Below are 56,981 nucleotides of genomic sequence, written 5' to 3' on the forward strand. Positions count from 1 at the left end.
ATCCTGCGCCGCTGGGGCGGGCCACGCTGGGTGGCCGGGCCGGACTTCGAGGCGTACGCCGAGCGGAGCCGGGAGGCGATGCGCATCCCGCAGGCCGCGTTCTGTGCGCTGGAGGGGTACCGCTGGGCGTTCCGTTCGGTGCTGCGGCTGCACGGCTACCGGTTCGTCCGGCTGATGCAGAAGCCGCTGGTCACCCCGACCCTCCAGCTGCACGGCGCGCTGGACGTCGCCTCCCTGCCGCGTACCGCACTGGGCTCCGGGCGGTACGTCGTCGCCCCGTACGAGTGGCGGCTGCTCGACGGGGTGGGGCACTTCCCGCACCTGGAGGCACCGGAGCTGGTGCTCGGCGAGATCCTGCGGTGGGCCAAGTCCTGAACGGTCAGACCCGCTGCTCCCGCAGTTCGGTGACCTCGGCGGCCGGCGCCCAGCCCTGGTAGACGCCGAAGTCGAACACCTCCAGCCGCATGGCCTGGGCCACCGGCCAGCGGCCACCGGTGTACTCCACCCGCAGCCAGGCGTCGTGCTCGCCGAGCACGATGAACGGCTGCCCCTGCCAGGTGCAGGTGGTCCGCACGTACGCCAGGTCCTCGACCTCGCTCGCCGGCAGCACCCGCACGTACCGGCCGGCGCGGACCTCCTCGAAGCCCTCAGCGGGCTCTGGTTGGTACAGCCGGATGTCATCGCCGTCCGGGCTGGCCTGGTACTCCCGGCCCTGCCAACGGGCCACGTAGCCGTCCCGCATCACGCCTCACCGACCTGTCGCCACACGACCGCGTCCGTGTCGAGCACCGCGACCACCCGCTCGGTGCCGTCCACGCCGATCCGCCAGAGCTGCGCACCATGTGGCAGCCGCGCGCTGTCCACCTTGAACTCCGCCACCACGTCGCTGCTCTCGCCCGGGGCGAAGCCGTTGCCCCGGAACGGCGGGCGTTCGATGACCCAGCCCTCCATGGCCCGCATCGCCGGCTCGTTCTGACCGCCGTACGGGATCCGGTAGAGGCTCGGCCGGTGCGCAGGCCAGCGCAGCACGTAGATCTCCTCGGCGTCCCGCGCGAACGGCGAATCCGGGTAGCTGAGGCCGAGCGCGTCGTGCAACTGAGCAGGCGTGGTCAGGTGGGCCAACTCGCCGGCCCGGTGCACGAAACCGGAGACCCGGTCGTACCCCCGCTCCAGGTAGTACGCGAGCTGGCTGGGCGCGATCGCCTTCTGCATCACGGTTGGTCGGGCCGGGTCGACCGCCGCCGGGGCGTACCGGGGGCGGGCGGCGGGTTCCGCCACGACCGGCGTCTCGGCCGGGTCCACCTCCAGGTCGTCGCCGAGCCCCACCTCCGCGGCCCAGTTGGCCAACGCGACGATCTGCTCGCCGGGCAGCTTGGCGCCGACCGGAGTGCCCGGGTTGACGGCGAACGACCAGTCCTCGTCCGGCCAGCGCCGGATCAGTTGGGCGAACTTCACCCGGACCGTGTCGACGTCGCCCTCGGCGTGGTCGGCGAGTCGCTCCGGGGAGGTGTAGACCACCACGTACGTCTCGCCGTCCAACTGCTCGGTGCGCCAGACGAAACCCGGGTCGCCGGGGCGGCTGCCCCGCACCGAATCAAGGGCGGCCGGCAGCAGGACCCGGGCCAGCAGCAGCGTGGACAGGAACGTGTCCGTGCTGCCGGCACCGGCCGCGCCGAGCAGGTCCTCCTCGACCGTGTTGGCGGGCAGGAACTCGACCGGCGCCCGCCCGTGCTGCTCGTCGCCGTCCGGGACCGCGCGCTCTGCACTGTCGTCGGCGTCGGGCCGCGCCGGTTCCGCGCCGCTGACCGTCCGAGGCCGCGGCGCCTGCCCGCCGACGTCGTCGGCGACCCGATCCGCGCCGTCTACGCCGACCGGTGGTCCGGCGAGGTCGGCGCGATCTCCGCCGTCCTGCCCGCCGACGCGGTCGTCAACGCGCACGCCACCCCAGCCACCGTCCGCCGGGCCGCCACCCATACCGGCCTCCGCCGGGCCGAACGGGCCCAGCCCAGAGGATCCCGGACCGGACGACGCCGGACCGAACTGGTCCGGGCCGGAAGAGGGCGGGGCTGTGGGCTCCGGGACGGACGCCGCCGAGCCGAACTGGCCCGGACCGGTGGACGGCGAGGCTGTGGGCTCCGGGACCGACGCCGCCGAGCCGAACTGCCCCAGACCGGTGGACGGCGAGGCTGTGGGCTCCGGGACCGACTCCGCCGAGCCGAACTGCCCCAGACCGGTGGACGACGGGGCTGTGGGCTCCGGGACGGACGCCGCCGGACCGAACTGACCCGGACTGGACGAGGGCGCGGCGGTGGACTGCGGGCCGGACCGCCAGGCGGCGTCGGCCGGGCCCTCGGCCTCGGCCGGGTCGGGGAGGTCGCGGGACTCGATGATGGTGCCCTCGATGACGATGGGCGTGAAGCCGCGGCGCGGCGCGGGCGGGCCGGAGACCGGTTCCGCGATGGACGCCGGCAGCTCCTCCACCGGCTCGAACCGGCCCGAATCGCCCGTTCGGCGGCGCGGAATCGCCTGGGTCTCGTCCGCCGAGGGATCGGTCCGCCCGAGTCGGGTCAGCGGCACCTCGCCGGTGGGTCGACCGGGCACCCGGAAGGCACGGGTGGGCTCCTCGGCCAGCGGACCGGACCGGCGGGGTGGCAGTGGCTGGGTGGGGTCGTCGTCGGGCGCCGGCGCTCGTGACCCCCGGGACGCGCCAGGGTCACCGGCCGGCGGCGGCAGCGGCCGGGTGGCGTCCGGATCCGGCATGGGGAAGGCACGGGTCGCGTTCTCGCCGCCCGGCCCGTCCGCGGGGCGGCGGCGCGGGAAGGGCTGGCTGCCCGGCCCGAACCGGGACGGCGGCACCGCGCGGTCGCCGGACCGGCCCTCGCCCGAGGCCGGGCCGGTGGTCCGGCCCCGGCCGGACGCCGGTTCGAAGAAGGAGCGTCGGCCGCTCTCGGCGCTGCCGTTGCCAGCGGCTGGGCCGTTGCTGGGGGCTGGACCGTTGCCGGCGGCCGGGCCGTTGACGTCGGCACCCGGCCGCTTCGGCGGCGGCCAGCCCGCGCCGGCACCGGTTTGGTCGGTGGGGGCGACATTGGGGCGGTCGGCAGGCGCCAGCGGCGTGAACCGGGACGCGGCCGGTCGGGACACGCCGGGTATTGCGTCGCCCGGCCTGCCGGGTCGGGGCGGGCCGGTCGGGTACCGCTGACCAGCGGCGGGCATGTCTTCCCCGCCAGATCGGCGCGTCAGCTCACCCGGGCCGGGCGTCCGGGACGACGTGCCCGGTGCGACCGGGCCGCCCACCCGGGGCACCGCGCCCCGCCCTGGCGAGGGCAGCCCGGACGGGGTCGCCGCCGGGTCGGACCCGGACGACGTCGACCCGGTAGCGGGCGGCGCACCCGTGGCGTTCGCGCCGTCCCGACCGGACCCACCGGTCCGGGACCGGGACAGGGTCTCGGCCCGCTCCAGGCGGGCGCGGGCGCCCATGGCGCGGCCAGGCAGCCGGACGTCGCCCCGGGAGAGCTGGGCGACGAACCAGGGCGGCAGGTACCCCTCGACGGGCAACCCCGGGTTGACCGCGAGCCACCACTCCTGGTTGGGCCAGCCGACCGCGAGATCCGTGAACGGGACGCGTCGGTTGCTGCCGGGGTGATCGCCGAGGCAGGCCCGCAGCGCGGCGGCGGAGGTGAAGGCCAGCACGTGGGTGCGGCCGCCGGTGGTCCAGGTGCCCCAGCCGGATGGTGCCTGACCGGGCAGCGCAGGGGCGGCGACCGGCAACAACAGATCGGTGCGGGACAGGAGCCGGAAGTAGAGCTCCTGGTCGTTGGCGCGCAGCGCGTCCCGCATCGCCACCTCGGCCTCCGTGGCCGGCTCCCATTCGGTCACGGCCACCTCTCCTTCCGAGAACAGGCCACAGGTATCGCGTACAACCTACAAGGTGGTACCAAGATCACAATTGCTGGCCGGCGGCGGTCCGCCTGCGCGTCGACGAGGCGATAACATCCCGTTCCGGAGCCGACACGATACGGAGGCCGTCGATGTCCCGGTCGATTGCGCGCCCGGTCCTTGCAGGTCTGACGGCCACACTGCTGACTGGCACGGCCGCCCCGGCCGTCGCCGCCGACGTCGCGCTCCGGGCGGCACCGGCCTGCGCGACCCCACTCGCCCCCGCCCGGCCGGTCACGGCGCTGCCCTGGCCGCAGCAGCGGTACGACCCCGCTCGGCTCGCGCCGCTCGCCACCGGCGCCGGGGTGACGGTGGCGGTGGTCGACTCCGGGGTCGACCGGGTGCACCCCCAACTGGCCGGACAGGTGCTGACCGGTACCGACCTGCTCGACCCCGGCGGGGACGGCGGCCGGGACTGCGCCGGGCACGGCACCGGTGTGGCGAGCATCATCGCGGCGGCACCCCAACCGGGCGTCGCCTTCCACGGCCTGGCACCGGGTGCCCGGATCCTGCCGGTGCGGGTGAGTGAGCAGCAGGTGGTGCAGGGGCGGGAGTCGGGGCGCACGGTCAGCGCCAGCGAGTTTGCCCGAGCCATTCGCTGGGCCGTCGACCACGACGCCGACGTGCTGAACCTCTCCGTGGTGCTGTACGCCGACGACCCGGCGGTCCACTCCGCCGTGCGGTACGCGGTCGACCGGAACGTGGTGCTGGTGGCCGCCGCCGGCAACCTGCACGACAACGGGAACCCGCGCCCGTTCCCCGCCGCGTACGACGGGGTGCTCGGGGTGGGTGCGATCGGGGCGGGCGGTGGGCGGGCGACCTTCTCGCAGGCCGGTCCGTACGTCGACCTGGTCGCACCGGGCAGCGAGGTGCTGGCCGCCGCGCCCGGTCAGGGCCACCACCAGGTCGAGGGGACCAGCTACGCGGCGCCGTTCGTGGCGGCCACCGCGGCGCTGCTGCGCCAGTACCGGCCCGAGTTGACCGCCGCCCAGGTGGCGGAGCGGATCGTCGCCACCGCCGATCCGGCACCCGGCGCGGGTCATGGCGGCGGGTACGGCGCCGGCGTGCTGAACCCCTACCGGGCGGTCACCGAGACCGGCGGTGCCCGGCCGGCCGGCCCTCGGGCAGTCGCGGCGCTCGCCGACGACCGGGTCGACCCGGCGCTGGTCGCCCGCCAGGCTCGCCGGGCGACTGCCCGGGACCGGGCACTGCTGGTCGGCGCCGTGATCGGCACGACGGCGCTTGCCGTGGTGCTGCTCGCCCTGGTGCTGCCCCGAGGTGCGCGCCGGCGGTGGCGCCCGGCCGACCCGGCCTGAACCCGCCAGCCCGCCCCGCTCCGCGGCCCGACCTGACCCCGCCAGCCCGCCGCCCCGCTCCGCGGCCCGGCCTGACCCTGCGAGCCCGCCGCCCCGCTCACCGACCAGGCGCGGCCGGGGCGCCGACCCGGACATGGTCAGCGCTCCCGGCCCACCGGAATCACTGGAACAGCCCGGTGTTCTTCTTCTCGGTGTCCAGATAGTCGGTGGCGGAGTCGCCCACCGCCAGCCTGATGTCGCGCAGCATCGCCTGGAGGTCCTGCGAGGCGGAGCGCCACCGCGCCTGGCGCTGCTCATACGCCTGCCGGGCCTCGCCCGTCCAGCTCGCCACCAGCGGGGCGGCGTCCCGTTCGAGTTGGCCGAGCTGCGAGTCGAGCGTGTTCAGCGCCTTCTGGATGTCCGCGCCGGCCTGCTGAAGCGCGGCGAAGTTGACGACCAGCACACCGTGGTCCATCGGATCTCCCTCCCGAGCGGGATCAGAGCGGCAGCTGGATGCCGCCGCGGTTGGTGCCGGCCACCCGGCTGGCCGCCTCGTCGTCCGAGACGTCGTACTGCCGGCCGGCGGTGCGGATCGCACCTGCGGTCTCCCGCAGCGCCCGGTGCAGCGCCGCCTGGTCCTGCGACCACTGCTGCTTGACCTGCTCGAACGACCGCCCGCCGGCACCGCGCCAGGCCTGCTGCAACACCTCCAGCTCGGCCAGCAGGCCGGTCAGCATGGACTGCAACGACTGGTCCACCTGCTCGAACTTCGCGGCGGTCTGCTGCATGACCGCGGCTTCTGCCTGGGTTTGGGACACCCGGACGTCACCTCATCTCCTCGATCGTGACTGGCCGTCGACGCGCCCACCCTGGGGGCGCGCCGCTCGCGTGGCCCGGTCGTCGAGCATGGTGGACGCGGGTCAGCGATGAACTTCGTGGCTGACGGTAGCGGCCCGGTAGCAGTTCTGCTACCCCCCCGCATCTCCCCTGTGGACAACCACGAGACCCATCGGTCGCTTACGATGTGCCGCAGCCACGTCGCGGCGCGTGACGGACCGTCGGAGCGGCCGGCCGCCCGGCGCGGTCCACTGTCGAGGAGGTGCGGTGCCGGCGATCACCACCGGAGGACCGCAGCCGGCGATCCCCGCCGGGCCCGGGCCAGGCATTGTCCCGCCGGCACCCGGGCCGAGCGGGCTCACCGACACCGGCCCGGGTCTTCCCGTCCAGGGCGCACCCCACCGGCCGCCGCCCCGCACCCGCTGGGCCTCGCTCGGCCGCCGCGCCGGTGCCGGGGTGCGCGCGGGCCAACTGGTCACCGGGCAGGTCGCGGTGGCGCTCGTCCTCGCCGCCCTGGGCCGGGGCGTCCTGGCCACCGTCGCGGCCCTGCTGGCAGCGGCGCTACTGGTGGCGACCGCCTGGGGCCGGGTCCGGGGCCGTTGGCTCTTCGAGTGGCTGGGCACCGCCGTCGGGCACCTGACCCGTCGCCGGGCGCTGGCCGGGCCGGCCGGCCCGACCGAGTTGCTCGACCTGGTCGCCCCGGGTGCCGTGGTCCGCTCGACGGAGCTGCCCGGCGGACCGGCCGCGGTGCTGGAGGACACCACCGGCCTGGTGGCGCTCCTCGAGCTCGGCGACCCCGGCGACCTGCTCGGCGACGCGTCCCGGGCGATCCCCGCGCCGTCCGCGCTGCTGCCCCCACCCGGGCCGGAGGTACCGCCGCTGCGGATCCAACTGCTGCTCGCCGGGACACCGGCACCCGTGCCGGCGGCGGGCGGCACGGTCGGCACGTCGTACCGGCAGCTCACCGATGGGCGGCTCGCCGGGCGGGAGCGGGCCGTACTGGCGGTCCGGGTGCTACGGGTCGACGGCTGGTCGGAGGAGGATCTGCGCCGGGTGCTCGCCGGCACGCTGCGCCGGCTCGTCCGCCGACTCGGGCCGCTCACCGCGCGGCCGCTCGGCGTACCCGCGGCGCTCCGCGTCCTGGGCGAGCTGGCCCACCACGACGGCCATCCGGTGCGGGAGTCCTGGCCGGTGCTCCGGTCCGGCGCACTGCTCCAGGCCACCTTCCGGCTGATCCAGTGGCCGGACGCCCACAGTGCGGGTGCGCGGCGGCTGGTGGCACGGCTGCTCGCGCTGCCGGCGACCGCGACGACCGTGTCGCTCTGCGCAGGCCCGCCTTCGGCCACCGGGGTGCCGACCGAGCTGACCGTACGCCTGGCCGCCGGGACGGCGACGGAGCTGACCGTGGCCGCCGAGGCGCTGAACCGGCTGGTGACCGGCCTGGGCGGGCAGGTCCGCCGGCTCGACGGCGTACACCTCGACGGGCTGGCCGGCACGCTGCCGCTCGCGCTCGCCGCAACCGGGGCGCAGCCACGACCGGCGGTGGATGGCTGGGAGCTGACCCTGGGTGAGGCCGGGATGATGGTCGGCACCAACCGGCACGGCGGTGCGGTCACCGTGCGATTGTTCCGACCGGAGAGCACTCGCGTGCTGCTGGTGGGCGGGGTACGCGCCGCTCAACTGGTGGCGCTGCGCGCGATGGCGCTGGGTGCCCTGGTGGTGGTGCAGACCGCGCGCCCGCGCGCCTGGGAGCCGTTCGTCCGGGGCGTGGGCGCGCCCGGCGGGACGATCCCGCTGATCCCGCCGGGTCGCCCGGTCGCCGACGGCGTGGGCACCGCGCTGCGGCCGTTGCTGTTGGTGGTCGACGCGGGACCGGTGCCGGCCGAGGCCGAGCCGGGCCCGCCGTGGCGGGCCACCGTGGTGGTGCGGGACGAGTTGACCCCGGCGGACGTCGACACGCTGAGCCGGGCCGACCTGGCGGTGCTGCAACCGCTGGACGCCGCCGAGGCCGCCCTGGCCGGTGCCGCGCTGGGGTTGGGCGGCTCGGCCGAGTGGCTGACCCGGATGCGGGACGACATGGTGGCAGTGGTGAACCGGCGAGCACTGCGGTGGGCGCTGCTCTCCCCCACCCCGATCGAGTCGCAGCTGATTGGGCGGCCGGCGCGCGGCTGAGCCGAACGGATCGTCAACTGGCGGGTTACGCCGGTGGCCGGTCCGTGGCACGATCCCCGCCATGGGTTTTCTGAAAGGGCTGCTGATTCGGCTGGCCACCACGGCGCTGGCCTTCTGGCTGGCCACACTGCTCATTCCAGGCATCATTCTGGAGTCGACCTCCGCGGTCGAGACGGTCACCACGCTGGTCCTGGTGGCGGCGATCTTCGGCGTGGTCAACGCGGTGCTCCAGCCGATCATCAAGACCGTCGGCTGTGGCTTCTACCTGCTGACCCTGGGTCTCATCGCGCTGGTGGTCAACGGCCTGCTGTTCCTGCTCACGAGCTGGATCGCCGACCAGGCCGGGCTGGGGTTCTCGGTGGACGGCTTCTGGCCGGCCGCCGTGCTGGGTGCCCTCTTCGTGAGCATCGTGACCTGGATCCTCGGCGCGGTCCTCGACCGCGACTGACCGGCGACCGCCCCGCACCGACCCGGGCCGGGCCGCCCGGGGCCCCGGCCACGACCGGAGCCCCGGGCGGTCTGGTGACCACGGATCGGGAATTGGCGTGCGCGGGGACTGCTCGGGTCGGCTAGCCTCGCCGGCGTGTTCTCGCTGACCCGCGCCGACGGCCACCTGCTCAGCACCGACCCCGCCCGACTCGAGCTGGAGCGGGTGCACCGCTGGCTGTCCACCGACGCGTACTGGGCGCTGGGGCGGGATCGGGAGACGGTCGCCCGGGCGTTCGCCGGTTCGCTGCCGTTCGGCGTCTACCGACCTGGGGACGGCCGCCAGGTGGCGGTGGCCCGGGCGGTCACCGACGGCGCCACCTTCGCCTGGCTCTGCGACGTGTACGTGGACCGCTCCGCCCGGGGCAACGGGTTGGGCGGCTGGCTGGCCGGCACGGTCCGCGACCACCTGGCCGAGCTGGGCGTACGCCGGATTCTGCTGGCCACCAACGACGCGCACGAGGTGTACGCGCGGGTGGGCTTCACGCCGTTGGACACCCCGGAGCGGTGGATGCAGCTCGATCGGCGGCCAGCGGTGACGCCGGTCACCGGAAAGGAACAAGAGGGCAGTTGACCCCTTACGGTGGAGCCGTGACGCCACTCCGCCTGGGATACCTCTACGGCCTCGGCGCGTACCTGCTCTGGGGTTTCTTCCCGCTCTACCTGAAGCTGCTGCGACCGGCCGGCCCGCTGGAGATCCTGGCGCACCGCATCGTCTGGTCGGTCGTCTTCGTGGCCCTGCTGCTGGCCGCGCTGCGCAACATCGGCTTCCTGCGGGCGCTGCTGCGCCGGCCCTGGGCACTGGCCGGGATCGCCGCCGCCGCCGCGCTGATCGCGGTCAACTGGGGCACCTACATCTACGGGGTCAACTCCGACCGGGTGGTGGAGACGGCGCTCGGCTACTTCATCAACCCGCTGGTGGTGGTGCTGCTCGGGGTGACGGTGCTGGGCGAGCGGCTACGCCCGGCGCAGTGGGTGGCACTGGGCATCGGCGCGTCGGCGGTCGCGGTGCTCACCGTGGACTACGGCCGGCTGCCCTGGCTGGCACTGACCCTGGCCTTCAGCTTCGCCGGGTACGGCCTGGTCAAGAAGCGGCTCGGGCTGCCCGCCGCAGAGGGGCTCTTCGTCGAGTCGGCGGTGCTGGCGCTGCCCGCGCTGGGCTACCTGGCCTGGCTGACCCGGCGCGCCGAGTCGACCTTCGGGCACGTCTCGGCCGGGCACACCGCGCTGCTGGTGGTGGCCGGTGCGGCCACCGCGATCCCGCTGCTGCTCTTCGCCGGGGCCGCCAACCGCCTGCCGCTGACCAACCTCGGCATGATCCAGTATCTGGCGCCGATCCTTCAGCTCGGCTGCGGCGTGCTGATCTTCCACGAGCCGATGCCGCCGGCCCGCCTCGCCGGCTTCGCGCTGGTCTGGCTCGCCCTGATCGTCTTCACCGCCGACGCCGTCCGCCAGTCCCACCGCACCCGTCTCGCCACCCGCACCCCCTCCCCAAGCCCTGAGCCGGTTACGGGACGGCGAAGGTGAGCAGCGGGGTGCCGTCGGCGCGTTGCAGTTCCACGCTGACGAGTTCCGCGTCGGTGAAGCGGGTCGCCCCGGTGAACCGGAGGTCGTCCCCGGGCGCGGCGAGCCAGGAGCCGATCTGCTCGGTGGCACCGTTCGGGCCGTGCGCCACCAGCCGGAACGGGTACGCCTTGCCGTAGCTGGTCCGCGCGTCGTACCCGCAGTGCATGGTCACCTCGGTGCCCCAGTCGGTGCCGGTCAGCCCGATCTCGGCGTGCACCGGCCCGGCGGCGGCCACCGGTCGCATGGCGACCATCGACACCTTCGGCGCGGGCGTGGTGCCCTGGGCACCGGGGGTGTCGGGCGGGCCGGACGGGCGGGGTAGCACCGCGCCCGTGCCGACACCGACCACCAGAGCCAGCGCGGCGGCGGCCAGGGTGGTCAGCGCGTAGCGCCGACGGGTCGCGGAGCGTTCACGGCGACGGCGGTTGCGGGCCTCCTCCAGCAACGCGGGTGCCCGGGCGGCGGTCGGTGGCGGCAGGAACTGCTCCAACCCCGCCGGGTCGAGGCGGCCGAGCAGCCCGGGCAGTACGGCGATCTCGGCGACGGCGTCCCGGCAGGAGGCGCAGCCGGCGAGGTGCCGCTCGTAGGCCGCCCGCTCGGCGGGGGCGAGGGCACCCAGCACGTACGCGCCATCGTCGTGCGCGAACTCGCACCGGGTCATCCCGTCACTCCCATCTCAGCCAGGACCAACCGTAGTGAGCGCAGCGCGTAGTGGGTGCGCGACTTCACGGTGCCCGGTGGCACGCCCAGCCGGGACGCCGCCTCGGCCACCGACCGTCCCTGGTAGAAGCACTCGACCAGCACCTCCCGATGGGTCGGGCTGAGCCGGTTCAGCGCCTCGGCGACCGTCCACGCCTCCACCGCGCGTTCGGCCTCGTCGACCACCTCCGGCGGTTCGGGCAGCTCGTTGGTGAACACCTCGCCGACCCGGGTCGATCGTCGCCGCCAGGCGTCGATGGCGAGGTTGCGGGCGGTGGTGAAGAGCCAGGCCCGCACCGAGCCGCGTCGCGGGTCGAGCGACTCCGGGTGTCGCCAGGCCCGCAGCAGCGTCTCCTGCACCAGGTCCTCGGCCCGCTGCCGGTCCCCGTTGACCAGCCGCAGGGCGTGTGCGTACAGCGCCTCCGCGTGCTCGTCATGCAGCGCGCGCAGCAGTTGAGCGTCATGGTCGCTGATGGCGGTCTCCTCGCTTCCGGCGCGCGTCCGGCGGTGCGTCCGCTCGTGAATACGTGCGGTCATGCCGATCGGTTCAGCCCGAGGTCAGACCGGCTGTGCGTCGACCGGCACCGGCGACTTGTTCACGTCTGGTTCACATTGCGGCCGACGAGCGCTCACCGCGTCCTCCTAGCGTCCGGCAGGTACGCCTGCCGATGCCTGATCCAGCAGTGCCACTGACCTTCCCAGGAGGCTTCTCCCATGAGCGACCGTCCCCGGCTGCTCCCGCTGTTGGGTGCCAACCGCCACGGCACCCGCGACGCCATGACCTGTCTCTACCGCTGTGGAAACGCCTGCGACCACCCGGTCCCGAACACCTCCGACAACGCGTACTTCGGAGACGTGGTGAACGCGGAGGTCTCGCGGCGCGGCGTGGTCCGGGCCGGCGCGGTCGGTGCGCTGGTGCTCGGTTTCGGTGGTGCTGCGGCCGGTGCGCTGGCCGGCGCCGCCCCGGCCATGGCAGCCCCCGCCACCCCGGATCTCCCGGATGTCCCGGAGTCCTTCGGCTTCGGACGTCCCACCACCGGCGTCGGCAGCGGGGCGCTGAGCTTCAAGCCGATCCCGCCGAACAAGTTGGACACCCTGGTCGTACCGAACGGGTACGACCACGCCGTGGTGATCAAGTGGGGTGACCCGGTGGTGCCGGGCGCGCCCGAGTTCAACGTGCACAAGCAGACCGCCGCAGCGCAGTCCAAGCAGTTCGGCTACAACAACGACTTCGTGGGCGTGCTGCCGCTGGACAAGCGGGGCAACCGGGCGCTGCTCGTGGTCAACCACGAGTACACCAACGAGGACCTGATGTTCCCGGGCTTCCCCGGCCTGGACGGGCTCTCGGTGGAGCAGCTGCGCACCGCGATGGCCGCGCACGGCATGTCCGTGGTGGAGCTGGAGCGGGTCGCCGGCACCGGGCAGTGGAAGCCGGTCGAGAACGGCCGGCGGCCGTACAACCGGCGGGTCACCGCGCTCGCCACGAAGTTCGACCTGACCGGCCCGGCCGCCGGCTCGGCCTGGCTGAAGACCGCCGCCGACCCGAAGGGCCGTACGGTCGTCGGCACGCTGAACAACTGCGCCGGCGGCGTGACCCCGTGGGGCACGGTGCTCTCCGGCGAGGAGAACTTCAACCAGTACTTCGTCGGTGCCGACGGCGTCCCGGCGGAGCTGAAGCCGAAGATGGACCGGTACGGCATCAGCACCGCAACCCGTTACCCCAGCGGCAGCCGCAAGTGGGAGCGCGCCGACGAGCGTTTCGACCTGGCGAAGCACCCGAACGAGGCGCACCGGTTCGGCTGGATCGTCGAGATCGACCCGTTCGACCCGGAGAGCCGCCCGCGTAAGCACACCGCGATGGGCCGGTTCAAGCACGAGGGCGCGAACGTGATCGTCACGAAGGACGGGCACGTGGTCGCGTACATGGGCGACGACGAGCGGTTCGACTACCTCTACAAGTTCGTCTCGGACAAGAAGTTCCTGAAGGGCAACTCCTGGGCCGCCCGCAAGCACAACCTGACCCTGCTGGAGTCCGGCACGCTCTACGTCGCGCAGCTGGACCAGACCAGCGCCGGCGAGATCGACGGCTCGGGCAAGCTTCCCAGTGACGGCGCGTTCAACGGTCGGGGCCGCTGGATCAAGCTGGTGAGCGGCAACCGTTCGTACGTCGACGGGATGACCGCCGCGGACGTGCTCACCTTCACCCGGCTCGCTGGCGACAAGGTCGGCGCGACCAAGATGGACCGCCCGGAGGACGTCGAGCCGAGCCTGCTGACCGGCAAGGTGTACGTGGCGCTGACGAACAACACCAACCGGGGCGTCGGCAGCAGCCCGAAGGCGGACGAGGCCAACCCGCGGACCGCCAACAAGCACGGGCAGATCCTGGAGCTGGTCGAGGACCGCGGCGACAACGCTGCCGAGACCTTCGCCTGGTCGCTGCCGATCGTCTGCGGCGACCCGACCGACCCGTCGACCTTCTTCGCCGGATACGACAAGACCAAGGTCTCCCCGATCTCCTGCCCGGACAACGTCGCCTTCGACGCCACCGGCAACCTGTGGATCTCCACGGACGGCAACGCGCTGGGCAGCAACGACGGCCTCTTCGCCACCGCCGTGGAGGGCCCGGAGCGGGGTCACCTCAAGCAGTTCCTGACCGTGCCGCTCGGCGCCGAGACCTGCGGCCCGTTCATCACCGGTGACAACCGCTCGGTCTTCGTCGCCGTGCAGCACCCGGGTGAGATCACCGGCGCATCGGTGGAGAACCCGGCCTCGAACTGGCCGGACGGCGACTACGCCAAGCCGGGCGTGGTGGTCACCTGGCGCCTCGACGGCGGCCCGGTGGGCAGCTGACGTTACTCCGGCGGTCCGGCGCTGGACCGCCACCAGAGGCCCTCTCCCAGCCCGGGAGAGGGCCTCTCGGCGTCGTGGGGTCAGTGGTCGGCGGCGATGCCGTCGGCGACGGCCCGGGCGACCGTGAGCAGCTTGGCCCGGACCACCCGGGCGGAGGTCATCATCTCGCCGGCCGGCAGCGCGCAGGCCAGCACGACCCGCCGTTCCATGTCCTTGTCCGGCGAGACCAGCACCGCCGCGCAGGCCACCCCCTGGCGGAACTGCCCCAGCTCCAACTGCATGCCGCGCCGGTCGCCGGCGGCCAGGTCGGCCTCGAACGTCTCGGTGCTGGTCAGGGTGGCGGTGGTGAACGGGCGCATGCCGTACTCCCGCAGGTAGCGGAAGCGTTGTTCGGTGGTGAGGGTGGCGAGCAGGGACTTGCCGAGGGCGGTGGCGTGCGCCCCCTCGTCGAAGCCGGGGACCAGATCCTCCAGGTAGGGCGAGCGGTGCCCCTCTGCGACCGCCGTGAGGGCCACCTGGCCGCCGACGAAGCGGCCCAGGTAGTGGCTGTAGCCGGTGTCGGCGGCGGCGCGCCGCAGCGTCTCACCGACGGCTGGCGGGCCACGGAACGCGGTGACCAGTTCGCGGTAGCGGTCCGCCACTTCCAGCCCCACGATGTACGTGCCGTCCTCCCGACGGATCACGTAGCCCTCGTAGGCGAGGGTGCGGACCAGGTGGTACGTGGTGGCCACGGTCAACTCGCACCGCCGGGCGATCTGCTTGACGGTCAGGCCCTTCGGGGCGCGACCGACCGACTCCAGCACCCGCAGCGCTCGGGACACGCTGCGGATCAGGTCCGAAGGTTCTGCCAAGGGGTCGCGCACAACCACCTCCGCCGCCAGGGACTTACACCATATGAAAAACAGGCCCGGTGCGAAATGCCTGTTCGGGTCGAGGATGCCAGATCGTCATCAACACGTCGTACCCCGCCGGTCACCAGGAGTGATCCGAGAGCGGTTCACGTAGGTTTGCCGACGATGACCGACACCGCCCTCACCTCCGCCCCGGGCACCGCCCCGGCCCGCCCGATCCGGGTCAGCGCCGGCGCCGTCGCCACCACCATCGCCTGCGTGCTACCCGTCTTCCTGCTCGGCGGCCTCGCCGTGCAGATGGGCGCGGACCTCGGCTTCTCCCCGGCTGGCCTCGGCCTGGCCGTGGCCGTCTACTTCGGGATCAGCGCGCTGGCCTCGGTGCCCTCCGGCCGCCTGGTCGAGCGCTACGGGCCGGCCGTGGTGGCCCGCTGCGGCATCCTCCTTGCCGCCGGGTCCATGCTTGCCGTGGCGGCGCTCGCCCGGTCGTACCCGGTGCTGGTCGGGCTGCTGGCGCTCAGCGCCGCCGCGAACGCCCTCGGCCAGTTGGCCAGCAACGCCGCACTGGCGCAGCATGTGCCGGCTCGCCGGCAGGGGCTGTCGTTCGGCGTCAAGCAGGCCGCCATCCCGGTCTCCACCCTGCTAGCCGGGGCAGCGGTGCCCACCGTCGCGCTCACCGCCGGCTGGCGTTGGGCGTTCGTGGCCGCCGCCTGCGCGGCGCTGACGACGCTGCCCGCCGTACCCCGGCAGGAGCGCGGCCGTGCCCGGCGGGCCGGCGCCGGGCGCGCGGGCCGGGCCACGATGGCGCTGGTGGTGATCGGTGCGGCGGCGGCGCTGGCTGCCGCCGCGGCGAACGCGCTCGGCACCTTCCTGGTGGACTCCGCGGCCGCCCGGGGCCTGTCACCGGCTCTCGCCGGCCTCACCCTGACCCTGGGCAGCGCCGTCTGTGTGCTGGCCCGGGTCGGCGCCGGCTGGCTGGCCGACCGGCGCGCCAGCGGCCACGTGGCGCTGATCGCCGCGATGCTGGTGGTCGGCGCGGCCGGGCTGGGCCTGCTCGCCCTGACCGGGGCGGTGCCGCTGGTGGCTGGCGTGGTGCTCGGCTTCGGCCTCGGATGGGCCTGGCCCGGCCTGATGAACTTCGCGGTGGTCCGGCTCCACCCGCAGGCCCCGGCCGCCGCCACGTCGATCACCCAGACCGGGGTGTACGCGGGCGGCTGCCTCGGTCCACTGACCCTCGGCCCACTCGCCGCCCACCTCGGCTACCCGACGATGTGGACCACGGCTGCGGTGGCCATGCTGCTCGCCGCCGCCCTCATGCTCGTCGGCAGCCGCCTGTTGACGCGCACCGCCGCCGGGGCGGGTCGGAGCGGGGATTAACTGGTGCGGTCGGCGATGTAGTCGCAGAGCGACTCGAGGGCCTGGCGGGACGGGCCCTTCGGAAGCGGGGCCAGGCGCCCCCGGGCGTCCTCGGCGTAGCTGCGCACGGTCTCCCGGGCCCGCTTGAGCGCCGGGCTCTCCCGGAGCAGCCCCAGCGCCTCGGCGTGCAGCGCGTCGTCGGTCAGCGGGCCGGTGGCCAGGATCTCCCGCAGCCGCACCGAGGACGCGTCGGAGTCGTCCGCAGCGCGCGCGTAGAGCACCGGCAGCGTCGGAACGCCCTCACGCAGGTCCGTGCCGGGTGTCTTGCCCGACTGCATCGAGTCGGAGGCGATGTCCAGCAGGTCGTCGGAGAGCTGGAACGCGACGCCGATGGTCTCGCCGTACCCGGCCAGCGCCTCGATGTGCTCGGTGGAGGCTCCACTGAACATGCCGCCGAACCGGGCCGACGTGGCGATCAGGGAGCCGGTCTTCTCGGCGATCACGTGCAGGTAGTGCGTGACCGGGTCATCGTCGGCGCGCGGCCCCACGGTCTCCGCGATCTGGCCGTGCACCAGCCGGGCGAAGGTGCGCGCCTGCAACCGGACCGCCTCGGGGCCCAGCTCGGCCGAGATGTCCGCAGCGCGGGCGAAGAGGTAGTCGCCGACCAGGATGGCGACCGAGTTGGTCCAACGGGAGTTCGCGCTCGGCGCGCCCCGGCGCACGGCGGCCTCGTCCATCACGTCGTCGTGGTAGAGGGTGGCCAGGTGGGTGAGCTCCATCACCACGGCCGCAGGGACCACCTGCGGGCTGGTCGGGTCACCGAACTGGGCGCCCAGCGCCACCAGCAGCGGCCGGAACCGCTTCCCGCCGGCCTCGACGAGGTGCCGGGCGGCCTCGGTGACGAACGGGTCGGCGCTGGCCACACTGGCCCGCAGATCGACTTCGACCGCGTCCAGCAGACCCAGCACACATGCCTCGACGCGGGGATCGGCGAGATGGAGGCCGAGCGCGCCGAACTGACTCGTGCTCGCCCGACCCCGGCGACCGCCGGAGCCGGTGGCACCTGAACGCTCGCCAGCCGGAATCACCACGCTATCAACCATGCCACACCCGTTCTACCTGCTCCGGGTCGGGGATATGCACCGGGGACCGGCACACGAACGTGTGCCGGTCCCCGGTTTGCCGAGGCTCTGGTCATCGCACGAAGTCGGCGGCTCCGGCAGCCAGGTCGAGCAGCGGCGCCGGGGCGACACCCAGCACCAGGGTGGCCAGGACGCCGATCATCAACGCGGCGGAGGTGAGTCCACCGGGCACGGTGACGGTCGGGGTGGACTCGCCCGGCTCGGAGAGCCACATCATGACCACGACCCGCAGGTACGGGAAGGCCAGCACCATGCTGGTCAGCACACCGGCGATCACCAGCCAGGCGTGGCCACCGTCCAGCGCCGGCCCGAAGACCGCGAACTTGCTGGTGAAGCCGCTGGTGAGCGGGATGCCGGCGAAGGCCAGCAGGATGAACGTGAACAGGCTGGCGTAGAACGGCGAGCGCCGGCCCAGCCCGGCCCAGCGGGACAGGTGGGTGGCCTCCCCGTCGGCGTCCCGGACCAGGGTCACGACCGCGAACGCGGCCAGCACCGAGAAGCCGTACGCGACCAGGTAGAACATCGTGCCGGAGAGCCCGTCGCTGCTCGGCGACAGCACACCGACCAGCAGGTAGCCGGCGTTGGCGATGGAGGAGTACGCGAGCAGCCGCTTGATGTCGGTCTGGGTGACCGCGAGCACCGCGCCGACCAGCATGGTCAGCACCGCCACCGCGCCGAGCACCGGGGTGAAGTCCCAGGCTGCACCGGCGAACGCGACGTGGAAGACGCGCAACAGCGCGCCGAACGCGGCAACCTTGGTGCAGGCGGCCATGAAGCCGGTGATCGGGGTCGGGGCGCCCTGGTAGACGTCCGGCGTCCACACGTGGAACGGGGCCGCCGCGGCCTTGAAGAGCAGGCCGATGGCGAGCAGCGCCATGCCAGCGAAGAGCAGCACCGGGCTCGCCGGCGACTCGGTCACCGCCGCGTTGATCGTGGCGAAGTCGACCCCGGCACCGCGACCGGGGATCCCGGAGGTGAAGCCGTAGATCAGTGCCACCCCGAACAGGAAGAACGCCGAGGCGTACGCGCCGAGCAGGAAGTACTTCATCGCCGCCTCCTGGCTCAGCAGTCGCCGGCGACGGGCCAGCGCGCAGAGCAGGTACAGCGGCAGCGAGAAGACTTCCAGTGCGATGAACATGGTCAGCAGGTCGTTCGCCGCCACGAAGATCAGCATGCCGCCGATCGCGAACGTGGTGAGCGGGTAGACCTCGGTGAGGCCGTTGCGCCCCTCGGCCTGCTGCCGGTCGTCGGCCGACTCGGCGGTCACCGCGGCCTGGGCGACGAACGCCCCGCCCCGCTCCACCGTCCGGTCACCGATCAGCAGCAGCGCCATCGCGGCCAGCACCAGGATCGCGCCCTGGAGGAAGAGCGTCGGTCCGTCCACCGCGATGGCCTGGCCGGCGGTGATGAGCCGGTCGTCGGCGTTGAGGACCACCATGGTCAGCGCGGCGAGTACGGCCAGCAGGGCCAGCGTCAGCTGCACCACGTGCCGCAAACGCCGGGGCACGAAGGCCTCGACCAGCACGCCGAACAACGCGACACCCAACATGATCATGATTGGGGCGAGCGCCGCATAGTCGAGCGACGGCAGTTTCAACTCGGTCACTTTGCCGCCTCCTGGACGGTGCCGCCCACCGACGGGGCGGGGTCGGTCCTGCCGATGTCGTCCATGGTCGCCTGGACGGCGGGGTTGATCACGTCAGTGACCGGCTTCGGGTAGAAGCCGAGCAGCACGATCAGCGCGATCAGGGGGGCGACCACGACCTTCTCGCGCAGGTTGAGGTCCCGGCGCATCCCCTCGACCTCGGTCAGCGCCGGGTTGAGCGTGCCCTGGGTGGTGCGCTGCACCATCCACAGCACATACGCGGCGGCCAGGATGATGCCGACCGTCGCGATGACCGCGACCGGCTTGTTCACCGTGAACGTGCCGATCAGCACCAGGAACTCGGAGATGAACGGCGCGGTCCCGGGCAGCGCGAGCGAGGCGAGACCGGCGAAGAAGAGCACCCCGGCGAGCACCGGGACCAGCTTGCCCGCGCCACCGAAGTCACTGATCAGCGCCGAGCCGCGCCGCGAGATCAGCATGCCCACCACCAGGAAGAGCAGGCCGGTGGCCAACCCGTGGTTGAGCATGTAGAGCACCGCGCCGGTGCCGGCCTGGGTGGTGAAGGCGAAGATGCCCACCCCGATGAAGCCGAAGTGCGCGATCGAGGTGTACGACACCAGCCGCTTGAGGTCGTTCTGGCCGACCGCCAGCAGCGCGGCGTAGACGATGCCGATCACGCCGAGCGCCAGCGCCCACGGCGCGAACCACTTCGACGCCTCGGGGAACAGCGGCAGGCAGTAGCGCAGGATGCCGAACGTACCGACCTTGTCCAGCACGCCGACCAGCAGCGCCGCGGCGCCCGCAGGGGCGGCGCCACCGGCGTCCGGCAGCCAGGTGTGGAACGGGAAGAACGGCGCCTTGATGGCGAACGCGAGGAAGAAGCCGAGGAACAGCCAGCGCTCGGTGCCGGTGCTGATGTCGATCTGCGACAGCGCCTGCCAGTCGAAGGTCTTCCCGCCGACGACCCACAGCCCGATCACCGCGGCCAGCATGAACAGGCCGCCGACAAGCGAGTAGAGGAAGAACTTCACCGCCGCGTACTGCCGCTGGTGGCCGCCGTAGCTGCCGATCAGGAAGTACATCGGCACCAGCATGACCTCGAAGAACACGTAGAACAGGAAGACGTCGGCGGCGGCGAAGACGCCGATCATCGTGCACTCGAGGACCAGCAGCAGCGCGAAGTAGACGGGCACCGACCGCTTCGACGACTCCGCGTCGTGCCACGACGCCAGGATCACCAGCGGCACCAGCACCGCGATCAGCATCAGCATCACCAGCGCGATGCCGTCGGCGGCGAAGGTGAAGTTGACACCCCAGTTCGGGATCCACGAGTAGGACTCGCGGAACTGGAACCGGTCACCGCCTGCCTTGAAGCTGACCCACATCACCACGGAGAGCACCAGCACCAGCAGCGACCAGACGAACGCCACCTGCTTGGCCAGCTCCGGTCGGTGGCGCGGCAGGAAGGCCACCACCAGGGCGCCCACCAGTGGCGCCACGGTGAGCACCGAGAGGAACGGGAAGTTGGACATTATGCGGCCTTACCTCCGTCGTCACTGCGTGGTCCGCCGGCGGGGGCGGCCGGAAAGAGGTCGATCACGCCAACCACCCCGCCTGCACGGCCAGGAACGCCGCCATCACCAGCAGCGCACCGGCCAGGATCGAGGTGGCGTACGAGCGGACGAAGCCGGTCTGCAGCCGCCGGAGCCGACCCGAGCCACCGCCGACCCCGGCGGCGAGCCCGTTGACCAGCCCGTCGATGCCCCGGTTGTCGAGGAAGACCAGCGCCCGGGTGAGGAAGATGCCCGGCTTCTCGAAGACCGCCTCGTTCACCGCGTCGGTGTAGAGGTTGCGCCGCGCGGCGGTGACCAGCACCCCGGCCGGCTGCGGCGCGGTGGCCGTACCGGCCCGGAACAGGAACCAGGCCAGCCCGGCGCCGAGCACGGTGACCAGCAGCGAGAGCGCGGTGATCACGGTGTGCGAGAGGACCGCCTCGTGCCCCTCCTCGTGGCCGCCCAGCCCAGCGGTCGCCGTCAGCCAGTCCGGTACCGAGGTGGCGAGCAGGAAACCGGCACCCACCGAGCCGACCGCCAGCAGGATCAGCGGGATCGTCATCAACGCCGGCGACTCGTGCGGGTGCTCGATGTCCTCGGTCCACCGCTTCGGGCCGTGGAAGGTGAGCACGAAGAGCCGGGTCATGTAGAACGCGGTCAGCCCGGCGCCGAGCAGCGCTGCCCCACCGAAGAGCCACGCCGTCCAGTCCGTCCGCTCGAAGGCGGCCACGATGATCGGCTCCTTGGAGAAGAAGCCGGAGAACGGGAACATGCCGATGATGGCCAGCCAGCCCATCATGAAGGTCAGCCAGGTGACCTTCATGTACTTCGACAGCCCACCGAAGCGGCGGATGTCCACCTGGTCCTTCATCCCGTGCATGACCGAGCCGGCGCCCAGGAACATGTTGGCCTTGAAGAAGCCGTGCGCCAGCAGGTGCACGATGGCCAGCGCGTACGCCCCGCCGCCCAGGCCGACGCCGAGGAACATGTAGCCGATCTGGCTCACCGTCGACCAGGCGAGCACCCGCTTGATGTCGTCCTTGGCCGCACCGATGATGCAGCCCATCAGCAGGGTGAGCGCGCCGACGCTGACGACCACGAGCTGAAGCGTCGAGTTGGCGGAGAAGATCGGGTTGGACCGGGCGATCAGGTAGACGCCCGCGGTGACCATGGTGGCGGCGTGGATGAGCGCCGACACCGGGGTGGGGCCCTCCATCGCGTCCGGCAGCCACGCCTGGAGCGGGAACTGGCCGGACTTACCGGCCGCACCGAGCAGCAGCAGCAGGCCGAGCACCAGCACGGTGGCGCCGGTCAGCGCGCCGACACCGTTGAACACCTCGTCGTACTGGGTGGTGCCCAGGGTGGCGAACATGATGAAGATCGCGATGGCCAGGCCGGCGTCGCCGACCCGGTTCATCAGGAACGCCTTCTTGCCGGCCGTGGCGGCGCTCGGCCGCTCGTACCAGAAGGAGATCAGCAGGTACGACGCCAGACCGACGCCCTCCCAGCCGACGTAGAGCATCACGTAGTTGTTGCCGAGCACCAGCAGCAGCATGGCCGCGACGAACAGGTTGAAGTACGCGAAGAACCGACGGCGGCCCGCGTCGTGCGCCATGTACTCCACCGCGTACAGGTGGATCAGGAAACCCACCCCGGTGATCAGGAGCACGAAGACCGCGGCCAGCGGGTCGAACAGCAGGCCGAAGTCGACCCGCAGGTCACCGACGGCGATGAAGTCCCAGAGGCTCAGCTCGACCGACTTGTTCTCCAGGCCGCGAAGCTGGAAGAAGAAGGACAGGCCGAGAACGAACGTGGCACCGATGGCGGCGACGCCCAACCAGTGCCCCCAGCGGTCGGCCCGCCGGCCTAGCAGCAGCAGGATGGCCGCGCTGACCAGCGGGATCGCCACCAGCAGCCAGACGCTGCTGAGCAAGCCCGTGGCACCGGCGTACTGCACAGTCTCTTCCACTTGCTTGCCCCTTAGTACTTGAGCAGGTTGGCGTCGTCGACGCTCGCGGAGCGTCGAGTCCGGAAGATCGACATGATGATCGCGAGCCCGACCACGACTTCGGCCGCCGCCACCACCATCACGAAGAACGCCATGATCTGACCGTTGAGGTCGCCGTTGATCCGGCTGAAGGTGACCAGGGTCAGGTTGGCCGCGTTGAGCATCAGCTCCACGCACATGAACAGCACGATCGCGTTGCGCCGGATGAGCACCCCGGCGGCACCGATGGTGAACAGCACCGCAGCCAGCACGAGATAGTGGTTGGGCGTCACTGGTCGGTCCCCTTCAGCGAGGTTTCCTGGGCGGTCAGCTCCCGCACCGGCAGGATGTCCGGCGTGCTCCGCTCGGTGAGCCGCCCGTCCGGCAGGCGCGCCGGGGTGGCCACCGAGGAGGACGTCGCGAAGACACCGGGGCCCGGCTTGGGGCCGGGGTAGTTGCCCGGCGCGAAGCGGGCCCGCATGGTCGACGGCTGGTCGACCTTGTCCTGCTTACGCCGCTCGACGTGCGCGAGCACCATGGCTCCGACCGCCGCGGTGATGAGCAGAGCCGAGGTCAGCTCGAACGCGAAGACGTACTTGGTGAAGAGCAGCCGGGCGATGCCCTGCACGTTGCCCTCCGCGTTGGCCTGCTCCAGGCCGACCGCGGTGGTCCCGTCCATCGCCCGGTAGAGCGCGCTGCCCACCAGGCCAGCGAAGCCCAGCCCGAGCACGATGGCGGCGACCCGCTGACCGCGCAGCGTCTCGATCAGCGAGTCGGAGGCGTCCCGGCCGACCAGCATCAGCACGAACAGGAAGAGCATCATGATCGCGCCGGTGTAGACGATGATCTGCACCATGCCGATGAACGGCCCGGCCTGGAGCACGTAGAACACGCCCAGGCAGAGCATGGTGAGCACCAGCCAGAGCGCCGAGTGCACGGCGTTGCGGGCGGCCACCATCCCGATCGCGCCGATCAGCGCGAGCGGCGCGAGGATCCAGAAGGTGACCTCCTCGCCGCCGGACACCCCGCCCGCCGCGGCCAGCACCGTAGACGTGGTCATGCTCCCTCTCCCTTACCGACCGCCGCGCGTTGGGCGGCCTGCTCGGCGCCCGGGAACGTCACGCCGGGGTGCTCCTCGACCTGGTAGCGGCCGGGGCTCATCGGGGACGTCTCGGCACCGGCGGAGGTGCCCGGGTTGTCCAGCGCGCCGATGTAGTAGTCCTTCTCGCTGTCGCCCAGTCGCATCGGGTGCGGCGGCTGCTCCATGCCCTCAAGCAGCGGCGCGAGCAGCTGCTCCTTGGTGAAGATCAGGTCCTGCCGGTTGTCCCGGGCCAGCTCGTACTCGTTGCTCATGGTGAGCGATCGGGTCGGGCAGGCCTCGATGCACAGTCCGCAGAAGATGCACCGGGCGTAGTTGATCTGGTAGACGCTGGCGTACCGCTCACCCGGCGAGAAGCGCTGCTCGTCGGTGTTGTCGCCGCCCTCGACGAAGATCGCGTCCGCCGGGCAGGCCCAGGCGCACAGCTCACAGCCGATGCACTTCTCCAGCCCGTCCGGGTGCCGGTTGAGGATGTGCCGCCCGTGGTAGCGCGGCGCCGACACCGGCGGCTTGAACGGGTAGTCGGTGGTGACGACCTTCCTGAACATGTGCGAGAAGGTGACCCCGAATCCCTTGAACGTTCCGGTGATCGCGCCCACGTCACACCTCCCTGGAGTCCGAGCCGGCGACGATGTTTGCCGGCTCCCGCTCGGCCACCACGCGCGTGATACGCGGGCTCGGTGGTACCTGTAGATCCATCGGTGGCAGCGGGAAGCTGCCGTACGGGCGGCTGTCCACCTGTTCCTGCATGGTCGGCTTCGGCTGCGGCCGGCGGTTGGGCCAGAACAGCGTGGCGATCAGCAGGAGACCGGCCGGGATGCCGACCGCGATCAGCTTGCCCTGCGAGTCCCAGTCCTCGATGGAGCGCAGGCCCGACAGGACCAGGATCCAGACCAGGTTGATCGGCAGCAGCACCTTCCAGCCGAAGCGCATGAACTGGTCGTAGCGCAGCCGGGGCAGCGTGCCGCGCAGCCACACGAAGACGAAGACCAGCGCGATCACCTTGCCGAAGAACCAGAGCAGCGGCCACCAACCGGAGTTGGCGCCCTCCCAGAGCGTGATCGGCCACGGCGCCCGCCAACCACCCAGGAACAGCGTCGTGGTGACGGCGGACATGGTCACCATCGCGACGTACTCGCTGAGCATGAAGAGCGCGAACTTCAGCGAGCTGTACTCGGTCATGTAGCCGGCGACCAGCTCGGACTCGGCCTCGGGCAGGTCGAACGGCGCCCGGTTGGTCTCGCCCACCGTGGAGATGAAGAAGATGATGAAGCTGGGCAGCAGCAGGATCGCGTACCAGCCCGGCGCCGGGATCGAGTTGCCGAAGATGGTCAGCTCGGTGCCGTGCCCCTGGGCGGCGACGATCCCGCTGGTGCTCATCGTGCCGGCGGTCATGAACACCGCCACGATGGAGAGCCCCATGGCGACCTCGTAGGAGATCATCTGGGCGCTCGACCGCAGGCCGCCGAGGAGCGGGTACGTCGAGCCGGAGGCCCACCCGCCCAGCACGATGCCGTAGACGCCCATCGAGGAGCAGGCCAGCAGCAGCAGTACCGCCACCGGCACATCGGTGACCTGCAGCGGCGTCTGGTGGCCGAAGATGCTCACCATCGGGCCGAACGGCACCACCGACAGCGCGGTGACCGCGCAGATCACCGAGATGGTCGGGGCGAAGAAGAAGACGACCTTGTCGGCCGCCTTCGGCAGGATGTCCTCCTTGAAGGCCATCTTCAGGCCGTCGGCGAGCGTCTGGAGCAGACCGAACGGGCCGGCCTGGTTGGGGCCGGGCCGAACGGCCATGCGGCCGACGACCCGTCGCTCGAACCAGACGCCGAGCAGCGTGGCCAGCACGGCGACGACGAAGGCCATGACGACCTTGATCAGGACCAGCCACCACGGATCCTGGCCGAAGTCGGCCAGCGTCGGATCCTGGGCCAGGTAAGACGGGCTCACTGGTTACCCCCAGCGTTGAGGAGCGGACCGGGGAGACCGGCTTCGTCCGCCGCCACGCGCCCGGCCGGGACGGCCACGCTCGATGCGGGAACGGAGATCCGGACGACCGCGCCGGACGTCGCCCCGAGGCTGCGTCGCACGGTCGAGCCCGGTGAGTTGGTCGGCAGCCAGACCACGCCGTCCGGCATCTCGGTGAGCTCCGCCGGCAGGGTCAGCGCCCCCCGGTCGGTGCCCACCGTGACCGGGTCGCCGTCGGTGACGCCGAGCGCCTCGGCGGTGCCCTTGCCCAGCCGGACCACCGGCGGGCGTGCGGTGCCGGCGAGGTCCTCGTCGCCGTCGATCAGGGTGCCCAGGTCGACCAGTTGGTGCCAGGTGGCCAACACGGCCTCCCCGGTGCCCGGGTGCGGCACGGTGCCCGGCGCCACCGACGGCGCGGCCGGCCGCTGGGTGCGCGTCGCCGGCAGCGAGCCCAGCTCACGTCGCACGCTCGGCACGTCGGCGGTGCCCAGTCGCACGTCGAGCAGCGCGGCCAGCGCGTCGAGCACCCGGCCGTCGGTCATCGCGGCGGTCTGCAGCACCGCCTCGAACGGACGCAGCCGGCCCTCCCAGTCCAGGAAGCTGCCGGCCTTCTCGACCACCGGGGCGACCGGCAGCACCACGTCCGCCCGCCGGGTCACCGCGCTGCCGCGCAGCTCCAGGCTGACCAGGAACGGCACCGCGTCCAGGGCGGCCTCGGCCAGCCGTGGGTCGGCCAGGTCGGCCGGGTCCACACCGCCCACCACCAGCGCGCCGAGCTGCCCGTTGGCGGCGGCCGACAGAATCTGATCGGTGTCCCGACCGGCCTGGCTCGGAATCACCCCGGCTGGGATGTCCCACGCCTCGCCCAACTCGGCCCGGGCCGCCGGCTCGGTGACCAGCCGGCCACCGGGGAGCAGGTTGGGCAGGCAGCCCGCGTCGACCGCACCGCGGTCACCCGCGCGCCGCGGCACCCAGGCCAGCTTCGCGCCGGTACGCCGGGCCACGTTGGCCGCTGCGGAGAGCCCGCCCGGCACACTGGCCAGCCGCTCGCCGACGATCAGGATCGCGCCCGGCGCGCTCAGCGCCTCGGCGACCGTGGCGTGCTCGGCGAGCACGCTGGCCTCCTCGCCCGGCACCACCCGAGCCAGCTTGGCACCGAGCTTCTCCAGGCCACGGGTGGCGAACGGCGCGAGCGCGTACACCGTCAGCGTCTTCTTCAAATACGCCTTGCGCAGCCGCAGGAAGAGGATCGGGCACTCCTCCTCCGGCTCCAGGCCGACCAGCACCACCGCCGGCGCGTTCTCCACGTCGGTGTAGGTGACGTCGGTGACCCCGGCGACCGAGCTGGCCAGGAAGTCGGCCTCCTCGCGGGAGACCGGCCGGGCCCGGAAGTCGATGTCGTTGGTGTTCAGCGCGACGCGGGCGAACTTCGCGTACGCGTAGGCGTCCTCGACGGTCAGTCGACCGCCGGTGAGCACCGCAGTGCCCTGTCCGCCTTCCCGGGCCGCGTGCAGCCCCTCGGCGGCCACGGTGAGCGCCTCACTCCAGGACGCCTCCCGCAGCTCACCGGTGCGCTTGTCGCGGACCAGCGGGGTGGTCAGCCGGTCGGTGGCGCGGGCGTACTGGAAGCCCCACCGGCCCTTGTCGCAGTTCCACTCCTCGTTCACCGCCGGCTCGTCGCCGGCCAGCCGGCGCAGCACCTTGCCGCGCCGCCAGTCGGTGCGCTGCTCGCAGCCGGCCGAGCAGTGCTCGCAGACGCTCGGGCTGGAGACCAGGTCGAACGGGCGGGCCCGGAACCGGTACTGGGAACCGGTGAGCGCGCCCACCGGGCAGATCTGCACGGTGTTACCGGAGAAGTAGGAGTTGAACGGCACGTCACCCGCGTCGCCCTGCTCGCCGTACGCGTCGTCCCGGTAGATGTTGATTTCCTCGGCGGACGACCGGCCCATCAGGTCGATGAACTTGTCGCCGGCGATCTCCTCGGAGAACCGGGTGCAGCGCTGACAGAGCACGCACCGCTCGCGGTCCAGCAGCACCTGGCTGCTGATCGCCATCGGCTTCTCGTACTCCCGCTTGTGCTCGTGGAAGCGGGAGTCGGTGCGGCCGGTGGACATCGCCTGGTTCTGCAGGGGGCACTCGCCGCCCTTGTCACACATCGGGCAGTCCAGCGGGTGGTTGAGCAGCAGCAGCTCCATCACCCCCTCCTGCGCCTTCTTGGCCACCGGGGAGGTGATCTGGGTACGGACCACCATGCCGTCGGCGACGGCCTGGGTGCAGGAGGCGACCGGCTTGCGCTGCCCCTCCACCTCGACCAGGCACTGCCGGCACGCGCCGGCCGGTGCCAGCAGCGGGTGGTCGCAGAACCGGGGGATCTCGGTGCCCATCTGCTCGGCGACCCGGATCAGCAGCGTCCCCTTGGGGGCGGTGACCTCGACGCCGTCGATGGTGAGGGTGACCGTGTCGGTCTGCTTGGCTACGTCCGTCATCAGTGAGCTCCAACCAGCTGCTTGTCGGAGAGCTTCGGCGCGGTCCGTCCCTCGATGTAGTCGAGGTAGTCCTGCTTGAAGTACTTCAGCGACGAGGTCACCGAGCTGGTCGCGCCGTCGCCGAGACCGCAGAACGAGCGGCCGAGGATGTTGTCGCAGGTGTCCAGGAGGGTGTCCAGGTCCTCGTGGGTGCCCTGACCGGCGAGGATCCGCCGGTAGACCCGGACCATCCAGTAGTTGCCCTCACGGCACGGGGTGCACTTGCCGCACGACTCGTGGTGGTAGAACTCCAGCCACCGGTACGTCGCGTAGACCGGGCAGTCCTGGTCGGAGAAGATCTGGGTGGCCGTGGTGCCGAGGATCGAGCCGGCCGCCGCCACCCCCTCGAAGTCCAGTGGCACGTCCAGGTGCTCGGCGGCGAGCAGCGGGGTGGACGAACCGCCCGGGGTCCAGAACCTCAGGTTGTGGCCGGGCTGCATCCCACCGGCCAGCTCCAGCAGCTCGCGCAGCGTGACGCCCATCGAGCACTCGTACTGGCCGGGGTTGGCGACCCGCCCGGAGAGCGAGTAGATCATCGGCCCGGAGGACTTCTCGGTGCCCATGGTCTTCCACCAGTCGGCTCCACCGAGCACGATCGGCGGCACGCTGGCGATGGTGCCGACGTTGTTCACCACCGTCGGGCTGGCGTACAGGCCGTGGGTGGCCGGGAACGGCGGCCGCAGCCGCGGCTGGCCCCGGAACCCCTCCAGCGAGTCCAGCAGCGCCGTCTCCTCGCCGCAGATGTACGCCCCGGCGCCGGAGTGCACCACCAGCTCCAGGTCGTAGCCGCTGCCCAGGATGTTCCGACCGAGGTAGCCCTTGTCGTACGCCTCCTGGACCGCGTTGCGCAGCCGGCGCGCGGCGTGCACCGCCTCGCCCCGGATGTAGATGTAGGCGCGGCTGGCCCGGATCGCGTACGACGCGATGATGACGCCCTCGACCAGCGCGTGCGGGTCGTGCGTCATCAGCGGCAGGTCCTTGCAGGTGCCCGGCTCGCCCTCGTCGGCGTTGACCACGAGGTAGTGCGGCTTGCCGTCGCCCTGCGGGATGAAGCCCCACTTGAGACCGGTGGGGAAGCCGGCGCCGCCCCGGCCGCGCAGCCCGGAGTCCTTGATCAGCTGGATCAGGTCGTCCGGGTGGGCCTTGAGCGCCTTGCGCAGGGCGGCGTAGCCGTCCAACTGCTCGTAGGTGCCGATCCGCCAGGCGTCCGGGGACAGCCAGCGCTTGGTCAGCACCGGCGTCAGCTTGGCCAGCGTCTCCGGGCGGGGAGTGGTCACTTCTGTGCCCCCGTTTCGCTCGCGGCGGAGTTCGCGCCACCGGCGCTCGCCGACGCTTCGTTGAGATTGCGCTCCTGCGCGCCGGTGGAGTCACCGGCGGGCTTGCCATCGCCGGCCGGCTCGTTGGCCGCCACGCCGGCGGCCTGCGCCTCCTGCGCGTCACGCGGGCCCGGCGGCGAGGTCTCCGCCGGAACCTTGGTGCCGGGCGCGTCCGGCACGGCGGTCGCCGCATCCGGCTGCCGGGTCTCAGCGGTACGCACCTGCGGCGACTTGTCGTCCGGCGCCTTCACGTCCGGCGCGGTGCTGCCGGTCACCGCAGCGGCGGGAACCGGCTGGCCGGTGCCGGGCGTACCCGTCGGAGCGGACGCGCCGTCGCCACCCTTCACCGGGGTGACCGGCTTGGCGGGCGCCTCGGCCGGCTTCGCGCTGGCCTCGGCGGCCTTCGCCTTCGCCGCCGCCTTGTCCGCCTCCGCCTTGCTGCGGATCGGGGTGTTCGGGTCGAAGCCCGGCACCGAGACGCCGTGCTGCTGCGCCAGCCGCAGCCCGCGCAGGGTGGGCTCGCCCGGCCCGCCGTCGGCGACCGCGCCGTCCCGCTCGTCGGCGAAACCGGCGAGCTGCACCGCCATCTCCTTGAGCGTGCAGAGCCGAGCGCCCCGGGTCGGCATCGGCCGCCCGCCGGCGCGCAGCTCGTCGACCACGCCGACCGCGGTGGACGAGTCCACGCCGTCGAAGAAGTCGTAGTTGACGGTCATCACCGGGCCGTAGTCGCAGGCCGCCAGGCACTCGGCGTGCTCCAGGGTGATCTTCCCGTCGGCGGTGGTCTCGTCGTGCCCGACGCCGAGGTGCTCGGCGAGGGTGTCGTAGACCTCCTGACCGCCGAGCACGTTGCACATGGTGTTGGTGCAGACGCTGACCAAGAAGTCGCCGGTCGGCTTGCGCTTGTACATGGTGTAGAAGGTGGCCACCGCGCCGACCTGCGCCTTGTTCAGGCCGAGCACCTCGGCGCAGAACGCGACGCCGGACGGGGAGACGTACCCCTCCTCCGCCTGAACCAGGTGCAGCAGCGGCAGCAGCGCCGAACGGGACCGGTCCGCCGGGTAGCGCGCGATGATCTCGCGCGCCCGCTCCCGGGTCGTCTCAGTGAAAGTCATCGGTCACACCCACCCATCACGGGGTCCAACGAGGCTCCGCCGGCGATCACGTCGGCGATCAGGCCGCCCTCGGCCATCGCCGGGAGGGCCTGGAGGTTGACGAAGCTCGGCTCCCGGTAGTGCACCCGGTACGGCCGGGTGCCACCGTCGGAGACCGCGTGTACGCCCAACTCGCCGCGGGGCGATTCGATGCCGACGTACACCTGGCCGGGCGGGACCCGGAAGCCCTCGGTGACCAGCTTGAAGTGGTGGATCAGCGACTCCATCGACTGACCCATGATCTTCGCGACGTGCTCCAGCGAGTTGCCCATGCCGTCGACGCCGATGGCCAGCTGCGCCGGCCAGGCGATCTTGCGGTCGGCCACCATCACCGGGCCCGGCTTGAGCCGGTCGAGGGCCTGCTCGACCAGCTTCATCGACTCCCGAATCTCGGCGAGCCGGACCAGGTAGCGGCCCCACACGTCACCGTCGGAGTGGGTCGGCACGTCGAACTCGTACGTCTCGTAGCCGCAGTACGGCATGGTCTTGCGCAGGTCCCAGGCGAGGCCGGCGGAGCGCAGCACCGGGCCGGTGACGCCGAGCGCGAGGCAGCCGGTCACGTCCAGCACTGCCACGTTCTTCGTGCGCTGGGTCCAGATCGGCTGGCCGGAGAGCAGGTCCTCGTACTCCTTGAGCCGCTTCGGCAACAGCTTGAGGAACTGCTGGATCTTGTGGATCGCCTCGTCCGGCACGTCCTGCGCCACGCCGCCCGGCCGGACGTACGCGTGGTTCATCCGCAGGCCGGTGATGGTCTCGAAGATGTCGAGGATGTACTCCCGCTCGCGGAAGCCGTACAACATCATGTTGATCGCGCCGAGTTCCATGGCCGTGGTGGCCACCCAGACCAGGTGCGACGAGATCCGGTTCAGCTCCATCATCAGGACCCGGATCGTGGTGGCCCGCTCGGTGATGTCGTCGGTGATGCCGAGCAGCTTCTCCACCGCGAGGCTGTAGGCCGTCTCGTTGAACAGCGGGGCCAGGTAGTCCATCCGGGTCACGAACGTCGTGCCCTGCACCCAGTTGCGGTACTCGAGGTTCTTCTCGATGCCGGTGTGCAGGTACCCGATGACCGACCGCGCCTCGCGGACCGTCTCGCCCTCCAGCTCCAGGACCAGCCGCAGCACACCGTGCGTGGACGGGTGCTGCGGACCCATGTTGACCACGATGCGCTCGTCGTTGATCGGGTCGGTGCCCGAGACGATCGTGTCCCAGTCCCCACCGGTGACGGTGAAGACCCGGCCCTCGGTGGTCTCGCGTTCGGTCGCGTAGTTCGACGTGGTCACTGGTAGGACCTCCTCCGGTCCGGTGGCGGGATCTCGGCGCCCTTGTACTCGACCGCCACGCCACCGAGCGGGTAGTCCTTGCGCTGCGGGTGGCCCTCCCAGTCGTCCGGCATGAGGATCCGGGTCAGGTTGGGGTGGCCGTCGAAGACGATGCCGAACATGTCGTACGCCTCCCGCTCCTGCCAGTCAGCAGTCGGGTAGACGGCGGTCACGCTGGGCAGGTGCGGGCTCTCGACGGAGACCGCGGCCTCCAGCCGGACCCGACGCCGGTAGGTCATCGAGGTGAGCAGGTAGACCACGTGCAGCCGGCGCTCGTCCGCACCGAGATAGTCCACGCCGGACACCGACGAGCACAGCTCGAAGCGCAGCGCCAGGTCGTCCCGCATCACCTGGCAGACCTCGGCGATGCGCTCCGGGCGAACGTGCAGGGTCAGCTCGCCCCGGTCGACCACGACCTTCTCGATCGCGTCGCCGAAGGCCGGGTACGCCTCCTCCAGCGCGTCGCGGACCTCGTCGAAGTAGCCGCCGTACGGGCGGGTGGCCTCCTCGATCGGCTGGCGCTGGCGGACCAGGCCGCCGTAGCCGGACACGTCGCCGGTTCCCTGGTTGCCGAACATCCCCCGGCCGGCCGGGCTGGCCGGCGGGTACTCGGCCGGGGCGGTGCTGCTGGCGCCGGCCGGCGTGACCGGCACCGGCACCCCGCCGTCGTTGTTCTTCTCGTTCGGTGCGGTCACTTCGGGCCCCTGTGCGCGTGGAGATGGTTCTGGGCGTTCATCCAGTTCTCGATCCGCAGCTGCTCCTCGCGCCCCTCGCGGACCGCCTGGGTCCACTCGGCACGCCGGGCCTTGTCGCTGCGGTACGAGGACGGCATCGAGCCGTAGGGCACGACGGGGACGTCACCGCGCTCCTGACGGGCCTCGAGCATCTTGCGGCCGTTCGGGCCCAGCGGCTCATACATGATCTTCTCGCGGAGCTTGAGGATCGCGTCGATGAGCATCTCCGGCCGGGGCGGGCAGCCGGGCAGGTACATGTCGACCGGCACCACGTGGTCGACGCCCTGCACGATCGCGTAGTTGTTGAACATGCCGCCGCTGCTGGCGCAGACGCCCATCGAGAGCACCCAGCGGGGCTCGGCCATCTGGTCGTAGATCTGGCGCAACACCGGGGCCATCTTCTGACTCACGCGGCCAGCCACGATCATCAGGTCGGCCTGCCGGGGCGAGGCCCGGAAGACCTCCATGCCCCAACGGCCCATGTCGTAGTGCGGACCACCGGCGGCCATCATCTCGATGGCGCAGCAGGCCAGGCCGAAGGTGGCGCCCCAGAAGGACGTCTTCCGCGACCAGTTGACCAGCTTCTCCACCGAGGTGAGCAGGACGCCTGCGGGGAGCTTCTCCTCGATGCCCATCTGACGTTCCTTCCTCAGTCCCAGTCCAGGCCGCCGCGCCGCCACACGTAGGCGTACGCGACGAAGACCGCGACGATGAACAGGACCATCTCCACGAAGCCGAAGATCGGCAGAGCGTCGAACGAGACCGCCCAGGGGTAGAGGAAGATGATCTCGATGTCGAAGACGATGAAGAGCATCGCCGTCAGGTAGAACTTGATCGGGAACCGCCCACCGCCGACCGGCTGGGGGCTGGGCTCGATGCCGCACTCGTAAGCCTCGAGTTTGGCTCTGTTGTATCGATGGGGACCTGCGAAGCGGGCGGCGCCAACGGAGAACAGCGAGAACGCCGCGGCGAGGGCGAACAGCCCGATGATCGGTGCGTAAGGCGAGAGCGACATCGTATTCTCCTGCTCGTCCTTCCCTGCCCTCGGTGCTTGACGAAAATCACACTATTCACGTCCCACGCGGTGGCTGCCGGCGGGGGTCGATCTTTGTCCGGGTCGGGGCTGTGACCAGCCCCGACACCGGTTGTCTAGACGGCTGGCGCTGCCTTCGTCATCGCGTTGATGACCCGGTCCATCGCGTCCCCGCCACGGGGGTCGGTCAAATTGGCCAACAGCTTGAGCACGAAGCGCATCAACGTCGGGTGCGGCATTCCGTGCTTGGTGGCGATCCGCATGATCTCCGGACGGCCGATCAGCTTCACGAAGATGCCGCCCAGCCGGTAGTAGCCGCCGAGCCGGGCCTTCAGCTCGTTCGGGTACGCCATCAGCGCCCGCTCCCGCTCCGCGCCGGCCGGCCGCGCGAGGGCCTGCACCGCCACCTCCGCGGCCAGCTCGCCGGACTCCATGGCGTAGGCGATGCCCTCCCCGTTGAACGGGTTGACCATGCCGCCGGAGTCGCCGACCAGCATCACGCCACGGGTGTAGTGCGGCACCCGGTTGAAGCCCATCGGCAGAGCCGCGCCGAGGATCGGGCCGTCGGCGTTGGTCTCGTCGGTCATCCCCCAGTCGGCGGGCGTGTTCGCCAGCCAGTCGGTGAGCAGCCGCCGGTAGTTGGTCTTGCCGAACGCGGAGGACGAGTTGAGCACGCCGAGGCCGACGTTGACCCGCCCGTCACCGAGCCCGAAGATCCAGCCGTACCCGGGCAGCAGGTTGTCGCCGCTGTCCTTGCTGCGCAACTCCAGCCAGGACTCCAGGTAGTTGTCGTCGTGCTTGGCCGGCGAGCGGTAGTAGCGGCGGACGGCCACGCCGATCGGCCGGTCCTCCCGCTTGGCTAGGCCGAGAGCGAGCGGGAACCGGCCGGAGACCCCGTCAGCCGCCACGACCAGCGGGGCGTGGAAGCTGGCTGGCTCCTTGTCCGGGCCCACCTCCGCCTCGACGCCGGTCACCCGGCCGTCGCCGTCGAGCACCGGGCCCAGCACGTTGACGCTGGTCTGCAGCTTGGCGCCGGCGGCCACCGCCCGTTGGGCGAGCAGGTCGTCGAAGTCCAGCCTGGTGCGCACCAGACCGAAGTTGGGGAAGCTGGCCAGGTCCGGCCAGTCCAGCTCGAGGCGTACCCCGCCGCCGATCACCCGCAGGCCCCGGTTGTGCAGCCAGCCGGCCTCGGGCGAGGTGTCCACGCCCATCCGGATGAGCTGGCGCACGGCGCGCGGGGTCAGCCCGTCGCCGCAGACCTTCTCCCGGGGGAACTCGGTCTTCTCCAGCAGCAGCACCCGTACGCCGTGCCGGGCCAGGTGGTACGCCGTTGCCGATCCACCGGGACCGGCGCCTACGACGATGACGTCGGCATCGTGCTCCACCGCGGTCATTCGCGCCTCCTCCCGCACGCTCGTGAAATGCTTCACAAGCCAGACGGGACGAGTGTATGACCGGTGTCATACCTGCGCAGGATCAGGGGTACCTAACTCGCCGGTGTGACAGCGGATGACCGTCCACAGACACTCGGTGTCAGGCCGGACTGGGCGCATCCAGGCCGGCGTCCACGCGGATGGTCTCCGGCAGGTGCTCGCGCAGAGCGCCACCCGCCGCCCGATCCAGCGCTGCCAGAACCTCGGCGACCACCTGCCGGACCTCCGCCGGATCGGCGCCGGCCAACGCGCGCAACTGCGCGATGAGTTCGGCCGCGTCGTCGTCGGTGGCGGCCACCGGGTCCGCCGGGTCTGCTCCGGTCATGCGGACGAGCGTACGGGGCAAAGTGGACTAAAGCCTGATATTCACGGAACCTGAATATTGTCCATGCCCGTCCCCTGGTCCGCCGTTACTCGCGGATCCCCCGGTGCAGGGCGACCACGCCGCCGGTCAGGTTGCGCCACGCCACCCGACCCCAACCGGCTGCGGCGAGACGCCCGGCCAGCGCGGCCTGGTCCGGCCACGCCCGGATCGACTCGGCCAGGTAGACGTACGCCTCGGGGTTGCTGGACACCGCACGGGCCACCGCCGGCAGCGACCGCATCAGGTACGACAGGTAGACCGTCCGGAAGGCCGGGTTGACCGGGGTGCTGAACTCGCAGACCACCAGCCGTCCACCGGGCCGGGTCACCCGGGCCAGCTCGCGCAGGGCCGCGTCCGTGTCGTTGACGTTGCGCAGCGCGAAGGAGATGGTCACCGCGTCGAAGCTGGCGTCGGCGAACGGCAGTCGCAGCGCGTCTCCGGCCAGCAGCGGCACCTCGGGCCGGACCCGTTTGCCGGCGTACAGCATGCCCAGCGACAGGTCGGCGCCGACCGCGTACGCCCCGGACTGGGCCAGCTCCTGCGTCGAGACACCGGTGCCCGCACCGACGTCCAGCACCCGCTCGCCCGGCCGCAGGCCGAGCGCCGCGCGGGTGGACCGACGCCAGGAGCGGTCCTGGCCGAAGGAGAGCACGGTGTTGGTCAGGTCGTAGCGCTCCGCCACGCCGTCGAACATCGCGGCGACCTCGTGCGGCTGCTTGTCCAGGCTGGCGCGCTGGCCCTGCGGGGTACGGCTCACCCCTCCACTCTGCCAGCCGCCCTCCCGTCGACGGTCGCTGGGTGGCGCGGCGCGGACCCCGGTACGCGAAAGGGCGGGGTGGTCGCCCACCCCGCCCTCGCGTCGTGCCTGCGTCAGTCGGTCGACTTCTCGTCACCCGGGGCGACCAGGACGACCTTGCGCCGACGGGAGAGCACCAGCAGCGCCCCGCCCACGAGCAGGATGATGCCGCCGATGCCGCCGATCAGGCCAGCCTGTACACCGGTCACCGGCAGACCGCCACCACCTCCACCGGCAGCCGGCGACGTGGTCGCGCCCGGCGTCGGCGTACCGCCCGGGGTGGGGGTCGCCGTCGGGGTCGGGGTGGGCGTCGGCGTGGGCTGCACGGTCAGGTCGACGAAGACGTCGAACTGCGCGGTGTTGTCCCCTTCATCGGTCTCCGTGAAGGCCTTCCGCTGGGCGCCGGTGGCCACCTTCGGCTGCTCCTCAGGGCTCCCCTCGGCGGCGTCCAGGCCACTGGCGAAGAGGAAACCAGGCCGAAGCACCGGCTCGGTGACATCCGCCCCGATCTTCACCCGCACGTCGCCGGTGTAGAACTGACCCGGCTTCAGCACCACGCCGGAGTCCTCGCAGTACGCGTTCGCCAGACCATTCAGCGGCTGCTCCACACAGCCCTCCGGTAGCTCGGCGAAGGTGACGCCCGCCGGCAGCGTGATCCCGTACGCCACGCCGGTGGCCTTGCGGCTGCCATCGTTGTAGATCGCCCAGTCCAGTGGCGCGGTCTCGCCAAGCTTGACCGGCTTGAGGCCGGACTCGCCGGTCCCGTCACCGTCCACCACCACGTCGGCGTAGACATCCTGCACCCACGCCGTCAGGTCGTAGCCGGGCTTGGTGACGGTGATCTCGTGCTCGACGGTGTTGTCTTCGGTGTTGGGATCAGCGGTGGCCGAGCTGATGGTGACCACCAGCGTTCCAGCCTCGCCGCGTCCACCGGTGGAGAACAGCGGAATACCGAAGTCCTCGGTGGTGCCGGCCGCCAGGTCGCCGAGGAGGCAGCTGAAGGTGGTGCCGGCGACCTCGCAGCCGTCCCAGGCGAGCACGCCGACCATGTGGTCATTCAGGCCCTTGGTCTCCACGGTGACCCGGACGTCCTTGGCGTCGACCGTGCTGCGGGTGTTGTCGACCTGGAACTTGAACGGCTTGGCCTTGGCTTGCTTGACGCCCTTCGCCAGCTCGTAGCTCAGCGGCTTGAGCTGCAGGTCGGCCTGGTCGGCGGCCTGGGCCGGGGCGGCCACGGTGGCCAGGCCACCGGCCGCGAGCAGTGCCACGACACCGGCGCGGGCCAGGGTCGAGCGGTGGAACGCTGTCATCAGTCCCCCGGGGGTAGGGAAGAAAGAATGGTTGCGGGAACGAGCGGACGTTATCCGAGGTCGATCTCCCACGCCAGCGTGCGGGGCCGCTTTCAACCGTCCGGCCTGGAGTGTGCAGACGGTACGGGCGGGATGGTCACCCATCCCGCCCGTACCGCCGTGCGTTATGTGAACGACCCTCACGGGCCGATGGAGGACTGCCCGCGTGCCGCGCGACCCAGGACCATCAGACCACTCGCCACCAGCACTGTCGCGCTGATTCCGCCAATCCGCGGTGGCAAGGGATATGAGGCGGGACGCTAGCGGCCGACGATCATCTCCACCACCCCTGACCGGACAGCTTGGACGCCGCAGCGGCCGGGACCACCCGGACCGCCGAGGCGGTCGGGCGGGAGCATGAGCCCCGGTCAGCCGAACGGCCGGGCTGCGACCAACCTCAGTTGACGTCGACCAGCGGCAGGGAACGGCCGGCACCGCCGCCGGGCAGCGCGATCGAGGAGAAGTGCGAGACCACGCGATCGTCGGTCGGGTCGTCGGCCGGCGTGTGGTGCACGGCCAGCCGGTTGTAGAGGGTGTCCCGCTGCGCCGGGATCCGGTCCGCCGAGCGGATCATGCCGATCAGCTCGTGCAGGTTGGAGCGGTGCCGCGCGCCGGCCGAGGAGATGACGTTCTCCTCCAGCATGATCGAGCCGAGGTCGTCCACGCCCATGTGTAGGGCGAGCTGCCCGACGTCCTTGCCGGTCGTCAGCCAGGACGCCTGCAGGTGCGGCACGGTCTCGAAGAAGAGCCGGGCCACCGCGACCAGCCGCAGGTACTCCAGCGTCGTCGCCTGCGTGCGGCCCTTGAGGTGGTTGTTCTCCGGCTGGTACGTCCACGGGATGAAGGACCGGAAACCACGGGTGCGGTCCTGCACGTCGCGGATCATGCGCAGGTGCTCGATCCGCTCGGCGTGCGTCTCGCCGGTGCCCATCATCATGGTGGCGGTCGACTCGATGCCCTGCCGGTGGGCCAGCTCCATGACCTCCAGCCAGCGCTCACCCGACTCCTTGAGCGGCGCGATGGCCTTACGCGGCCGCTCGGGCAGCATCTCCGCCCCGGCGCCGGCGATCGAGTCCAGGCCGGCGACCTTGATGCGAGCGATGGCCTCGTCCAGGCTCACCCCGGAGACCTTGGCCATGTGCAGGATCTCGCTCGGCCCGATCGAGTGGATGGCCAGCTGGGGGTACGCCTGCTTCACCGAGGAGAACAGCTCCTCGTAGTACTCGACGCCGTAGTCCGGGTGGTGCCCGCCCTGGAGCATCACCTGGGTCGCGCCCAGCTCGACCGCCTCGCCGCAGCGACGCAGGATCTCCTCGGTCGGGTGGGTCCACCCTTCCTTGTGCTTGGGCGCCCGGTAGAACGCGCAGAACTTGCACGCCGTCACGCAGACGTTGGTGTAGTTGATGTTGCGATCGATCAGGTACGTGACGACGTTGTCCGGGTAACGCCGCCGGCGCACCGCGTCCGCCGCCTCGCCCAGCGCGTGGAAGGGCGCCTCGGTGTAGAGCAGCAGGGCCTCCTCGGGCGTGATCCGCCCACCGTCCGCGCCGCGCTGCAGGATGTCGTCGATCTCCCGGCTCACCGTCACACCCCGAGCCTACGTCGCCCCACCCGGCTCGACCGTCTGGCCCCGGCGGCGTGCGGTACGTCCCACAGCCGCCGCCGGTCAGTTCTCGCTAGCCCTCCGCGCAGAACCCGACGAACTGCCGGCCATCCGACGCCTTCACGCGTCGTAGTCCACCGTGAGCTTGTCGGTCGTCGGGCTGGACTGGCAGGTCAGGACGTAGCCCGCCGCCAGCTCGTCGGGCTCCAGGGCGTAGTTGCGGGCCATCGTGACCGCACCGTCGACGACCTTCGCCTTGCAGGTCGAGCAGACGCCACCCTTGCAGGCGTACGGCAGTTCGCCGCGCACCTTCAGTGCGGCGTCCAGCACCCGCTCCTCGCGGCCCATGGTGAAGCTCGACGACCGTCCGTCCAGCACGATGGTGACCTCGGCCCCGGCAACCGTCTGGTCCACCGGACGGCGCACCGGCTCCGGCGGCGCGTCGACGTGGAACAGCTCGGTGTGCACCGCCGACTCGGGCAGCCCGCGCGCGGTCAGCACGTTCCGGACGTCGACCACCATGCCGTACGGGCCGCAGAGGAACCACTCCTCGATGGCGTCGCCCGGGACGATCGTGCTCAGCAACCGGCTCAGCCGCTCGGTGTCGATCCGCCCGGAGAGCAGCGGCGACTCGCCCTGCTCGCGGGAGAGCACGTGCACCAGGTGCAATCGGGTGGGATAGCGGTCCTTCAGGTCGGCCAACTCCTCGGCGAACATCACCGTGTTCGCCGTGCGGTTGCCGTACACCAGGGTGAAGGTGCTGGCCGGCTCGACGGCCAGGGCGGTCGCGACCAGCCCGAGCACCGGGGTGATGCCGGAGCCGGCGACGACCGCGCCGTAGTGCCGCACCCGGTCCGGCGCGAAGGCCGTCGTGAACGTGCCCAGCGGCGGCAGCACCTCGACCGTGTCGCCGCCGCGCAGCGCGCCGCAGGCGAAGGCCGAGAAGGCGCCGCCGGGAATCTCCCGTACCCCGATCCGCAGTCGGCCGCGCCGGGCCAGGTCGTCGGGGGTCGAGCAGATGGAGTACGACCGGCGTACGTCCGTGCCGTCCTCGGTCACCCGTCGCACGGTGAGGTGCTGGCCCGCGCGGAACGCGAAGGCCTCTCGCAATTCCTCGGGTACGGCGAAGGTGACCGCCACGGAGTCGTCGGTGAGCCGGTCGACGGCGCCGACCGGCAGCGGGTGGAAGACCGGCCGGCGGCGGACCGGTCGGGTGATGGTGACTGTCACAGCGCCTTCAGGTGGTCGAAGGGTTCGGCGCAGGAGCGGCAGCGCCACAGCGCCTTGCACGCCGTGGAGCCGAACCGGCTGACCTGCTCGGTCTCCGGCGAGCCGCAGTGCGGACAGCGGACCGCGAGGGTCAGCGGCACCACACCGGCTGCGGGCACCGGGGCCGGCGGGGCGATCCCGGCGGCGGCGAGCTTGGCCCGCCCATCGTCGGAGATCCAGTCGGTGCTCCACGGTGGGCTGTAGACCGTGCGGACCTCGGCGTCCGGATGGCCGGCGACGGCCAGCGCGCGGCGGATGTCGGCCCGGATCACGTCCATCGCTGGGCAGCCGGTGTACGTCGGGGTGATGGTGACGATGATCCGGCCGCTGACCGGATCTTCCTCGACCGCGCGCAGGATGCCCAGCTCGTCGATGGTGATCACCCGGATCTCCGGATCCACCACGCTCGCCGCGGCCGTCCTCGGGTCGGTCGACCCACGGGCGCCGTCCACCACTGCGGGGCTCCGCCGCGTACTCACCACGTCGCTCCGGGGTGCGCGCGGTGCAGCACCTGCATCTCGGCGAGCAGGTACGCCAGATGCTCGGTGTGCACGCCCGTCCGCCCGCCGGCCGGCGCCCAGCGGCTCTCGGGCCGGGTGAGCGTCGCCTCGGCCAGCACTGGGCCGACGGTGTCGTCGAACGCCTCCCGCAGGGTGGCCGGGTCGACCGGTGCCGCGGGATCGGCGGCGAACAGCTCGTGCGTGTACGGCCAGACCTGGTCGACGGCCGCCTGCATCCGGCGGTGCGACTCCTCGGTGCCGTCGCCGAGACGCTTCACCCACAGTGCGCCGTGGTCCAGGTGGTACGCCGACTCCTTGCGGGCCTTCGCACCGATCGCGGCCAGCCGTTCGTCCGGGCACCCGGCCAGGGCGGTGTACAGCGGCAGTTGGTACGCCGCGAGGAAGAACAGCTTCGCCATGGTCACCGCGAAGTCGCCGTTGGGCAGCTCGACCAGCAGGGCGTTGCGGAACTCGCGGTCGTCGCGCAGGTACGCCAGCGCGTCCTCGTCCCGGCCGGCGCCCTCCAGCTCGCCCGCGTACGACAGCAGTAGGCGGGCCGCGCCGAGCTGGTCGAGGGCGATGTTGGTCAGCGCGACGTCCTCTTCCATCTCCGGCGCGCAAGTGGTCCACTCGGCCAGCCGTTGCGCGGCGACCAACGCGTCGTCGCCGAGGGCGAGGGTGAATTCGACGGGACCGTTCACAGGTGAGCCACCCCGTCCGGTACCTCATAGAAGGTGGGGTGGCGGTAGACCTTGTCGGCGGCCGGGTCGAAGAAGGCGTCCTTCTCGTCCGGGCTGGACGCCGTGATCGCGCCGGCCGGCACCACCCAGATCGACACGCCCTCCTGCCGCCGGGTGTAGAGGTCCCGGGCGTTGCGCAGGGCCAGCTCGGCGTCGGGGGCGTGCAGGCTGCCGACGTGGGTGTGCGACAGCCCGCGCCGGGCCCGCACGAAGACCTCCCACAGCGGGGTCTGCTCCATGCTGGTTCGCTCGCTCACGCCGCCACCTTCTCCTTCTGCTCGGCCCGCTTGGCGGCGTACGCCGCGGCGGCCTCGCGCACCCACGCACCGTCGGTGTGCGCGGCCCTCCGGTGTGCCATCCGCTCCCGGTTGCACGGCCCGTCGCCGGAGATCACCCGCATCAGCTCGTCGTAGTCCGGCTGGGTGTAGTCGTACGCCTGCCGCTCCTCGTTCCAGCGCAGGTCGTCATCGGGGATGCGCAACCCGAGGATCTCCGCCTGCTGGACGCACATGTCCACGAAGCGCTGGCGCAGATCGTCGTTCGAGAAGCGCTTGATCTTCCAGGCCATCGACTTCGCGGAGTGCGTGGAGTCGTTGTCCGGCGGGCCGAACATGGCCAGCGACGGGTACCACCAGCGGTCCACCGCGTCCTGGGCCATCGCCTGCTGCGCGGGGGTGCCGTGCGCCAGGGTGTGCAGGATCTCGTAGCCCTGGCGCTGGTGGAACGACTCCTCCTTGCAGACCCGGATCATCGCTCGGGCGTACGGGCCGTAGGAGCAGCGGCACAGGGGCACCTGGTTGACGATCGCCGCGCCGTCCACCAGCCAGCCGATCGCGCCCATGTCGGCCCAGGAGAGGGTGGGGTAGTTGAAGATCGAGCTGTACTTCTGCCGCCCGTCGAGCAGCAGCCGGACCAGCTCGTCACGGCTGATGCCGAGGGTCTCGGCGGCGGCGTAGAGGTAGAGACCGTGGCCCGCCTCGTCCTGCACCTTGGCCAGCAGGATCGCCTTGCGCTTGAGCGACGGCGCCCGGCTGATCCAGTTTCCCTCCGGCTGCATGCCGATGATCTCGGAGTGGGCGTGCTGGGCGATCTGCCGGATCAGCGTCTTGCGGTACGCCTCCGGCATCCAGTCCCGTGGCTCGATCTTCTGCTCCGCGCCGACCACCTCGGCGAAGTACGCCGCCAGGTCCTCGTCCGGCGCGGGGCCGCCGCGCCGCTGACGGGCGGCGGCGGCGCGCAGCTCCGCCTCGGCCGCCTCGACCTCGCCGAGCAGGCCGCCGCCGGTTGCGTCGTCCGGGGCGGAGAAGTCGTTGCCATACATGAGGACAAGTGTTACAGCTTGCGCCTCGATGCACTAGGGGGTGTAACAGGAAACCCGAGTCACGTTCGGTCACGGATGGGCGGTATTTCCGCACGCAGCGCAATCGGCCCGGCTATGACTTGGCTCACTGGACGAAGATGAATCCTCCTAGAAGACGCATACCGTCTCGATATCCCGCCTTTATTGCATGTTGGCAGGCGTCGAACTCTGGTGGTCGGCCGGTCCGGAAGTAGACTTCTGCCGGTCACACGATCGGCTGCCCAGAATCGTTGTCTCCACAGAGGCCACCTCCCCCGGCCTCGGCGATCGCACCGGTCATCCCGGGAAACAAGCCGGTCCCCCCGGCCCTGACATCTGGAGCTCACCCAACTCATGCGATCTCGCGTGACCATGGTGCTCGCCGTCGTGGCGGTCCTGCTCGGTGGCGTTCTGCTGGTTCCCGCTGCGTACGCGCGGCTCGCTGGCAACGACGGCAGCGCAGGCGGCGGTGGCGGCGGGAGTGTCGCCGCGCCCTCACCCACCCCACCGCCATCGCCCACGCTGGCGGCTGGCCCGGTATCGGTGAACTTCAAGGGCGACTTCTACTCGTGGGCCCTGCTGGACCGGGAGACGGGCAAGATCTCCGGGTCGCCGAACATGACCGCGACCAGCTCGACCGAGTCGATGATCAAGGCGTGGATCGTCTCCGACTACCTGCGCCAACTCGGCGACAAGGAGCCGACCGCGGCGCTCAAGAAAGCCGCCAGCTCCGCCATCCGGGACAGCAACGACGACGCGGCCAACATGGTCTACAAGGCCGCCGGCGGCTCGTACTCCGTGCCGGCGGGCGGCCAGCCGGGGCCGGTGATCAAGCGGGCGATCAGCATCTGCGGTCTGACCGACACCAAGCGCGGCAACGTAACCAAGTACGAGGGCTACTGGAGCTTCACCAGGATGTCCCCCCGGGACGCCGTCCGGCTCGGCGACTGCATCGCCGACGGCAAGGCGGCCGGCCCGAAGTGGACCAAGTGGGTGCTCAGCGAGATGAGCAAGGTTCAGGGCACCACCGCGGCCAAGGACCAGAAGCTCAAGTCCGGCGGCGGTCGCTGGGGGATCATCAACGGCCTGCCGAAGTCGATCACCGCGCAGGGCCCGGTCAGCATCAAGAACGGCTGGACGCCGCTCTACTACGACGGCAACTGGCACGTGAACTGCCTCGCCGTCAACGACAAGTGGAGCCTCGCGGTGATGCTGCGTTACCCCATCAAGAACGGGCTGGACTACGGCGCTCAGGTCTGCGCCAGCGTGGCCACTCAACTCGTCACCCCGCAGCCCGGCGCCGCGCTCAAGGTGCCGCAGCAGCCGGTCGGAAAGCTCTGATGGCCGGCAACCGTCGGGCGGACCGGCGACGCGGCGGTGATGCCTCCCCGCTGCGGCTGGTCGCGATCGCGGTCGTCCTGATCGGGCTGGTGCTGGTTTCGCTGCGGCTGCTACCGGGGTCGCCGTTCGAGTCGACCTCCGCCGCCCGCTGGGGCGACTCCGGCACGACGACCAGTGACCGGTCCACCGGCACTCCTTCCGACCGCAGCGCCCGCCAGCCGGCCCCGGAACCGAGCCCCAGCCCGTCGCTGGAGCCGCTGCCGTTCCAGGCCAAGGACCTCAAGCTGGACATCGAGGGCTGGTATTCCTGGAGCGTGCTCGACCGCCGCACCGGAAAGATCATCGGCTCGAAGAACATGAACGAGACCAGCACCACCGCCTCGATGATCAAGGCCTGGATCGTCGCCGACTACCTGCGTCGCGCCGACGACGCCGGGCAGACGCCGAGCGACGCGAAGCTCGCCGACGCCACGCGGATCATCCGGGACAGCGACAACACCAGGGCCGAGCAGTTCTACAACTCGGTCGGCCGGGACGCCTCGATCCGGCGACTGCTCTCCATGTGCAAGCTGACCGACAGCAGTGTCGCCCCCGACGGCGGCTGGAGCCGGACGGCGCTCTCCCCCCGGGACACCGCCCGACTGGGCAACTGCATCGCCACCGGCACCGCCGCCGGGCCGGAATGGACCAAGTGGCTGCTCAACGAGATGAAGCTGGTCCGCGGCGCCGGTGACTTCGGCATCCGCAAGGCGTTCCCGGCCGCCGAGCAGAAGCAGATCGCCATCAAGAACGGGTGGATCGACCGGACCAAGGAGCAGGAGATGCACATCAACTGCCTGGCCATCGGCGACACCTGGACGATGGGCGTGATGGTCCAGTACCCGATCAACATGGGCTACGACTACGGCATGAAGAACTGCGAGAAGATCACCGAGGCACTGCTCCGCCCCAACGTCTGACCCGCCCTCCCAGCGTCTGACGCCGCCCGGTGTCCGGACCGCCAGCCGGCTCGGTCGACCGTCCCGGCTGGCGGCCTGCGCCCTGAGGCTCAGCCGGCGAAGAACTCCGGGCCACCGGCCGGCAGTTCCGGGACCACGCCGTGCGCGGCGGCGCGGCGGGCGAACTCCCGCAGCCCGGCGACCTGCCGGTCGCCCAGCGAGAAGTCCAGGGTCCGGAAGTACGTGGCCAGCGTCGCGGCGTCGAACGTCTCCCACCGGGCCGCCGCCTCGGCGACCTGGTCCAGCTCGGCCAGGCAGAGGTCACGCGAGCGCAGGAACGCCTCGTGCACCTCCTTGACCAGCCCCGGATGGGCGGCGGCGAAGTCGCGGCGAACCGCCCAGACCGCGAAGACCATCGGCAGCCCGGTCCACTCACGCCACGCCTGCCCGAGGTCGGTGACCGTGAGACCTCGCTGCGGCGCCTCGTACAGCGCCCGCAGCGCCACGTCCCCGATCAGCACCCCGGCGTCGGCCTCCAGCAGCATCTGGGTCAGGTCCGGCGGGCAGCGGAAGTAGTCGGGACGAACGTTGTACTTCTCGGCGAGCAGCAACTGGGCCAGCAGCACCCCGGTCCGCGAGGTGGAGCCGAGCGCCACCCGGGCGCCGTCCAGCTCGGCGAGGGGCTTCGTGGAAACAACGTTGACCGACAGCACCGGCCCGTCGCTGCCCACCGCCAGGTCCGGCAGGAGTAGCAACTCCTCGGTGTGCTTCAGGTACTCCACGAGCGTGATCGGGCCGATGTCCAGGTCGCCGGCCACCAGCGCGGCGCTCAACCGGTCCGGCGAATCCTTCTGCAGGTCGACGTCGAGCAGGGCACCGGAGCGCATCAGGCCCCAGTAGATCGGCAGGCAGTTCAGGAACTGGATGTGCCCGACCCGTGGACGTGCGATGCGCTCAGCCATGACCCGACCGTATCCCCGGCCTCTGGCGCCGGCTCGGCGGGCCGGCCCGAAGTGGCCAACCCCGCATCCGCCCCCGCCGACCGCTGGTGTTGCCGTCCGCCCGGGTCATCCGGCGACGGGCGGCGTACCGCCCGGGCGACCACCGGCACGAAGACCAGCACCACCAGGAGCCCAGCCAGGCCGGCGGCGGCGATCAGCGGTCGGGGCGGGACGGCCGTCAGCAGCGCACCGCCGATCAGGAAACCGGCCATCGAGCCTCCCTGCACCGCCGCGCCGTAGCTCGCGTACGCCCGAGCGCGCATCGCCTCCGGCACCCGGCGAGCGGTGAGCAGGTTGGCGAAGACGTTCTCGCCGCCGTTGGCCGCGCCCGCCACCAGCCAGAGCGGCACCAGCAGGCTGGCCGCCGGCACCATCGCGCCGAACAGCACCATGAGGCTGCAACCGGCCAGCGTGGCCAGCACCCCACGGACCAGCGCGGCGTCGTCGGTGAGCCGGTTGGCGAGCCGGGCGGCCAGCCAGCCACCGGGCAGCATGCCGGCCATCCAGGCGGCACTGACCAGCCCGTAGGTGGTGGGCGAGCCGTTCAGGGTCTCCCGGATGAAGAAGACCTCGATCACGTTGATGCCGCCGATCGCCGCGATCACCACGGCGGTACTGACCACCATGACGAGCATGAGCGGGTCCCGGCGCAGCCGCCAGCCGAGGGCTGTCACGGATGGGTTGGCCGGGGTGGCGGCGATCCGCCGACCACCGCGCCGGGTCCGCAGCAGCAGGCCGGCGACCACCAGTGCCAGGTAGGTCGCGGCGTCCAGCAGCAGCGGTACGCGGGTGCCGAACTGCCCCACCAGCAGCCCGGCCAGCACCGGCCCGCCGAGCGCGCCGAGGGAGACAGCGGTCTGGCTGATCGCGCTCGCCCGCGGCAGGTCGTCGGGGCGGACCATCGCCGGCAGCAGCGCCGCCAGGCAGGGCTGGGTCACCGCGAGCCCGCACGCGAGCAGCGTGACGAGCCCGACCACCAGGACCGGGTGGTCGGCGAGGGCGAGCAGCACGCAGATCGCGGCCTGGGCCAGCCCGACGGTCACCAGCAGAGTGCGGCTGTCCACCCGGTCGGCGAGCCGGCCGGCGAGCGGGGCGAGCACCACCAGGGGCAGGGTGGCCGCGAGCAGCAGCCCTGACACGGCGAGCCCGCCGGCGCCAGCGCCCTGCAGGGCCAGCGCGAGGGCGGTGGCGGCGAGGAAGTCGCCGCAGATCGTGGTGCCCCGGGCTGTGGCGGCGAGCCAGACGTCCGGCCAGCGCGACTCGACAGTTGTGAAGGACATACTTCGAAAATAATCCTTCACAACTGGTTGGCACAACCCCTATGGCAGCGGCACCACGTGGTACTGCACCGAGACGGTCCGCGCACCCGCCGGCGGATCGGCCCGGCGCCGGCGCTGGCGGTACGGCTCCAGCAGCGCCGAGACCGCCTCGTTCACCCCGGCCATCTCCTCCGCAGTCAGCAGCAGCAGCGCGTCGCTGAACAGCGCCACCTCGTACCACTCGGCCGGCTCGCTCCCGGCGCGCCGCGACCAGTCCCGGATCCGCTCCATGTCGCGGGCCACATGCGCCTCGACCAGCGCCTGCTCGGCCGCGCGCGCCTCCGGCCCGGCCGCACGGCCCGCGTCGAACATGACGCTGGGGCTGACCGCGCGCCACACCCGCTCCCGCGCGTCACCCCGACTCGGCGCCTGCTCGACCAGGCCGAACTTCGCCAACGCTCGCACGTGATAGCTGGTCGCACTCGGCGACAGCTCGGCGATCTCCGCGAGCTCGGTGGCGGTCCCACCACCCTCCCGACTGCTCAGGTATTCCATGATCGCGATTCGGGCCGGATGGGCCAGCGCCCGCATCACCTGCGGGTCACTGATCGTCATCCGACGCGACTCGGGACGGGCCTCGGTCATGACCCCCATGATCCCGGCCATCCGCGCGACCCGCCATCACCCCCCGGGCTACGCGGACCGGCAGTTCCCCTGCGGCATTGATGGCGACCGCGCGCGTCGACCCCTAACCGCGTGACCGCATGGCCGCGCTGCATCTGCGCTGGCTCAGCGTGGGCGGGATCCGCGGCAGACCCAGCAGTCAGCAGACCTGCAGTGCGGCGACCGGCCGGCGCACGCCCCGCCACCGGAGGCTCGGGAAATTGTCGTACGTCTGTTCTAATGTGGCTTCATGTTGAGGGCGTTGGAGCAGGCCGGCGGGGCCGTCGACGACTGCGCCGACGTCGCCCCGTGGGCGCTCTCCGACGACGAGTTGCTGGCATCACTGGACGCGACGCACGCGGTGGCGCAGCGGCTGGCCACCGTCCAGCTGGGGCTGGTGTGCGAGCTGGACGCCCGCGGCCTGGCGGTCGCCCGCGGCGCCTCATCCACCGCCGTCTGGCTCCGGGAGCGACTCCGGCTCTCCGGTCGATCCGCCCGCCAGCTGGTCGAGCTCGCGGCCGCCGTCGACGCCGCGCCGTCGGCGGTGCGCGATGCGATGCGGACGGGCGCCATCACCGTGGAGCAGGGCCGGGTGCTCGCGGAGACGATCGCGGCCCTTCCGGCCGAAGCGGGGCCGGAGGTCGCCGACAAGGCCATCCAACTGCTGGTCGCCTGGGCTGACCGGTTCGACCCGGCGATCCTGCGCCGTCTCGGGGAACGCGTGCTCACGCACGTCGCACCGGATCTGGCCGACCAGGCCGAGCTGGCGGCCCTCGAACGGGCCGCCGACCGCGCCGAGGCCCGCCGGCACGTCACCCTCTCCGACCAGCAGGATGGGCAGGTACGCCTCAGCGGGAGCCTCGACACCGAGACCGCCAGCCTGCTCCGCGAGGCGATCGGGCCGCTCTGCGCACCCGCCGGTGCGCACGACGACCGCAGTCCCGGTCAGCGCCGGGCGGACGCGCTCGGCGAAATCTGTCGGCTGGCGCTGCGCACCGGCCACCTGCCGGACAGCGGCGGCGACCGACCACAGCTCGTGGTGACCGTCTCCCTGGACGCGCTGGTCAACGGCGTCCGCGCTGGCGCACTCGAGACCGGGGCACACCTGACGCCCGGCGCGGTGCGCCGCCTCGCCTGCGACGCCGCCGTGCTGCCGGCCGTGCTGGGCGGCAACAGTCAGGTGCTGGACGTAGGGCGTCAGCGCCGACTCTTCACCGGCCCGTTGCGCCGGGCACTGGTGCTGCGCGACGGCGGCTGCGCCTTCCCAGGCTGCGACCGGCCATCCCGCTGGTGCGACGGCCACCACGTCCAGCACTGGGCCGACGGCGGGGCGACGGCGCTGGGCAACGCCGTCCTGCTCTGCGGCCACCACCACCGGCTCCTCCATCAGGGCGACTGGACGGTCCGCATCGCGGCGGACGGCCAGGCCGACTTCCTCCCGCCCAGCTGGCTTGACCCGCTCCGCACCCCGCGCCGCAACCTCTACCACCGGCGCTGCTGAGGCGGAGGAGCACCAACCTCCGCAACGCTTCTCAGGCCGGAGCCGTCGCCACGCCGCGTCCTTTGGGTGGCAGCGTGGGTGAAGCCGGCGCCGAGGAGCGCCGATCTCGATCCCTGCCGATTCAGTCCGGGACCGAGCACGTGGCGCCACAGCACCCAGCGCCACGCCACCAGGCAACACAGCAGTGCACCGCCAGCCGCCACAGGGCCACACCATCGCCACCCAGCCACATCTCCGCATTGCGCACGCCCACCACGTCGCCCTCGGGCCACGTCGCCCTCAGACCGCGCCACGCCGCCGCCACACCGCCGGGGTGCCGCGCCGCTGCCACGTCGACTGGTCGCCACGCCGTCTCCATCGGGTGGTCGCTTCGGTAATTCGGTGGAAGGGTCGGGCGTGGGAGCGTAGGGTTGCAGCCCGCTTGACGGCCGAGGTGAGCTGCACCGGAACGGACGTCCCCGCGCCGGGTGGCCGGCCATCCGCCCCCCGGACACGCGAGCGCGCAGCAGATGTGAACGATGGGACGTCAGCATGCCCGCACTTGACCTCGACACCCACCTCGACACGGATCTGGCCGCCGAGCGCGCACACCTCGCCACCTCACGGGCGGCGCTGCGACGGATGCGCGAGCGGGCCGAGGCCCTCTTCGCCACGGGTGACCAGGTGGCCGGCGACGCCTACGCCGCGGAGACGCTCGGCCGCACGCTGGCCCGCCGGGTGGCCGAGCTGGCCGACGACCCGACCACGCCACTCTTCTTCGGCCGCCTCGACTTCGGCGGGACCACGGACAGCAGGACCACGGACAGCGGGACCCCTGATGGCACGACCACGACCAGAACAACGGCGGACAGCGGCCCAGCCCCGGACGCGATCGAGATCGCCGGATCAGGCACGACCGGCGGCGCTGGCGCAACCGGCAGCACGGGCACAACCGGCAGCGCCGGCACAACCGGCAGCACGAGCCCGACCGGCGGCAGCGGCAGCGGCAGCGGCAGCGATCATGATGGGCGGCGCTATCACGTGGGGCGGCGGCATGTCAGTGATGAGCTGGGCGAGCCGTTGGTGCTGGACTGGCGGGCACCGGTTTCGCGGTCGTTCTACCGGGCCAGTGCTCGGGATCCGCAGGGGGTGGCGGTCCGGCGCCGGTTCGGTTTCAGCAACGGGGTGTTGACCAGCTTCGAGGATGAGCGGCTGGACCGGGGCGAGGAGTTGGGCACGACGAGCCGGATCCTCACGGCCGAGATCGAGCGGCCGCGCGTGGGGCCGATGCGGGACATCGTTGCCACCATCCAGCCGGAGCAGGACGAACTGGTCCGGGCCGACCTGGCCGACTCGATCTGCGTGCAGGGCGCGCCGGGCACCGGGAAGACTGCCGTCGGTCTGCACCGGGCCGCGTACCTGCTCTACCTGCACCGGGAGCGGTTGCGGCGGGCGGGTGTGCTGATCGTCGGGCCGAACCGGGCGTTCCTGTCGTATATCGCGGCGGTGCTCCCGGCGCTGGGCGAGGTCGAGGTCGAGCAGGCCACGGTGGAGGAGCTGATCTCCCGGGTGCCGGTCCGGGCGGTCGAGCCGTCGGCGGTCGCCGCACTCAAGCACGACGCGCGGATGGCCAGTGTGCTGCGCCGTGCGGTGCAGGCACAGATCGGTACGCCGACCGATCCGATCACCGTGTCGGACGGCTCGTTCCGGTGGCGGATCGGCCTGGAGCCGCTGCACCGGATCGTCGAGGAGACCCGTCGGGAGGGGCTGCCGTACGGCACCGGCCGGGAGCGGGTCCGGGCGCGAGTGGTGAGCCTGCTGCAACGGCAGGCCGAGGCACGCCGGGCGGAGTCGCCCAGCGACGCCTGGCTGCGCCGGATGGGCCGGTGCCGACAGGTGGCCGACTTCCTGGACTCGGTCTGGCCGGCGCTCACCCACGAAGGGCTGGTGCACGGCCTGCTGGCCGACCCGGCCCGGCTCGCCGCCGCGTCGGACGGGCTGCTCAGCGACGCCGAGCAGTCGCTGCTGGTCTGGGCGAAGCCGGCCCGTACCGCGAAGGCGACCCGTTGGACCGCCGCCGACGCAGTGCTGGTCGACGAGGCGGCCGGGCTGCTGGAGCGGCCCTCCGGGTTCGGGCACGTGGTGGTGGACGAGGCGCAGGACCTCTCCCCGATGCAGTGCCGGGCCATCGCCCGACGTAGCGAGCACGGCTCGGTCACCCTCCTCGGTGACCTCGCTCAGGGCACCGCACCGTGGGCGGCGACCGACTGGCGGGAGTCCCTGGCCCACCTGGGCAAGCCGGACGCCGTGGTGGTGCCACTGACGATCGGCTTCCGGGTGCCCGCCGCGGTGGTCGCGTTCGCCAATCAACTGCTGCCGGCGCTCGCGGTGGACGTACCCCCGGCAGAGTCGCTGCGCCACGATGGCGGCCTGGACGTGCGTACCGTGACCGACCTGACCGCGGCGACGGTGGCCGAGGTGCGCGCGGCGCTCGCGCACGACGGCTCGGTCGGCGTGATCGCCGCGGACGACGCGGTCGACGGGCTGCGCGCGGCGCTGGCCGCCGTCGGCGTCCCGACCGCGACCGCCGACGACGTGGCCGACCTGGCGCGGGTCACCGTGGTGCCCGCGACGCTGGTCAAGGGCCTGGAGTACGACCACGTGGTGGTGGTCGAGCCGGCCGCGATCGTCGCGGCCGAGCCGCGCGGGCTGCACCGGCTGTACGTGGTGCTCACCCGGGCGGTGTCGCGGCTCGCGGTGCTGCACCACGAGCCGCTGCCCGCGCCGCTCCTGACCGGGTCAGCGACCGGAGAGAGCTGAGGCGATCTCGCGCAGCGGCTTGCCCGACTCGGCGATCGGCACCGCGAAGGCCAGCCAGGAGCCGTCGGTGAACTCGATCCGGAGGCGCTTCGGGTTGAGCCGGTGCCAGCCCACCCGGGCGTCGGCCACCGCCGTCCGGGGCGCCGACCAGACGACCCGGGTCTCGGCCACCGCCCGCTCGTCGTCGGACTGGCTCGACCAGAGCTTCGTCGGCCCGGACGCGCACACGAGCAACCGCCGGTCGGTGACGGCGAGGACGGTGTCGTTGAGCGTCGTGGCCGGGGGCACCGGCCGCCGGGCGTGTTGCAGGGTGGAGGCGGACGAGCCGGGCGCTCCCCGGCCGGCCACCCCGTGGGTGACTCGGTCGACGATCCGATCCCCCGCCGGGAAGGAGAACAGCGGCGAGAGCAGGTTGAGCAGCGCCCCGGAGACACCTCCGCCACCACCGGCGCCGGAGGATCCCGGCTGCTCCGCTTGCGGTGGGTCGGCTGGCAGGACGCCCTGGGCGATCTCCGTCTTCGCGACGGCGAGCACCTGTTCCCCCGGCTCGACCAGCTGGGTCAGCCGTTCCTGGTAGCTGATGTCGGCCATCGGCTCAGTACCGGTCGGCGGCCGGTCGGCCGGCGTCGGGAGCGTCGCCGATCACCTCGCCGACCAGTTCGCGTACCCGGGCGGCGGCCGCGGCCTGGGCGCGGCTGGCAGCGGCGGTGAACTCCTCGGCCAGGGTGAACGAGTCGAGGCGCATCGCCCTGGCGTTGATCTCGGACGACACGATCGTGCCGTCCGCCGCGGCGGTGACCCGGACCAGCCCGGAGTCGCTCACGCCCTCGGCGCTGCTCTCTTCGAGCTCGGTCATCTTGCTGGCCAGCTCGCGCTGCCAGCCGTCCAGGTTGCGGGCCAGCGCCTCGATGCGGTCCAGACCGGGAAAGGTCATGGCGGTCCCTCTCAGGTCAGGATGGAGTCGAAGACATTCTGCACGCCCTTGGTGTACGGGCCCATATCCTCGCGGTACGTGCCGTCCACCAGGTAGTTGCGGTCCTTGGTGCCGTCGGAGATGTCGTGCAGCCCGACTCCGGTGTCCATGAGGGCTCCGCCGAAGCCAGGGATGTTCACCGGGGACGCCTGGTTGATCAGGAACTTGCCCGGGAAGAGAGTCTTGAATTTCTCGAGCTGGAACGCCCTGGCCTCGGCCGACCACCCGGATTTGTTCCACATCCGGTACGCCTTCTTGGCCTTGCGGATCTCCAGCACCGCCCGGCGGTACTTCATCAGCAGCTCGGCGACCTTCTGCATCTTGGTGGCCAGCTTCGCCAGGATCTCGGCGAACCGCGCGACGATCTTGACCATCCGGCCGACCGTGGTGGCGAGCCGTGCCAGCACCCGGACGACCGTCGCCGCGAGCGAGATGCCGGCGCTGAGCGCTGCCGCCACCGCCGCGATGATCACCTCGGTGAGGAACCAGAGCAGGAACTCAAGGATCAGCTCGACCAGCAGGTTGAACGCGTCGACCGCCGCGTTGGCCGCGTCGACCAGCACCTCCTTGGTGCCGTCCAACCCGCGGGCCAGCTCCTCGATCGCCTCCTCCACCGAGTCCATCGAGGCGTGGAAGCTCTCGGCGGCATCACCCGACCAGGCACCCCGCAGCCGGGCCCGGTCCTGGATCTGCTCGCCAGCGATCGCGCGGACCGCCTCGCCGGTGGTCAGGCAGAGCTGGGCGGCGTTCATCAGTTCGTCCGGCTCGCCGGCGACCAGTTCGAGCAACTGCTCGAAGGGCCAGAGCACCGCGTTGGACAGTGGCTTGAACGGGTCGGGGGTGCCCGACACGATCTGCTCGAAGTAGGTCTTGTTGCGCTGCAACGCCTCCGTACTCACGCCTGCACCTGTCCACTCGGGCCACCGGCGCCGGGCGACCAGGGGCCGGGCGCGATGACGTCGGGAGCGGCCGGGCGGCCGGGCACGAACAGATCGGTGCTGGCCACGTCGGTGCCGGTGTATGCCTCGGCGGTGTCGCTCAGCCCTTCGGCGATGTCCGCCATCACCTCGGCGCCGTCGGCGAGCCCCTGCAGGCACGCTTCAAACTGCTCGGCGTACGTCGCAGCGAGGCTGAAGGACGCCGGCATCACCCCGAAGGCGTGCCGCGACACGTGCCCGTCGCCGAACGAGCGATGCAGCTCGCGAAAGCGGGCCGCCCGGTCGTTTGACGCCGCGGCGAATGCCGTCAAGGCCTCCGGCTGGACCTCCAGCTGATTGCTCGGGCTCGACACGGACCCTCCCCTGTGTCCTGTGCGGCGAGTCAGCCGCCGCAGCCCCCACCATAGGCACTCCGTGCTGCTACCGACATCCCGGGCGGAGACGTCCAGGTCTTGTGGGATTGACTTTGTAGTTTAAAGTAGTTTGCGTGAACCTCGACGACGACGATCCACCACCCCCCGACGCCGCGGCAGCGCTCCACCTCATCCGGGAGCAACGGGTGGCGACGGCACGCCGGCTCGAGCCGGACGCCCGACTGCTCTACTGGCCATGGGGTGTCGCCTGGTTGGTCGGTTTCGGGCTGTTCTTCCTGCGCTTCGCACCCGACGGTCGGGTGCTGGTCCGGCTACCGGACTGGCTGCCGGTGACCGCCCTCTTCGGCCTGCTGGTGGCCGCCGCGGCGGTCCAGGCGGTCGCCAGCGCGCGGGCGTACGGCCAGCTCAGCGGCGACTCCGCCCGGCGCGGGCGCTGGTACGGCTGCGCCTGGGCCCTGGGTTCCGTGAGCGTGTTCGCGGTGCTCGGCCGGGTCGTCGACCACCTGCCACACGACCAGGCGGCACTGCTCTGGTCGGCGACCGCCGTCGGGCTGGCCGGTGCGCTGCACATGGCCGGCGGAGCAATCTGGCTGGACCGGGACCTGTTCCGGCTGGGCGTCTGGATCAGCGTGATCAACGTGGCCGGTACGTTCGCCGGGCCGGGCTGGCACGCGCTGGTGCTGGCGGTGGCCGGCGGTGGCGGGATCCTGGTCGTCGGCGCGATCAGCTCGCTGCGACAGCGGCGCCGGTCGTGACCGAGCTGGACCCGGTGATCCACGCGCAGGCCCGGCTGCGGGTGGTCGCCACCCTCTCCGCGCTCGGCGACGGGGACCGGATCGCCTTCCCCCGATTGCAGGAGCTGCTCGCGATGACCGCCGGCAACCTCTCCGTGCACCTGCGCAAGCTCGAGGACGCCGGCTACGTCGAGGTCAGCAAGACCCACCGTGGACGTACCCCGGCCACCCTGATCCGACTCAGCAGGCGGGGCCGGCTGGCATTCGAGGAGTACACCGAGGCCGTCCGCGCCCTGCTCGACCCCACCTCGCTCGACCCCACCCCGTCGAAGGAGCAGTCATGACCCTCGCCCGCGCCGACCAGGCCAGCCGCCGGTACGGCGATGTCCTGGCCCTCGACCGCGTCGACCTGGAAGTCCGGGCCGGTGAGCTGGTCGGCCTGCTCGGCCCGAACGGCGCCGGCAAGAGCACCCTGATGAACCTGCTGGTCGGTCTACGTCGCCCCAGCTCGGGGCGGGTCGAGCTGTTCGGCGGTGACCCCCGCGACCCGGCGTCCCGGCGACAGATCGGGGTCACCCCACAGGAGACCGGCCTGCCGGGCACGCTGCGCGTCGGCGAGGTCGTCGACTTCGTCTCCGCGCACTACCCGGATCCGGTGCCCCGGGGTGAACTGCTCGACCGCTTCGGTCTGGGCGACCTCGCCCGGCGGCAGACCGGCGGCCTCTCCGGCGGGCAGCGCCGGCGGCTGGCGGTGGCGCTGGCGTTCGTGGGCCGGCCCCGGCTGGTGCTGCTCGACGAGCCGACCACCGGCCTGGACGTGGCCGCCCGGCACACCCTGTGGGACGCGATCCGGGCGTTCCACGATGACGGCGGGACGGTCCTGCTGAGCAGCCACTATCTGGAAGAGGTGGAGGCCCTGGCCCGCCGGGTGGTGGTGATCGGGCAGGGCCGGGTGCTCGCCGACGACACCGTGGACGCGGTCCGCGGCATCGTCGGCGTACGCCGGGTCAGCCTGGTCGCCGACGAGCTGCCCGAACTGCCCGGGGTGGTCCGCACCGAACGGATCGACGGTCGGCTGCACCTGCTCACCACCGACGCCGACCAGCTGGTCCGGGCGCTGGTCACCGCCGGGACCGCCTTCGCCGACCTGGAGGTCCGACCCACCTCGCTGGAGGAGGCGTTCCTCGCCATCACCGCCGGGGAGCAGGCCCCCACCGGAGAGCAGCCCGCCATCGGGAAGCAGTCCGCTGCCGGGGAACAGCCCGCCACCACCGCCACCGCTGGCGGCCGACCCACCACCGCCTGAGGAGGCGTCCACCGTGCAGCTCGCCCTGGTCCACGCCCGCTACCAGCTCCTGGAGATCATCCGGATTCCGGTGGCCGTCTTCGGCAGCGCCTTCTTCCCAGCCGCCGCCATGATCTTCTTCGTTGTGCCGTTCGCCGGCGAAGACTCGGTCGGCGCCACCTTCGCCACCGCGTCGATGGTCACCTTCTCGGTGATGAGCGCCAACATCTTTCAGTACGGCGTCGGCGTCGCCGAGGACCGCGACCAGCCGTGGAATCCGTACACCCGGACCCTGCCG

55 protein-coding genes (2 of these 55 only partly in view) are annotated in these 56,981 nt (G+C 71.8%); 16 read left to right on the plus strand and 39 right to left on the minus strand.

Features of this window, described 5'->3' with window-relative positions; all coding sequences use genetic code 11:
* Nucleotides 1–375, plus strand: the 3' end of a protein-coding gene (locus ABZV00_RS00550; protein ID WP_355600609.1) for an alpha/beta hydrolase. Its footprint begins 558 nt before the window's first position; only the last 375 of its 933 coding nucleotides appear in the window; the start codon falls outside the window, past its left edge; its stop codon occupies nt 373–375.
* A 4-nt stretch (nt 376–379) separates the two neighbouring features.
* Here the strand turns inward: ABZV00_RS00550 and ABZV00_RS00555 are convergent, their stop codons facing one another.
* Both ABZV00_RS00555 and ABZV00_RS00560 read right to left on the minus strand, forming a co-directional pair.
* On the minus strand, nt 380–745 hold the full coding sequence (locus ABZV00_RS00555) for a hypothetical protein (RefSeq protein ID WP_355600611.1): 366 nt from the start codon (nt 743–745) through the stop codon (nt 380–382).
* Nucleotides 742–3,876, minus strand: coding sequence for an SseB family protein (locus tag ABZV00_RS00560; protein ID WP_355600613.1), 3,135 nt, complete (start codon nt 3,874–3,876; stop codon nt 742–744). The genes ABZV00_RS00555 and ABZV00_RS00560 overlap by 4 nt, the downstream gene beginning before the upstream one ends.
* Nucleotides 3,877–4,028: 152 nt before the next feature.
* Between ABZV00_RS00560 and mycP the strand changes: the two genes are divergently transcribed.
* Nucleotides 4,029–5,252 (plus strand): type VII secretion-associated serine protease mycosin, encoded by a 1,224-nt coding sequence (gene mycP, locus ABZV00_RS00565; RefSeq protein WP_355600615.1) that lies wholly within the window; start codon nt 4,029–4,031, stop codon nt 5,250–5,252.
* Between the two features lie 160 nt (nt 5,253–5,412).
* Here the strand turns inward: mycP and ABZV00_RS00570 are convergent, their stop codons facing one another.
* Both ABZV00_RS00570 and ABZV00_RS00575 read right to left on the minus strand, forming a co-directional pair.
* Nucleotides 5,413–5,706 (minus strand): WXG100 family type VII secretion target, encoded by a 294-nt coding sequence (locus ABZV00_RS00570; RefSeq protein ID WP_328422665.1) that lies wholly within the window; start codon nt 5,704–5,706, stop codon nt 5,413–5,415.
* A 22-nt stretch (nt 5,707–5,728) separates the two neighbouring features.
* Entirely contained in the window at nt 5,729–6,049 is a 321-nt protein-coding gene (locus tag ABZV00_RS00575) for a WXG100 family type VII secretion target (protein ID WP_088986744.1), read from the minus strand.
* Between the two features lie 475 nt (nt 6,050–6,524).
* On the opposite strand from ABZV00_RS00575, the gene eccE reads away from it, so the two are divergent.
* The 4 genes from eccE (at nt 6,525) to rarD (ending at nt 10,253) form a co-directional block, all read left to right on the plus strand.
* Nucleotides 6,525–8,240: a type VII secretion protein EccE gene (gene eccE, locus ABZV00_RS00580; protein ID WP_355601317.1), complete on the plus strand. Its 1,716-nt coding sequence runs from the start codon at nt 6,525–6,527 to the stop codon at nt 8,238–8,240.
* 61 nt (nt 8,241–8,301) lie between these two features.
* A complete protein-coding gene (locus ABZV00_RS00585; RefSeq protein ID WP_328422659.1) occupies nt 8,302–8,688 on the plus strand; it encodes a phage holin family protein in 387 nt (128 codons plus the stop codon).
* Nucleotides 8,689–8,823: 135 nt separating this feature from the next.
* Nucleotides 8,824–9,300: a GNAT family N-acetyltransferase gene (locus ABZV00_RS00590; RefSeq protein WP_355600619.1), complete on the plus strand. Its 477-nt coding sequence runs from the start codon at nt 8,824–8,826 to the stop codon at nt 9,298–9,300.
* Between the two features lie 17 nt (nt 9,301–9,317).
* Nucleotides 9,318–10,253 (plus strand): EamA family transporter RarD, encoded by a 936-nt coding sequence (gene rarD / locus ABZV00_RS00595; protein ID WP_355600621.1) that lies wholly within the window; start codon nt 9,318–9,320, stop codon nt 10,251–10,253.
* Here rarD and ABZV00_RS00600 read toward each other — a convergent pair.
* Nucleotides 10,234–10,953, minus strand: coding sequence for a zf-HC2 domain-containing protein (locus tag ABZV00_RS00600; RefSeq protein ID WP_355600623.1), 720 nt, complete (start codon nt 10,951–10,953; stop codon nt 10,234–10,236). The genes rarD and ABZV00_RS00600 overlap by 20 nt on opposite strands.
* The gene (locus ABZV00_RS00605) at nt 10,950–11,528 is read right to left on the minus strand and encodes a sigma-70 family RNA polymerase sigma factor (protein ID WP_328422651.1); all 579 of its coding nucleotides are present in this window, start codon (nt 11,526–11,528) and stop codon (nt 10,950–10,952) included. Before ABZV00_RS00605 ends, ABZV00_RS00600 begins: the two co-directional genes overlap by 4 nt.
* Before the next feature lie 177 nt (nt 11,529–11,705).
* On the opposite strand from ABZV00_RS00605, the gene ABZV00_RS00610 reads away from it, so the two are divergent.
* The gene (locus ABZV00_RS00610; RefSeq protein WP_355600625.1) at nt 11,706–13,841 is read left to right on the plus strand and encodes a PhoX family phosphatase; all 2,136 of its coding nucleotides are present in this window, start codon (nt 11,706–11,708) and stop codon (nt 13,839–13,841) included.
* An 80-nt stretch (nt 13,842–13,921) separates the two neighbouring features.
* Here the strand turns inward: ABZV00_RS00610 and ABZV00_RS00615 are convergent, their stop codons facing one another.
* The gene (locus ABZV00_RS00615) at nt 13,922–14,704 is read right to left on the minus strand and encodes an IclR family transcriptional regulator C-terminal domain-containing protein (RefSeq protein ID WP_328422648.1); all 783 of its coding nucleotides are present in this window, start codon (nt 14,702–14,704) and stop codon (nt 13,922–13,924) included.
* Between the two features lie 153 nt (nt 14,705–14,857).
* On the opposite strand from ABZV00_RS00615, the gene ABZV00_RS00620 reads away from it, so the two are divergent.
* Nucleotides 14,858–16,066, plus strand: coding sequence for an MFS transporter (locus tag ABZV00_RS00620; RefSeq protein ID WP_355600627.1), 1,209 nt, complete (start codon nt 14,858–14,860; stop codon nt 16,064–16,066).
* Here the strand turns inward: ABZV00_RS00620 and ABZV00_RS00625 are convergent.
* The 25 genes from ABZV00_RS00625 to paaA form a co-directional block, all read right to left on the minus strand.
* Nucleotides 16,063–17,148: a polyprenyl synthetase family protein gene (locus ABZV00_RS00625; RefSeq protein ID WP_355600629.1), complete on the minus strand. Its 1,086-nt coding sequence runs from the start codon at nt 17,146–17,148 to the stop codon at nt 16,063–16,065. The genes ABZV00_RS00620 and ABZV00_RS00625 overlap by 4 nt on opposite strands.
* 91 nt (nt 17,149–17,239) lie before the next feature.
* A complete protein-coding gene (gene nuoN, locus ABZV00_RS00630; RefSeq protein WP_355600631.1) occupies nt 17,240–18,793 on the minus strand; it encodes an NADH-quinone oxidoreductase subunit NuoN in 1,554 nt (517 codons plus the stop codon).
* A complete protein-coding gene (locus ABZV00_RS00635) occupies nt 18,790–20,325 on the minus strand; it encodes an NADH-quinone oxidoreductase subunit M (RefSeq protein WP_355600633.1) in 1,536 nt (511 codons plus the stop codon). The genes nuoN and ABZV00_RS00635 overlap by 4 nt, the downstream gene beginning before the upstream one ends.
* 64 nt (nt 20,326–20,389) lie before the next feature.
* A complete protein-coding gene (gene nuoL / locus ABZV00_RS00640; protein ID WP_355600635.1) occupies nt 20,390–22,315 on the minus strand; it encodes an NADH-quinone oxidoreductase subunit L in 1,926 nt (641 codons plus the stop codon).
* A gap of 11 nt (nt 22,316–22,326) precedes the next feature.
* Nucleotides 22,327–22,626, minus strand: a complete 300-nt coding sequence (nuoK, locus tag ABZV00_RS00645) for an NADH-quinone oxidoreductase subunit NuoK (RefSeq protein WP_328422636.1) — start codon at nt 22,624–22,626, stop codon at nt 22,327–22,329.
* On the minus strand, nt 22,623–23,393 hold the full coding sequence (locus ABZV00_RS00650; RefSeq protein WP_328422634.1) for an NADH-quinone oxidoreductase subunit J: 771 nt from the start codon (nt 23,391–23,393) through the stop codon (nt 22,623–22,625). The genes nuoK and ABZV00_RS00650 overlap by 4 nt, the downstream gene beginning before the upstream one ends.
* Nucleotides 23,390–24,031 carry an NADH-quinone oxidoreductase subunit NuoI gene (gene nuoI / locus ABZV00_RS00655; RefSeq protein ID WP_328422632.1) on the minus strand — a complete coding sequence of 214 codons (642 nt, stop codon included), beginning with the start codon at nt 24,029–24,031 and terminating at the stop codon, nt 23,390–23,392. Before nuoI ends, ABZV00_RS00650 begins: the two co-directional genes overlap by 4 nt.
* Nucleotide 24,032: 1 nt before the next feature.
* Nucleotides 24,033–25,385, minus strand: a complete 1,353-nt coding sequence (gene nuoH / locus ABZV00_RS00660; RefSeq protein ID WP_355600638.1) for an NADH-quinone oxidoreductase subunit NuoH — start codon at nt 25,383–25,385, stop codon at nt 24,033–24,035.
* Complete coding sequence (locus tag ABZV00_RS00665) at nt 25,382–27,889, minus strand: NADH-quinone oxidoreductase subunit G (RefSeq protein ID WP_355600640.1); 2,508 nt, start codon at nt 27,887–27,889, stop codon at nt 25,382–25,384. The genes nuoH and ABZV00_RS00665 overlap by 4 nt, the downstream gene beginning before the upstream one ends.
* Entirely contained in the window at nt 27,889–29,205 is a 1,317-nt protein-coding gene (gene nuoF / locus ABZV00_RS00670; protein WP_355600642.1) for an NADH-quinone oxidoreductase subunit NuoF, read from the minus strand. The genes ABZV00_RS00665 and nuoF overlap by 1 nt, the downstream gene beginning before the upstream one ends.
* Complete coding sequence (gene nuoE / locus ABZV00_RS00675) at nt 29,202–30,356, minus strand: NADH-quinone oxidoreductase subunit NuoE (RefSeq protein WP_355600644.1); 1,155 nt, start codon at nt 30,354–30,356, stop codon at nt 29,202–29,204. Before nuoE ends, nuoF begins: the two co-directional genes overlap by 4 nt.
* Nucleotides 30,353–31,678: an NADH-quinone oxidoreductase subunit D gene (locus ABZV00_RS00680; protein WP_355600646.1), complete on the minus strand. Its 1,326-nt coding sequence runs from the start codon at nt 31,676–31,678 to the stop codon at nt 30,353–30,355. The genes nuoE and ABZV00_RS00680 overlap by 4 nt, the downstream gene beginning before the upstream one ends.
* Nucleotides 31,675–32,412, minus strand: a complete 738-nt coding sequence (locus tag ABZV00_RS00685) for an NADH-quinone oxidoreductase subunit C (RefSeq protein WP_328422620.1) — start codon at nt 32,410–32,412, stop codon at nt 31,675–31,677. The genes ABZV00_RS00680 and ABZV00_RS00685 overlap by 4 nt, the downstream gene beginning before the upstream one ends.
* Nucleotides 32,409–33,086, minus strand: coding sequence for an NADH-quinone oxidoreductase subunit B family protein (locus tag ABZV00_RS00690; RefSeq protein WP_328422618.1), 678 nt, complete (start codon nt 33,084–33,086; stop codon nt 32,409–32,411). Before ABZV00_RS00690 ends, ABZV00_RS00685 begins: the two co-directional genes overlap by 4 nt.
* A gap of 14 nt (nt 33,087–33,100) precedes the next feature.
* Nucleotides 33,101–33,466, minus strand: a complete 366-nt coding sequence (locus tag ABZV00_RS00695; RefSeq protein WP_328422617.1) for an NADH-quinone oxidoreductase subunit A — start codon at nt 33,464–33,466, stop codon at nt 33,101–33,103.
* A 134-nt stretch (nt 33,467–33,600) separates the two neighbouring features.
* Nucleotides 33,601–34,878 (minus strand): geranylgeranyl reductase family protein, encoded by a 1,278-nt coding sequence (locus ABZV00_RS00700; RefSeq protein ID WP_355600649.1) that lies wholly within the window; start codon nt 34,876–34,878, stop codon nt 33,601–33,603.
* A gap of 139 nt (nt 34,879–35,017) precedes the next feature.
* Nucleotides 35,018–35,242, minus strand: coding sequence for a hypothetical protein (locus tag ABZV00_RS00705; RefSeq protein ID WP_328422613.1), 225 nt, complete (start codon nt 35,240–35,242; stop codon nt 35,018–35,020).
* A gap of 85 nt (nt 35,243–35,327) precedes the next feature.
* A complete protein-coding gene (locus ABZV00_RS00710) occupies nt 35,328–36,038 on the minus strand; it encodes a demethylmenaquinone methyltransferase (RefSeq protein ID WP_355600651.1) in 711 nt (236 codons plus the stop codon).
* Between the two features lie 113 nt (nt 36,039–36,151).
* On the minus strand, nt 36,152–37,387 hold the full coding sequence (locus ABZV00_RS00715; RefSeq protein WP_355600653.1) for an LPXTG cell wall anchor domain-containing protein: 1,236 nt from the start codon (nt 37,385–37,387) through the stop codon (nt 36,152–36,154).
* A 436-nt stretch (nt 37,388–37,823) separates the two neighbouring features.
* Nucleotides 37,824–39,014: a cyclic dehypoxanthinyl futalosine synthase gene (mqnC, locus tag ABZV00_RS00720; protein WP_355600655.1), complete on the minus strand. Its 1,191-nt coding sequence runs from the start codon at nt 39,012–39,014 to the stop codon at nt 37,824–37,826.
* A 135-nt stretch (nt 39,015–39,149) separates the two neighbouring features.
* Nucleotides 39,150–40,259, minus strand: a complete 1,110-nt coding sequence (gene paaE, locus ABZV00_RS00725; RefSeq protein WP_355600657.1) for a 1,2-phenylacetyl-CoA epoxidase subunit PaaE — start codon at nt 40,257–40,259, stop codon at nt 39,150–39,152.
* Nucleotides 40,256–40,750 (minus strand): 1,2-phenylacetyl-CoA epoxidase subunit PaaD, encoded by a 495-nt coding sequence (gene paaD / locus ABZV00_RS00730; protein WP_355601319.1) that lies wholly within the window; start codon nt 40,748–40,750, stop codon nt 40,256–40,258. The genes paaE and paaD overlap by 4 nt, the downstream gene beginning before the upstream one ends.
* A 23-nt stretch (nt 40,751–40,773) precedes the next feature.
* Nucleotides 40,774–41,499, minus strand: a complete 726-nt coding sequence (gene paaC, locus ABZV00_RS00735) for a 1,2-phenylacetyl-CoA epoxidase subunit PaaC (RefSeq protein WP_355600659.1) — start codon at nt 41,497–41,499, stop codon at nt 40,774–40,776.
* Nucleotides 41,496–41,777 carry a 1,2-phenylacetyl-CoA epoxidase subunit PaaB gene (paaB, locus tag ABZV00_RS00740; protein WP_121655474.1) on the minus strand — a complete coding sequence of 94 codons (282 nt, stop codon included), beginning with the start codon at nt 41,775–41,777 and terminating at the stop codon, nt 41,496–41,498. Before paaB ends, paaC begins: the two co-directional genes overlap by 4 nt.
* Before the next feature lie 14 nt (nt 41,778–41,791).
* Nucleotides 41,792–42,859, minus strand: coding sequence for a 1,2-phenylacetyl-CoA epoxidase subunit PaaA (gene paaA / locus ABZV00_RS00745; RefSeq protein ID WP_355600661.1), 1,068 nt, complete (start codon nt 42,857–42,859; stop codon nt 41,792–41,794).
* 372 nt (nt 42,860–43,231) lie between these two features.
* Here paaA and ABZV00_RS00750 point away from each other — a divergent pair, with 372 nt between their 5' ends.
* Nucleotides 43,232–44,218 (plus strand): hypothetical protein, encoded by a 987-nt coding sequence (locus ABZV00_RS00750; protein WP_355600664.1) that lies wholly within the window; start codon nt 43,232–43,234, stop codon nt 44,216–44,218.
* The gene (locus ABZV00_RS00755; RefSeq protein WP_328422597.1) at nt 44,218–45,177 is read left to right on the plus strand and encodes a hypothetical protein; all 960 of its coding nucleotides are present in this window, start codon (nt 44,218–44,220) and stop codon (nt 45,175–45,177) included. Before ABZV00_RS00750 ends, ABZV00_RS00755 begins: the two co-directional genes overlap by 1 nt.
* Before the next feature lie 89 nt (nt 45,178–45,266).
* Here ABZV00_RS00755 and ABZV00_RS00760 read toward each other — a convergent pair whose 3' ends face one another.
* Genes ABZV00_RS00760 through ABZV00_RS00770 form a run of 3 tightly spaced genes read right to left on the minus strand, consistent with a single transcriptional unit; the run spans nt 45,267 to nt 48,061 of the window.
* The gene (locus ABZV00_RS00760) at nt 45,267–46,118 is read right to left on the minus strand and encodes a menaquinone biosynthesis protein (protein ID WP_355600666.1); all 852 of its coding nucleotides are present in this window, start codon (nt 46,116–46,118) and stop codon (nt 45,267–45,269) included.
* Nucleotides 46,070–47,437 (minus strand): MFS transporter, encoded by a 1,368-nt coding sequence (locus tag ABZV00_RS00765; protein ID WP_355600668.1) that lies wholly within the window; start codon nt 47,435–47,437, stop codon nt 46,070–46,072. The genes ABZV00_RS00760 and ABZV00_RS00765 overlap by 49 nt, the downstream gene beginning before the upstream one ends.
* 39 nt (nt 47,438–47,476) lie before the next feature.
* Nucleotides 47,477–48,061, minus strand: coding sequence for a helix-turn-helix domain-containing protein (locus tag ABZV00_RS00770; protein WP_355600670.1), 585 nt, complete (start codon nt 48,059–48,061; stop codon nt 47,477–47,479).
* Between the two features lie 268 nt (nt 48,062–48,329).
* Here ABZV00_RS00770 and ABZV00_RS00775 point away from each other — a divergent pair, with 268 nt between their 5' ends.
* Nucleotides 48,330–49,580: a DUF222 domain-containing protein gene (locus ABZV00_RS00775; RefSeq protein WP_355600672.1), complete on the plus strand. Its 1,251-nt coding sequence runs from the start codon at nt 48,330–48,332 to the stop codon at nt 49,578–49,580.
* Between the two features lie 531 nt (nt 49,581–50,111).
* On the plus strand, nt 50,112–52,379 hold the full coding sequence (locus ABZV00_RS00780; RefSeq protein WP_355600674.1) for an AAA family ATPase: 2,268 nt from the start codon (nt 50,112–50,114) through the stop codon (nt 52,377–52,379).
* Here the strand turns inward: ABZV00_RS00780 and ABZV00_RS00785 are convergent.
* From ABZV00_RS00785 to ABZV00_RS00800, 4 genes are read right to left on the minus strand one after another with little or no spacing between them, the layout of a single operon-like run.
* The gene (locus ABZV00_RS00785; protein WP_355600676.1) at nt 52,359–52,970 is read right to left on the minus strand and encodes a hypothetical protein; all 612 of its coding nucleotides are present in this window, start codon (nt 52,968–52,970) and stop codon (nt 52,359–52,361) included. The two genes, ABZV00_RS00780 and ABZV00_RS00785, sit on opposite strands and share 21 nt — an antisense overlap.
* Nucleotides 52,971–52,974: 4 nt before the next feature.
* On the minus strand, nt 52,975–53,313 hold the full coding sequence (locus ABZV00_RS00790; protein WP_328422583.1) for a YbaB/EbfC family nucleoid-associated protein: 339 nt from the start codon (nt 53,311–53,313) through the stop codon (nt 52,975–52,977).
* 11 nt (nt 53,314–53,324) lie between these two features.
* Complete coding sequence (locus ABZV00_RS00795; RefSeq protein ID WP_355600679.1) at nt 53,325–54,251, minus strand: WXG100 family type VII secretion target; 927 nt, start codon at nt 54,249–54,251, stop codon at nt 53,325–53,327.
* On the minus strand, nt 54,248–54,643 hold the full coding sequence (locus ABZV00_RS00800) for a type VII secretion target (protein WP_355600681.1): 396 nt from the start codon (nt 54,641–54,643) through the stop codon (nt 54,248–54,250). The genes ABZV00_RS00795 and ABZV00_RS00800 overlap by 4 nt, the downstream gene beginning before the upstream one ends.
* 134 nt (nt 54,644–54,777) lie before the next feature.
* On the opposite strand from ABZV00_RS00800, the gene ABZV00_RS00805 reads away from it, so the two are divergent.
* The 4 genes in view from ABZV00_RS00805 to ABZV00_RS00820 are tightly spaced (at most 13 nt apart) and all read left to right on the plus strand, a layout consistent with a single transcriptional unit that may run on beyond the window.
* The gene (locus ABZV00_RS00805) at nt 54,778–55,419 is read left to right on the plus strand and encodes a transporter (protein ID WP_355600683.1); all 642 of its coding nucleotides are present in this window, start codon (nt 54,778–54,780) and stop codon (nt 55,417–55,419) included.
* Nucleotides 55,416–55,742, plus strand: a complete 327-nt coding sequence (locus ABZV00_RS00810) for a transcriptional regulator (RefSeq protein WP_355600685.1) — start codon at nt 55,416–55,418, stop codon at nt 55,740–55,742. The genes ABZV00_RS00805 and ABZV00_RS00810 overlap by 4 nt, the downstream gene beginning before the upstream one ends.
* A complete protein-coding gene (locus ABZV00_RS00815; RefSeq protein WP_355600687.1) occupies nt 55,739–56,704 on the plus strand; it encodes an ABC transporter ATP-binding protein in 966 nt (321 codons plus the stop codon). Before ABZV00_RS00810 ends, ABZV00_RS00815 begins: the two co-directional genes overlap by 4 nt.
* A 13-nt stretch (nt 56,705–56,717) precedes the next feature.
* Nucleotides 56,718–56,981: the 5' portion of an ABC transporter permease gene (locus tag ABZV00_RS00820; protein WP_355600689.1), read on the plus strand. The gene runs 474 nt beyond the window's last position; the window shows 264 of its 738 coding nt (coding positions 1–264); it begins with the start codon at nt 56,718–56,720; the stop codon falls past the right edge of the window.

Origin of the sequence: Micromonospora sp. NPDC005173 (genome assembly GCF_040608515.1) — a bacterium.
Taxonomy (GTDB): Bacteria; Actinomycetota; Actinomycetes; order Mycobacteriales; family Micromonosporaceae; genus Micromonospora.

Coding starts and splice junctions, on each gene's coding strand:
- ABZV00_RS00780 (WP_355600674.1), top strand. CDS start 50,112: ATGCCCGCACTTGACCTCGACACCCACCTCGACACGGATCTGGCCGCC.
- ABZV00_RS00620 (WP_355600627.1), top strand. CDS start 14,858: ATGACCGACACCGCCCTCACCTCCGCCCCGGGCACCGCCCCGGCCCGC.
- ABZV00_RS00650 (WP_328422634.1), bottom strand. CDS start 23,393: ATGACCACGTCTACGGTGCTGGCCGCGGCGGGCGGGGTGTCCGGCGGC.
- ABZV00_RS00770 (WP_355600670.1), bottom strand. CDS start 48,061: ATGACCGAGGCCCGTCCCGAGTCGCGTCGGATGACGATCAGTGACCCG.
- ABZV00_RS00690 (WP_328422618.1), bottom strand. CDS start 33,086: ATGGGCATCGAGGAGAAGCTCCCCGCAGGCGTCCTGCTCACCTCGGTG.
- ABZV00_RS00570 (WP_328422665.1), bottom strand. CDS start 5,706: ATGGACCACGGTGTGCTGGTCGTCAACTTCGCCGCGCTTCAGCAGGCC.
- mycP (WP_355600615.1), top strand. CDS start 4,029: ATGTCCCGGTCGATTGCGCGCCCGGTCCTTGCAGGTCTGACGGCCACA.
- ABZV00_RS00700 (WP_355600649.1), bottom strand. CDS start 34,878: ATGACCGCGGTGGAGCACGATGCCGACGTCATCGTCGTAGGCGCCGGT.
- nuoE (WP_355600644.1), bottom strand. CDS start 30,356: ATGACTTTCACTGAGACGACCCGGGAGCGGGCGCGCGAGATCATCGCG.
- ABZV00_RS00760 (WP_355600666.1), bottom strand. CDS start 46,118: ATGGCTGAGCGCATCGCACGTCCACGGGTCGGGCACATCCAGTTCCTG.
- ABZV00_RS00600 (WP_355600623.1), bottom strand. CDS start 10,953: ATGACCCGGTGCGAGTTCGCGCACGACGATGGCGCGTACGTGCTGGGT.
- ABZV00_RS00665 (WP_355600640.1), bottom strand. CDS start 27,889: ATGACGGACGTAGCCAAGCAGACCGACACGGTCACCCTCACCATCGAC.
- ABZV00_RS00785 (WP_355600676.1), bottom strand. CDS start 52,970: ATGGCCGACATCAGCTACCAGGAACGGCTGACCCAGCTGGTCGAGCCG.
- ABZV00_RS00610 (WP_355600625.1), top strand. CDS start 11,706: ATGAGCGACCGTCCCCGGCTGCTCCCGCTGTTGGGTGCCAACCGCCAC.
- ABZV00_RS00635 (WP_355600633.1), bottom strand. CDS start 20,325: ATGTCCAACTTCCCGTTCCTCTCGGTGCTCACCGTGGCGCCACTGGTG.
- ABZV00_RS00750 (WP_355600664.1), top strand. CDS start 43,232: ATGCGATCTCGCGTGACCATGGTGCTCGCCGTCGTGGCGGTCCTGCTC.
- ABZV00_RS00585 (WP_328422659.1), top strand. CDS start 8,302: ATGGGTTTTCTGAAAGGGCTGCTGATTCGGCTGGCCACCACGGCGCTG.
- paaB (WP_121655474.1), bottom strand. CDS start 41,777: ATGGAGCAGACCCCGCTGTGGGAGGTCTTCGTGCGGGCCCGGCGCGGG.
- ABZV00_RS00625 (WP_355600629.1), bottom strand. CDS start 17,148: ATGGTTGATAGCGTGGTGATTCCGGCTGGCGAGCGTTCAGGTGCCACC.
- ABZV00_RS00775 (WP_355600672.1), top strand. CDS start 48,330: ATGTTGAGGGCGTTGGAGCAGGCCGGCGGGGCCGTCGACGACTGCGCC.
- ABZV00_RS00755 (WP_328422597.1), top strand. CDS start 44,218: ATGGCCGGCAACCGTCGGGCGGACCGGCGACGCGGCGGTGATGCCTCC.
- ABZV00_RS00695 (WP_328422617.1), bottom strand. CDS start 33,466: ATGTCGCTCTCGCCTTACGCACCGATCATCGGGCTGTTCGCCCTCGCC.
- ABZV00_RS00765 (WP_355600668.1), bottom strand. CDS start 47,437: ATGTCCTTCACAACTGTCGAGTCGCGCTGGCCGGACGTCTGGCTCGCC.
- ABZV00_RS00715 (WP_355600653.1), bottom strand. CDS start 37,387: ATGACAGCGTTCCACCGCTCGACCCTGGCCCGCGCCGGTGTCGTGGCA.
- ABZV00_RS00705 (WP_328422613.1), bottom strand. CDS start 35,242: ATGACCGGAGCAGACCCGGCGGACCCGGTGGCCGCCACCGACGACGAC.
- ABZV00_RS00605 (WP_328422651.1), bottom strand. CDS start 11,528: ATGACCGCACGTATTCACGAGCGGACGCACCGCCGGACGCGCGCCGGA.
- ABZV00_RS00815 (WP_355600687.1), top strand. CDS start 55,739: ATGACCCTCGCCCGCGCCGACCAGGCCAGCCGCCGGTACGGCGATGTC.
- ABZV00_RS00790 (WP_328422583.1), bottom strand. CDS start 53,313: ATGACCTTTCCCGGTCTGGACCGCATCGAGGCGCTGGCCCGCAACCTG.
- paaA (WP_355600661.1), bottom strand. CDS start 42,859: ATGTATGGCAACGACTTCTCCGCCCCGGACGACGCAACCGGCGGCGGC.